Here is a 47373-nt window from a genome sequence, read left to right on the forward strand (position 1 = left end):
TTGTATATTCAAGACGAATACTTTGATTTATCAAAACAGAAAACAAGATATTAAATGAAAACAGTATGCCATAACTTAATACAATCATTGGCCACCATTCTTTAAAACGATAGTCTGAAAATTTAATAATGGAATCTCTATAATGGTAAATCAGAATACCTAAAATTAAAAATACACTTTTCGTAAGACACGCAACTAAAACATAATATTCAGATAATATAGTAATAGCTGGTCGTCTTAAAACAAATGAGATCATAAAAACACTTACTGTCACAATCACGTTATTGATGATGGATGGAACAATGGATATCATTAATATATATGATTTTCGATTATATGAGAAAATCGACGATAACACGCATATCATCAATATCGTAAGCGGTTCAAGTAAAATATCATAAGCCTCTAAATGATTAGAAACCAGGGTTAAAACAGTTAATGTTCCCCATAGCAATAAGAAGAATGGGCATTCTTTTTTTGCTTTTATATTAATTAAGCTAAACGTAATAAATGCATATATTGCATTTTCTATGATTGTTATTCCTATGTCAAACATGTACTCCCCTCACTTTTTTAATCATTTATTCATTTTTTTAATTCTATTACCATTGGTATGATTGCTTCAAATATCAATGATAAACATAAAATAATCACTACCATTTTCACACTGTATACGGTATATCCTATATGCAACACATTTAATAAAAACATGAATAACGTATATACAATCATTGCAATGATTGCCACAAAGAAACTTTCTCCTATATATCTCTTTCGTTTCATATGTTTTATTTCTTTCTCATGAAATCCAATATTCTTAAAGTATTTATCAATTTCCTGTTCAGATTTTCGATTATTATATTTCATTACAGTATACATAAAGAAAACTATGATCAAAATAATGATTGCAGATATTCTGATGGCTATTTGCATATCTTTCGTATTTTGACGAATCGCTCCATAGTTTGCATATCCGCTTTCCACATCAAGTCCTAATTCATTAATCGAATGGATTACTTCTCCCATATTGCCAATATTATCTACCATAACTGAATAACCAGTTGGCTTCCATGGGGATTCCTTAACTATATGCACTACTTTATCTTTTTCATCATCAGGACAATCATTAATGTAATATTTTTTATATTCAGTATCCATTCCATAGATTGTTCTTTCTGTATCATCCTTGTACTGATTGATATACTTTTCTATGATATCCCTGTTCATATAGATCACATCTTGAGAATTATTTGTTACTCCCATATTTGAATTTTTTAATACCCCTGCAATGGGTAAAGTCACCTTTATCATCTTAATATTAGGGTAATGTAAATAGATGGTATCTTCCTCTTTAGAATATGTCCATGTTTTCCCATAAGCATCATTAACAGCTACTGCTAAACTAAATGATAGTTTCTTATCCTTTAAATCTTTGATATTTATCCCAAATCTTTGCGCAAAGTCTTTTGACAAATAAACACCATCATCCTGGAATTTCATTTCAATATCAGAATCATAATCTTTATTATTTAAATAAGAACATAACGTTACAACAGAAAGTGAACCTGTATAATCAACTTTTTTTAATTCTTTTCCATCTTCAAGCAATATAAAAGGTTCAGCTTTATAATCATAGGAAGAAAAACGTTTATCTGTCACTGGAAAAAGCATTTGTGTAGATAAATCAATGTCATATCTCCACTCAACATCAGTTACATGCGATAATTGTTTGATTTTAGACAATTCATCATCACTAATCAAATCATTAGAACCTCCAAAATCATATTCAACAAATCCTTGTCTGTCTACACCTTTATACACCAACAATTCATTAGAGGCTACATCATTCATCTGTTGCGTTTGAACTGAATATGCTATATTATTAAATTCAAAACTTAAAGCTGAAAACCCTATGCAAAATATTGTAAGCATAGCCATGATTCGGTGATATAACTTTTGATGTTTCTTCATCTTACGAAAATAATAATTGATACCTTCTAAATGTTTCTTTGTCACATGTTGTGTTTCATTAATTTTTGATTCTTTTTTACTATTATCTTTTATCTGGTGCAATTCTTGATTTCTTATCTCATATACAACATCACTTTTTTCTATTAGATGACTGTCATGTGTAGAATATAATACGATATTTCCTTGATCTGCATATTCTTTTAATGCTTGAATCACTTGATCACGATGATACTCATCTAATGATGATGTTGGCTCATCTAATATTAAGATATCTGGTTTATGAATCATTGCCAATAGTATTGCGCAACGTATCTGTTCTCCACCTGATAATTGATCTGGATATTTTTCTAATAATGCTTTTAATTCTAATGATGATATCCAATTTTGTATTTCCTCATCTTCTTTTATTCCATATAACTCTTTTATCATTTCTATATGAAGTTTTATGGTTAAATCTTTTAAAAATTCTGGTTGTTGATGAACGATTCCCATATGTTCAAAGATAAATGCTTGCTGTTCTTCTTTTGTAGCTTTTGCATAATCTTTATCCTGATACATAAAGCTTTCTAAAAACTCATTTTCAAAGATAATGGAATCAATGATTGTGGATTTCCCACTACCACTTTCTCCAATCAAAGCAGTTAAATTTCCAGATAACAATTCTAATTTTGCTTTTTTCACTATGATATCGGAATGAAATTGAATATCTTTTAATTTCACAATCATTGCTTCCATCCTCCTTTTTTTATTTTTTAGTTTCTATTAACATTGGTATGATTGCTTCAAATATCAATGATAAACATAAAATAATTACTACCATTTTCAAACTGTATACGGTATATCCTATATGCAATGCATTTAATATAAACATCAAAGCTGTAAATATGATTACTGAAAGAATTGCTACAAAGATACTTTCCTCAATATATTTTTTACGCTTAATTTTCTTTATTTCTTTCTTATGAAACCCTATATTCTTGAAATAATCATTTATTTCTTGTTCTGCTTTTCGATTGTTATATTTCATCACGATATACATCAAAAAGATGATAACACTTAAAATTACTGATCCAATTCTAATGGCTGTTTGCATATCTTTCGTGTTTTGACGCATAGCGCCATAATTCATATATCCATTTTCTACATCTAATCCTATCTCATTGATTGCATGTATCACATCTCCCATATGACTTATATCATCTACGATTACTGAGTATCCAGTAGGTGCCCATGGTGTTTCTTTCACTTCATGAATTACCTTGTCTTTTTCATCATCTGGACAATCATTGATATAATATTTTTTATATTCCGTATCCATACCATAAATAGTTCTAACTGTGTCATCTTTATATTGGTTGATATACTTTTCTATGATATCTCTATCCATGTAAACTACATCCTGATAATCATTGGTAATTCCCATATTTGCGTATTCTAATATACCAGCTATTGGTAATGTTATTTTCACTTTAGTTGTATTAGGAAGATGTAAAAACATTTCTTCATTATCATTCGTTATCCAAACTTTTCCATAAGCATCGCTCGTTGGTACTGTATAATAAAAACTGATTTCTTTTCCTTTGAGATTTTCTACATTTGAATCAATTTTCTGGGCAAACCACATAGATATATATACACCATCGTTTTGAAATTTATATTTAATATCATTATCATAATTCCAATCTTTTATATAAGAACAAACATACAAAGAATCTATTTTTTGATTTCCTTTTTCTTTAGGCCCTAGCTTCTTAATTATGCTTTTATTTTCTTGTATTTCAATAGGATCCGCTCTATAGTCTGCATCAGAAAATCTACGATCTGTAACAGGAAGTAAAGCACTATTGAAAATCTCTGTATCATATCGCCACTCAAAATGCTTTATATGGTCTATCCGTTTTATTTTTTCTATTTCCTCTGTAGTGATTAATTCATTTGCACCACCAAACTCATAAAATTTTTCTCCTTGTCGATCTACGCCTTTATAAACCAACAATTCATTAGAGGCTATATCATTCATTTGTTGTGTCTGAACTGCATACGCAATATTATTAAATTCAAAGCCAAAAGCTGTAAATCCTATACAGAATATTGTTAGCATAGCCATGATTCGATGATATAATTTTTGATGTTTCTTCATCTTACGAAAATAATAATTGATGCCTTCCAAATGTTTCTTTGTCACATGTTGTGTTTCATTATTTTCTGTTTCTTTTTTATTGTCATCTTTTATTTGATACAGTTCTTGATTTTTTATCTCATATACAACATCACTTTTTTCTATCAGATGACTGTCATGAGTAGAATATAATACGATATTTCCTTGATTTGCATATTCTTTCAACACTTGAATCACTTGATCACGATGATACTCATCTAACGATGATGTTGGTTCATCTAATATTAAGATATCTGGTTTATGAATTAATGCCAATAGTAAAGCACAACGTATCTGTTCTCCACCTGATAATTGATCTGGATATTTTTCTAATAATACTTTTAATTCTAATGATGATATCCAGTCTTGTATTTCTTCATCTTCTTTTATTCCATACAACTCTTTTATCATTTCTATATGAAGTTTTATGGTTAAATCTTTTAGAAATTCTGGTTGTTGATGAACGATTCCCATATGTTCAAATATAAAAGATTGTTGTTCTTCTTTTGTAGCTTTTGCATAATCTTTTTCTTGATATACAAAGCTTTCTAAAAACTCATTTTCAAAGGTGATGGAATCAATGATTGTGGATTTTCCACTGCCACTTTCTCCAATCAACGCTACTAGGTTTCCAGTATCAAGCAAAAAACTAGTTTTTTTTAAGACGATATAAGTATCAAAAATCACATTTTTTATTTTTAATTTCATTAAAACCACCTCCAAAAAAAGTCAAGAAGAGTGTAAAACACTCTTCTTGCATCAATATACTTTGCTTCCGTTGAAATAATAATCAACATTTGCACTACCAGATCCGTATGCGTAACTATACAAGGTAATACTCAATGTATATTTATATTGAGCTTTTGAATCTGACGTGTACAGTTCTTTACTATTAGAGACACAGCTTTTTGTACCTGATACTGAACTATAGCCAACGCTATATGTATCCCATTTAGAATTTCCTGTAGTATGACGTGTTGTAGTAGCCTTAACACTTCCTGAACCAATAGCAGTATTAATACCTACAGTCTTAGTACATGAATAATCAGCTGCATTTACTGTAACTCCAGCACCTGCTCCTAAAATTGTTAAACATAAGGCAGGAACAGCAAACTTTTTAATCTTCTTTTTAAATGAAATCATAATCTTTTCTCCTTCAGCCCCTTAGGCTCTTCAAATTGGTAAATGCCATAATGAGAAACAAGAGAGTGTGCAACTACAGCTTGTCTATAAGCTAATACAGTGATCATTTTTAAAATCATTCTTTTGAACATAAACAACCTCCCCATATGTTAGTAAACATGCATTTGCCAGTAGACAATACCAAACAGTGTAGGATAACCCTTTATCAAACAAATGAGCTAGATATAAGGCAATCCCAAATACGACTACTAATAATTTTGATTTTTTTGAAAAAGATTTTTTCTCAATTCGTGTTAAAGGTTTTAATGGATGCTGAACAGGTGCATATATCCATATGGTGAAGCTAGCTATTATATACATCATGAATGCGACCCAAACATTAATATCTATATACCTTAATAACATATATATCAGAAAAATCATAAGATATGTACACTGGCATTTTAGATAAGTTGTGCAATGATATCCACCTACATGAACCCTTAATACAGTAAACAAAATCAAATAGCAGAGCGTATAAGGAAGAATGTCACATATAATTCCTACTAGAATAACCTGGCCAAAGCTCATCATTGTAGATATACATAAGACAAAACCAAACTGATATATTTCTAAATCATTCTGAATAATTCCATTTCGATTCAGATAATCTGTTATTGCTTGTGCCCAATGCAAAATCAATGTAACCACTTCCTTTCAGCACCATTTTATACACTTTATGCAATATTTCAACCCTTTAGGGATGTTTGGTCGCATAAGAGGGATAACTGGTTAGCGATAGCTTAAACATCTTAGATATTCTTGATAAGCATTGGACACGTTTTCTTTTTTTCTTCTGCTGATTTCTATGCTAGTTCCATCATCCATCAAAAATGATGCATCCTGTTGTAACATCACAATATGCGCAAAATTCACAATAACAGAATTGTTGATTTTATAGAATCCAAATAATCCTTGTTCTTCAATTTGTTTTAATGTTATATGAACTTTTAATAGGGATTGATCTTTCAGTTTTATTTCGCAGGTGTTATGAAGTTTGGTAAAATACAAAATTTCTTTCGCTGGCATACTTAAGTGTTTCCCATTTTTCGTGTAATTGAAAATAGCCTGATTATTTTTCAATAAAGGAATCAAATCATCCATACAAAGCTTTAATTCTATTGCCAGTTTATCTTTTCTGATGAAATAGAAAGGATGTACCGTGAAACAATCATTGATATATTCGTTATGATAGCTAACAAATATGATTGGAATGATTTTATCTTTTTTGCGTATTTGTTGTGCCAGAACAATACCACTTTCTTCTTTCATATCGATATCTAAGAAAATCGCATCAAATGATAGACAGCATTCGAGAAAGGGCTGTATATGTTCAAAAGTTTCATAAGTTACATTTGCGTATTTTGATAATTCTTGTTTGATTTTCATAACATCCTCAATATGATCTTCTACAACAGCCAAATGCATAGGATTCCTCCTTTCACATGTTTCTTTAAAAATTATCTTCCTTATTATTCTAACATTTTCTAGTGGTATATACCAGTGTAAACGCTTAATTTATAAAAAAAATACGCCTTTCCTTTGATATACGAAAGACGTTGTATTGTTTAATGCTTGATTAGATATGGAATGATAAATTCTAATATAATGGATAATAATAAGGTGGTAGCTACAAGCATTAGATTGATCTGTATGCCAAACCAGTTAAATGCTTGATCTAAAAGCAGGATACATGCGATCAAAGCCATTGCATAGATACATAAATGTACTGTATTGTCCGTATAGCTTCTTATCATGATTTCCTTAACTTCTTTTTTCTGATATCCCATTATAGTAAAATAGTGAATTGTTTTTTGCTGGGCTTCTCGATCGTTATATTTCAACATGGTGAATAACACAAGAATGATAAACATTGATACTAAAGAACCAATACGTATCATAGATTGCAAATGACGGGTATTTTCCGTAATGGTATGGTATTCTTTTCCACCCTGATAGACATTATATCCAAGTTTTGTGATTTGTGAGATGACATCAGATACATGATTAGCATCATCCACTTCTATGAGATAGCGAGTTGGCTCCCATGGTTCATAATCAATTGTATGAAGTAATAATCTGGTTGTATCCTTTGGTGGTGTGGTATCGAAATGATAGTTTTGATAACTGCCATCATTTGCGATTTCTACTGTGGTATAGAGTGTTTCTGGATGAGTTTGCTTTGTTTGATCGATATAGGACATCATTTCTGTTTGTTTCATATAGATTGCATAAGGCAGATCATGTAATGGTGTGATATCCATTTGATTTCCTTTTAAAACGCCTGCGATTGGGGTCGTGATCGATATAGGTGTACATGCAGGATAAGTGATAGGGATTGCTTGATTTGTGGCACTGACATATCCATCTGACAGGTATTTTGGTGAAAGAAATGAGAAGGTAATGGTAGTTTGTTTTAAGGTATTTTCATCTGTAGAAATACTGTTGGCAAGTGCCTGGGATATAAAGATGCCATTTTGATGGAAATCGTTTTTAATGATATTGGCATGATCATCTGCTTCATCATAACAGGACACTAATGCATTTTCTGTGATAATCTTGTTTGTTTGATTGGGATAGTTTATTTTCATTTCTTTTTTATAGGAAGATGCTTTCTCTTCATTGCCATATTGATCTTTTTCATATAACGCTAAATCATCATGTAATTCTATTTGAAACCATGGTTTTGCGCTTTTCACATGTGCAAGACTTGTTACCTGCTGTATTTGATTGGATGAGATGCCTTTGCCGGCACCATAAAATTCATAGCGTTGATTTTCCATTCCCAAATCAGGTGCATAGATCAAAAATTTTGTATCATCCAATACTTTTTTATTCTGAATATAATCATAATGAAAGTTTTGTAGCTGTAAAGATACTGTGCAAAATGCCACACAAAGTACCGCAAGGAAGGTAAAGATACGATGATATGTTTTTTGATACTGATGCGTATGGCGTAATTCTGGTAAAAGGGCTTTTATGTCTTTGTGGTGAGATATGGGATATACTGCATGATTATTTATTTGTTTTTTACATACTTTTATACCATGATCCACTTCATATATTTGATCTGCGATTGCTTTTAGTTGCTCATCATGTGTTGCGATGAACAAAGTCTTTCCTTCTTGTTTTAAAAGCTGAAACAAGCTTCGCATTTGTTCACTGGCAACCTCATCTAAGTTAGCTGTTGGTTCATCTAGGAATAAAATATCTGTTTGACGTGCAATGGCGCAAAGAAGTGCTGCACGTTTTCTTTCTCCACCGGATAACTGATTGGGATATTTGTTTAATTGTTCATGAAAATTTAAAATATCATTATAGGTATCCATTGATACAGGTGTGGTATTTTGTGTCTGTATTAGTTGGATTTGTTGTTGAATCGTAAGATTTTCTAACAATTGTGCGTTTTGGTCAAGAAAAGATATATGTTCAAAAATAAAATCCTGTTTTTCTTTATCTGAAGTGATGTTAACTTGTATATTTTGATATTGGAAAGATGTTAAAAAAGCATTTTGAAAACTTAATGTTTTCATTAGCGTTGTTTTCCCACTGCCACTTTCTCCTAAAAGCAAAGTTAAGCCTGATGGGATATCGATTTGTCCTGCTGGTAGGATGATGCGCTCATCAAATTGGATTGTTTTAAATTCTGCATATAACATGATATCCACCCCTTTTTGATTATTGTCATGTAAAAGTCATTATTTTTCAATATGAAAGGGATAAATGGTTAAGAAACAGGGATAATTGGTAAAAAAAAGAAAGCGACTTGCTTTCTATTTCAATAATTTCTTCCTTTTGAAAAACCAGAAACATATAACGACGATGGCAATGGATAATACGATTACAAATGGATAACCATATTTCCATTCTAACTCCGGCATATTATGGAAATTCATACCATACCATCCAACAATCAATGTTAATGGCATAAAAATCGTTGTGATAACAGTAAAGAAATACATGATATGGTTAAGATTCATATCTACCTGAGTAGAGTAAGCATCCTGTATTTGTACCATATAGTCCTTTAGGATATGGATATTTCCATTGAAACGATTGATACGATCAGAGATAATACGCAGATGATGTAAATGTTCTTCCTGAAAGAAATCATTCTCATCCTGAAGCAGTTCTTCACAGACATCGAGTAATTGTTCATAATAATGTGTCAGGTATAAGATATTGCTTCGTAATGGTCTGGTTTTCTGATTGAAATCCGACATATGATTTTCCATGATTGCTTCTTCAATCGTAGATAGATCATTTTCCATATCTTCTAACATCTGGGTATGGTGTTTCACAATGGTGTGCAACAAGGTCGCAATCATATGCTCTAAGGAAACCGTATGGGCATTGATGTGCCACATATCTGATAATATTTCAGACTTCATGGCTGCATTATCACAAATAATCAACAGCATATGTTTGGTAATATAGACACCTAGTTTGATGGAAATAAAACTTTCCTGTTTATGAACGGCATGCAGGATACCAAAATCGTATCCATAATAAGAATCCATTTTATGATTTGGTTTACGATTCATCTGGTTATATTCTTCCATGGTGACAGGATCAAAATGAAACTGAGCAATCAATGATGGTAAATCTTCTTTTCCAAAGATGCCAAGCTTCATAGATTCTTGTGTCATATCAAATTCCTTTATTTCTACCGGTTCTTCTTTAAATTCATAAAGCATTTGTTTCATCTCCTTTAGATGATTTTGTGACTCCTATAATACCAGCAAATATGCAGATGATACCTACAATCTGTAAAGGTGTACATGGTTCTTGTAGAATGAAAATGGATAGGATGATTGCTGTACAGGGATCAAGATAACTACATACCGCAACACTTGTGGAGGATAGTTTTGCGATGGATGTAAAATACAGAAGATAAGCAATTCCTGTATGCAGGACTCCTAGTAATATGATCCATGGAAGCTGTGCCATAGTGATATTAGCAATCTGTATGAATTCCTTTTGCCATAAGACATAAGGCAGAATGATGCATGCGGCAAGTGACAGTTGAAGAAATGTAAAGCTTAATGACTCCATATGAATATGGCGATTGGTTAAAACAATACCGGCATAACCACAGGCGGCTAATAAGCCAAAGAAGATGCCCATGATATCAAAACTCCCACTTTGAAAAGATATCGCTACAAGTCCTGCCATACTGCATAAAAGATATACCACTTTTTGCTTTGTGAAAGCTTCATGATATAAAAACCAAGATGCAAATGCAATCATCAATGGCGCACTGTAATAGACAATGGTCGCATTGGAAATACTGGTATAGCGATAGCTTTCAAATAGAAAAATCCAGTTACAGCCTAAAAAACATGCGGATAATAGGATATATTTCCATTCCCCTTTGTTAATGTTTATTTTCTTTCTACGACTTAGTAGGATCAATCCTAGAATCATGGCGCCAATACAGGTTCGTATAAGCGCAAGTAGTGCACTAGGCAGTTGTGCATTTCGTACAAATAAACCAATGGTCCCAAAGATGAACATCGCTAAAAGATTATAAAATAAATACATCAGGACTCCCAGGCGATTTTATCCAAAGCATGGTATACGATATATTCTGCATAGGTATCCATCGAACAATAGGCATCTAATTGTTCTCTGATTACTTTGGCATCTGCTTCATCACATTGTGATAATTCACGATATTTTTCTACAGCATCCATACCATAGGAGATATCCAGATCCTGATAGTTATAATCTGAGAAAATCGGTACTAACGTTTTTAAAGAGTAAAAGCCTGCCATACGATTATCATAGACATTTCCAGTAGAAAACGGTAAAGATAAATCTACCATTCTCTCCCAAATACTTTCTAGTTGTGATGCATATTGTGGAAACTGTTCTGCCAGTTGTTTTAATCGAAGTTTTTCTGCACCTTCCATGTTGTATACCAATATGGTACCTGTTGCTGGTACATGTTTGAGTAAGGATTCTATAAAAGCAATACGACAATCGCCTGTTTCAATGAAACAATGATGTGTCAAATCTTTTTGATTGGCCTGTTCCACATGTAAAGAATATTCAAAGCATACAACATCAAAAGGCTTTAAGCCCTTATAAGGTGGATATGCATAGGTTTCCCATTCAAAATCAAGATAGCTGATTGGATAATGAATATGTTCCTTCAACCAGCAGCGAAGTGCTGCCTGATCCACATATCGGCCATATTTCGCGGCCATAATCTGAGCATATTGATGTCTGGTACCCTCTATTCGTTCTACATCCACATCTTTGATATCCTCAATGCCTTCCTCTTTCATAGCATATTTATGACAAGATTGTACAAGATTCAAGATACTGGTATGATCTGGTTTCTCTGGAAAACACTCATCAAAATAAGGACATTTTACACCACGTGTACAGGCATTACTTCGTACGATGGCTACATCTTCTCTAGCTTCACAACTGCGTAAATCTTCCAATAATGGCAAGATATCACGACGATGTGAGGCAATTAAATCTTTGATTAATTTTCCTTCATGATTTTTACTGTTATATAAATGCTCTGTAATGATGAGTAATGCTCTTACATCAAGCTGTTCCCCACGTACATAATCAGGATTTAAATGAATGACATAGACTTCATCAATAAATATTCCTAGTAATTCCAATACAGATAATGTATCTGCCATTTTCTGTGCTTCTCCCTCTTTTGGATAGCAGCTGGAATATGTAAAATATACGATACGTTTTCCATCTTCTTGATACATAATAGGAATCTTCACACGTAAATCTTCATGAGCAAAGCGAGCATTCAATAGCCATGCATGGGTAGATAAAGCAGCTAAGGCAAGTGCACCATCATCATTGGCAGCCCCTTCAAAAGGATCCTGGATCATCAACAGCTCCTTGCATAACTCTATCATACTCATATTATAATTCACAAATGGAATCATCTGTTTACGTTCTTTTCTTGACAGCCAGAACATTCGCTGGCATCGTTCATACTTCTTAAAATCGGTTACATGATACACGTTTTATCACTTCTCTTTCTTATTGATTATATCAGAAAATGCGGTATTGTTATAGTTTTCCATCATATCCTGTAAAATTTTTGTGATATCTTCACATATTTCTTTTGGCTCTATGACCTTACATTGTGCGCCTAATGACAATAAAAAGCTGATGATTTCCATTTTTCCTTCCATAATTGTATGATAATGCAAGGTGTGATCATCAATCCATTCCATTTCCGGATGTAGTCCAACCTGTTTTTCTGACATCAGTAATGCTGTTTCATGATATAACATTAAATCTAATTCATATACTTCATCCTGAATCAGACCAATATTTCCTACATGCTCCTTGATTTTAAAGTTGACATCTCTTGTGAATACTGTATCCGTGATGACAACATTGCGCATTCGTTTATCACTGAATTTATAATTACGAAAATCTTTGGCTTTCATAGAATATGCCAGACAATAATAGCTTCCTTTATAGTTTAATATTTCATATGGATGAATCATGATTCTTTCAAACTGTTTGGCATGCATGCTTTTATAATCTAGTGCTATCGCAAGGGAATGTTGTTTTGCGCTTTCGCACAGATCCATCATTTTTAATATTTCTTTAGAAACCACTGGTTTACTGTCATTTAAATACATGCCCCCATTTGTTTCACTTAATGAAGAGCTTGCTAAGATTTTATCCATTGCCAGACGATAATCTTCATATAAATAAAAATCCGGATGTACTTTTAAATACGTCAGGGCATCAGATAATGCTTTTTTCTCTTTCGCTGTAAATCCCTGCATAGGCAAAAGGGTACCTCCATCCAGAGCGTACCCGCCATATTTTCCACTTGTTGTGATAATATCATATCCCGCTGCTTCCAGCTCTTTTCGATACTCTATGATGTTTCTTGGATTCACATCCAGTTCTTTTGCCAGTTCTTCTTTACGCATAAACCCTCTGGCCGCAAGTAATTTCAACATTTCAATGCAATAAGCACTACGATTCATAAGCAATCCTTTCTATTGATGTAACAAAGGCTGATAATCTAGTGGTGCGTAACGATCTGGATAGAAACCAAAAGCGATGTTCATATATTCGTACTTTGGTACAGCACCATGCTTCGTTAATAAAGGTACCATACTGCTGATTCCACGATCCTGAGCGAATGCCAGCGCACTGTCAATTTGTGATGCGCCATAGGCAATCAATAGGTTGACCATTTTCTTATTGCGTGTATAAACTGCATGATGTAATATTGGATATCCATTAAAGATCCAGTTGGCATCTGCGCCAAAGTCTAACAGCTCCTCTGCACGCTCCACATCTTTTTCCCAAACAGCATTTAATAATTCCCTTGCTAATCTACGTTCATTGATCATAAAATTCATCCTTTCCTTTTGATGACTCTATGATATACCATATTGTTACATCATTTATGTAAGAATGCAATATTTTTTAAATTTTTTTCTTATATTCCCATGAATGATGAAAAGCTATGGAAAAACACCATAGCTTTCTTTTAATATTTTTCTAACAATAGAAAATCCGCAATATGCATCGTATGAATACCTTCATAGTTTCCTTTAGCCCATGTATCTGTACGCAAAACATACTTTGGATAATTATCATGAATTTCTAAAAGATTTCCATATTCTCTTTCCTGTGTAGTTTTTTGACTTATCTCCTGCGTGATTTGGATATACACTTTCTCGTTACGTTTTATTGCCACAAAATCAATTTCAGCTGTATCTATTTTTCCAACATAAACATCATAACCATTACGCCTTAATTCTAAATAAACGATATTCTCTAGCATATTAGAAAAAGAATCCATGCGATATCCTAATACACTATATTGGAATGCAGGATCCGCAAGATAAAACTTTTCCTGCGTTTTTAATATTTCTTTTCCTTTGATGTCATATCTAGCACAACGTTGTATAATATATGCATTTTCCAAACATTTTAAATATTCATAAATCGTTTCCACATGAATACTTCTGTTCTGACTTTTTAAATACTTAGAGATATTGCTGACAGAAAATGTATTTCCTACGTTATCAAACACATATTTGACAATACGTTCTAATTGATCAACCTTTCGTATCTGTGCTCTTTTCACAATATCTGAAAAAATAGTTGAATTATATATATCTTTGACAATCGCATAACGTTCTTCATCATCCATGGTATATAAGTGAGTCGCTGGAAATCCACCAGCTGTTACATAAGATAAGAATTCCTTATATATATCTTCTAATGCTCGATATTGTTTTGTGAATGTTAAATACTCACGAAAAGATAGAGGATAGATATGAAAAGAAATATACCTGCCTGTCAGATATGTAGCAATTTCAGATGACATCATCCTCGAATTTGAACCAGTCACATAGATATCTGTATCAAAATCAATCATAAGGGAATTAACTACCTTTTCCCAATCTTGTACTTCCTGTATCTCGTCGAAAAACAAATACACACGATTTTTTGATTTTTTCAATTTTTCACTCAGCATTTCATAAAGAGCACGAGAATTTTTCATATTTTCATATTGTAGACTATCAAAATTATAGTGTAAAATACGCTCTTCTTGAATTCCTTTTTGGCGTAATTGTTCTTTTATCATCAACATGATTGTTAATTTTCCACTTCTTCTCACTCCAGTTAATATTTTTACGAATGGTTTATCCATATATTTCATGATTTCATTCACATATTGTGGTCTTTCAATCATAAATATCACCTCATATTACAATATAACATATTTTAGCGTATAAATTTAGATAGTTTATCTGATTATACCCGTATAAGCAAAAAGATCTGTGAATTACACAGACCTTATGCTTTTTCAATATATTCTACAATCTTATCTCCCATTTCATCACAGAACAGCTTTGTTTTACCCTCTTCCATGATATCTCCTGTACGATAGCCATCAGATAATACATCTGCGACAGCTTTTTCGATGACCGCATTTTCTTCATCCATATCAAATGCATATTTCAACATCATCCCAGCTGCCAGAATGGTACCAATTGGATTAGCGATATTTTGTCCTGCGATATCTGGTGCAGAACCATGGATTGGTTCATACATACCACGTTTACTTTCGCCTAATGAAGCACTTGGTATCAAACCGATACTTCCTGTAATCATACTAGCTTCATCACTTAAGATATCCCCAAACATATTTTCTGTGACGATCACATCAAACTGGGCAGGATTTTTAACAATCTGCATGGCTGTATTATCAACTAACATATCCTGTAATTCTACATCTGGATATTCTTTCGCTACTTCATGCATAACTTTACGCCATAAACGGCTGGTATCTAATACATTTGCTTTATCAACGGAAATCACTTTGTGATTACGTTTTCTGGCTGTTTGAAACGCGGTGTGGGCAATGCGTTTGATTTCATGTTCATAGTAACACATGTTATCCGTTGCATATAATTCACCATTTACTTCATATGTTTTCTTTTCGCCAAAATATACACCGCCGGTTAATTCACGTACGACCATAAAATCAATACCGTTTTCTACAATATCTGTACGAAGTGGTGAAGCTGCTGCCAGCTGAGGAAAAATCTTAGCTGGTCGTAAATTGGCATATAATCCCATTTCTTTACGGATACCCAACAAGGCTTTTTCTGGTCGGATGCTTGGATCTACATTATCCCATTTTGGGCCACCTACTGCCCCTAACAAGACAGAATCACTGTCTAAACAAGCCTGTAAGCTTTCTTCTGGAAGTGATTTTCCATACTTGTCAATGGCGCATCCTCCTGCACATACCTCTGTATACGTAAATGCGTGCTGATATTTTTTTTCAATTGCCTTTAAGACTTTGACTGCCTCTTTTACAATTTCTGGTCCTATGCCATCTCCTGGGATGACTGCGATATTTTTTTTCATTCCTTGTTCCCCTTTCGTATAGCGTTCATTAAGCCGTTTTGTTTCATAATATTCTGAATGAATGGTGGGAAAGGTTCTGCCTTGTATGTTTCATCTTTTGTAATATTATAAATTTCTCCCGTATCAAAATTAATTTCTACTTCATCCCCATTTTCGATTGCATTACTGGCATCTTCACATTCCAGAATTGGTAATCCGATATTTATGGAATTACGATAGAAGATACGTGCAAAGCTTTTCGCAATGACACAGCTGATGCCACATGTTTTAATGGCAAGTGGCGCATGTTCTCTGGAAGAACCACAGCCAAAATTCCATCCTGCTACGATGATATCATCGGTTTTAATTTTATTCACAAAGTCCGCATCGATATCACACATACAATGACTTGCCAACTCTTTTGGATCACTGGTATTCAGATATCTTGCGGGAATGATAACATCTGTATCAACGTTATCCTGATATTTATGTGCATTTCCTTTAGTTTTCATCTTGTGACCTCCCTAATCCTGTGGTGCAGCAATCTTGCCTGCAATGGCACTGGCGGCTGCGACTGCTGGACTTGCCAGATAGACTTCTGATTCTACATGTCCCATACGTCCAACAAAGTTACGGTTGGTTGTGGCAACACATCGTTCCCCTTCCGCAAGGATTCCCATATATCCACCTAAACATGGTCCACATGTTGGTGTAGATACGACACATCCTGCGTCAATGAAGATTTCCATCCATCCCTGTTTGATACATTCTTTATAAATGCTTTGAGTTGCTGGGATAATGATGGCACGTACACCTTTGGCAACGTGTTTGCCTTTTAATATTTCGGCGGCAGTCTGCATATCAGACAAACGACCGTTCGTACAAGAACCAATGACAACCTGATCAATTTTTACTTCATCGATTTCATCAATGGTTTTGGTGTTTTCTGGTAGATGTGGGAAAGCTATCGTTGGTTTAATTTGTGATAAGTCAATGTGATATTCATTGACATATTGTGCATCTGGATCTGCCTTATAGGTTTGATAAGGGCGATGAACACGATCTTTGACATAGGCTTCAGTGATTTCATCTACTTCAAAGATACCATTTTTTGCGCCGGCTTCAATTGCCATATTTGCCATACATAAACGATCATCCATGGAAAGAGATGCAAGACCAACACCGCTGAATTCCATTGATTTATAAAGTGCACCATCCACACCGATCATGCCAATGATATGTAAAATAACATCCTTGCCACTCACGTGTTTATTTAATTTCCCTCTTAAATCAAATTTAATAGCTTCTGGTACTTTAAACCAGCATTTGCCAGTTGCCATACCTGCTGCCATATCGGTACTTCCAACACCAGTAGAGAAAGCGCCTAATGCACCATACGTACAGGTGTGGGAATCCGCCCCAATAATACATTCACCAGGGCCTACGATGCCTTTTTCAGGCAGTAAAGCATGTTCAATACCCATTTCCCCTACATCATAAAAATGTTCAATATTTTTCGCATAAGCGAATGTTCTACAGGCTTTGCACTGTTGTGCTGCCTTGATATCCTTGTTTGGTGCGAAATGATCCATAACCATTGTTACCTTGCCAGGATCAAATACCTGATCAAAACCATATTTTTCAAATTCTTTGATAGCGACAGGAGATGTAATATCATTGCCAAGTATCATGTCCAGATTTGCTTCAATCAGCTGTCCGGCACTTACACTTTCAAGTCCTGCATGCGCCGCTAAGATTTTTTGTGTCATTGTCATTCCCATAAAATTATGCCTCCTCACTGGCTCTTCTTTGTGATACGGCACGGTTTAATGCCGCAAACAGAGCTTTCACACTGGATGTAATGATATCCTCATGGATACCTACACCCCATTGATCAATATTTCTACAATCGTTGATTTTTACATAAGATACTGCTTTTGATGTGGAGCCTTTGCTTAATGAGTGCTCCTTATAATCCATGATATCAAAGGATACCTGTAAGTTATCACGTAATGCGTTGCTGATGGCATCCAAACGTCCATTTCCTTTACCAGTAATGGTTTGTTCGATACCATCTGCTATGACATTTATATCACAGATATAATTTTCACCATCTCGTTTGAAATGGAAATCCTGCATTTCAAATGGCGCATTGACATTACGATATTCCTTCTCAAACAGATCCTTTACTTCATTTGGCAACAGTTCTTTATGTTGTTTATCTGATATATCTTTCATAAAGTAGCCGATTTCCTCACGCATTTCATTTGGTAATTCATATCCATAGTATTCTTCTAACATGAAGGCAACCCCGCCTTTGCCAGATTGTGAATTGATGCGGATGACATCGGTTTCATATACACGTCCAACATCTCTTGGATCGATTGGTAAATATGGTACGGTCCAGTGTTGTGGATCATGTGCATCACGATAATGCATGCCTTTGGCAATGGCATCCTGATGAGAACCACTAAATGCCGCAAATACCAGTTGTCCAGCATATGGCTGACGCATACCAACCTTCATTCTTGTGACATTTTCATATACTTCTACAATATGAGGCATATCGTGGAAATCTAACTGTGGATCAACTCCCATAGAATACATATTCATCGCAAGTGTTATGATATCCACATTTCCTGTACGTTCTCCATTTCCAAACAGTGTTCCTTCAATACGATCTGCCCCAGCTAATATACCAAGCTCTGTATCCGCAACGCCACAGCCACGATCATTATGTGGATGTAAAGATACGATGACGTTTTCACGATAATTCATATGCTTGCACATATACTCAATCTGGCTTGCGTAAACATGTGGCATGGATAATTCCACAGTGACGGGCAGGTTGATGATGACCTTTTTATCAGCTGTTGGTTTCCATATATCTAATACAGCATTACATACATCTAATGCATAATCAATTTCTGTACCAGTAAAACTTTCTGGCGAATATTCAAAGCGATAATTTCCGCCATCTTCTTCACTTAATTGTTTCAACAGCTTCGCACCTTCGACTGCGATATTTAATATTTCTTCCTTAGACTTTTTGAATACCTGTTCCCTTTGCGCAAAAGATGTAGAATTGTATAGATGAATCACTGCATTTTTCGCACCCTTAACGGCTTCAAATGTCTTTCGGATAATATGTTCTCTTGCCTGTGTTAAGACCTGTACTGTGACATCATCTGGTATCATATCTTCTTCAATCAAAGTACGTAAGAATTCATATTCTGTTTCTGAAGCAGCTGGAAAGCCTACTTCAATTTCTTTAAAGCCTACATCTACCAATAATTTAAAGAATTCAATTTTTTCTTCCAGACTCATCGGAATGATCAAGGATTGATTTCCATCACGTAAGTCTACGGAACACCATGCTGGTGCTTTCTCTATATATTCTTTCTGTGTCCAATCCATGCAGTTTTCCGGTGGCATGTAATATTGGCGCTTATACTTTTCATAACCTTTCATTTGTTCTCCCTTACCTTTCTTATCTTAAACAAAAAAGCTTTCGCCTCTAAAAAAACTCATAGAGACGAAAGCTTATACTTCCGCGGTACCACTCTGATTGATGATAAAAAAATCATCCTCTCACATATCCTACGAATATGTTCTCGCTTGATAACGGACGAGTAGCCGATGACGTTTACTTGCGAAAGCTTTCAGGTCATAGCTCACGGGTGAGTCGATTTCTTTGTCCACATGCCTTTCACCAACCGGCAATTCTCTACGCTGCAACATCCAAAATCTGATCCCGATCTTTGCTTTTTGCTGTTGTTATTAGAATAATGCAATTTCTGAAAATTGTCAACCCATTTATGAAATTTATTCAAATTTTATTTCTGAAAATTTCTTACATTTGAATGTACCTGCAAATTATCCGCAAAATAAGCAATCACTTCTTGAGGTGTTGGTTTATCCTGTGCGTGAGGAATTTTTCTCCATTGTTCTCTTATAGAGGCATCTTCATGATCATATGCACAATCTATGGCTACACACATATCCTGATAGACCTCTTCTTCCCTGCGGTTTTCATCTTTAGCGATGATATTTACAATCTGCTGCATGATAACATCTTCCATTCGGTTATCTCCTTTCTATTATATTTATACCTTATATCGTATATTAATACCTTTCACGGTACACGATACTATTATATCGCATTTTACTTGTTATAATGTAGAAAATTAAGAAAAAAGGTGAACAAATATATGCTGACATTTTACAAATTATTTGATTTAATGAATCGAAAAGATATTAATAAAACAGAACTTAGAAGAGGCGCAAAGATTTCAAATAGTACGATGAATCGTCTGGTTCATAACGATATCGTACAAACAGATACCATTGAACGTATATGTAAATTCTTGAAATGCCAGCCTGGTGATATCATGGAATATGAAAAGAAAAAAGCCAAGAACGAATAGTTTCTTGGCTTTCTTTTGCTCTATCCACATGAGGAGGGTTGGGAGTAGAGGATGAGCTTATTTTACAGAACCGATCATACCTTTAACAAATTGTTTCTGCATCACGAAGAAGATGATTGCTGTAAGTAAGGTTCAAATAACGATTGCACACATGAATATATCAGGATATAGCTCTTCCTACATTCATATTTTTCATGCTTTGATAATTCACGACATCTTTTGATAACTATTTTAGTGCTTTAATGTAAGCGATATGAGATTTTAGTAAGTCCTAGTAGTCATTCTTATAAATAAAAGCACACGATTTGTGTGCTAGTTCTCTTTATAATATACTCTTGTTTCATATGGGCGAAGAACTATGGTTTCTTCCATATCAGCATGTGGATAATTGCTTAATATTTCTTTATACCCTGTTTCTGATAACTGTACCTTAGTTTCTGTATCATAGAAATTATTTAATACGATCATAGAAGTATTCTCATATACCCTTTTATAAGCAAAGACACTTGTGTGCTCAGGAAGTAATGGCTCATAACTTCCTTTCGCAATGATTGGATATGCTTTACGTAAACGAATCAGTTCACGATAGTATTCTAAGATGCTTCCTTCCTTATGAATTTGATTCTCTACATTGATTTCCTTGTAATTGTAAATGATCTGAAGCCATGGAGTCCCTTTGGTAAATCCGGCTTGTGCTTCTTGATTCCATTGCATTGGGGTACGTGAATTATCACGGCTTCTTTCCTGTAAGATATGATAGATTTCCTTTTCCTCTTTTCCTTCTGCTTTTAAGATATTGAAATAATTGATACTTTCTACATCTCGGTATTCATGGATATTCGTAAAATACGCATTGGTCATGCCAATTTCTTCTCCCTGATAAATATAAGGTGTTCCACGCATCATATGGATAGCTGTCGCAAGCATTTTGGCGCTTTCTACATGGTATTGTTGATCATTTCCAAAGCGTGATACCACACGTGGTTGATCATGATTACACCAAAACAGTGCGTTCCATGCATGATGTTCCTGCATGCCAATCTGCCATGTATCAAACAGCTGTTTTAATTCCATGAAATCAAATGGTTGAAGCTCCCATTTTTGTTTGTTTTTATAGTCTACTTTTAAATGATGAAACTGGAAAACCATGCTTAATTCATGACTGTCTGCACCTGCATATTTCACACAATTATCAAGTGATGTAGAACTCATTTCACCTACCGTGATGATACGTTCATCCTTTCCAAATGTACGCTCGTTGATTTCCTTTAAGAACTCGTGCACATGACGTCCATCCGTATAAAATCTACGTCCATCCCCTTCTTCATCATCTTCAAAATATTCTGGTTTACTGATCAAATTGACAACATCAAAGCGAAATCCATATACCCCTTTATCCATCCAGAATTTTAGAATATCCACGATTTCATCACGGACCTCTGGATTTTCCCAGTTTAAATCTGCCTGTGTTTTATCAAATAAATGTAAATAATATTCATCAAATGCTTCTACATATTCCCAAGCATTCCCACCAAACTTACTGATCCAGTTGGTTGGTGCACTGCCATCTTGTTTCCCTTTACGAAAATAGTAATAGTTTTTATATTTTTCTTCCCCAGCCAATGCTTTTTGAAACCATACATGTTCTGTGGAGGTATGATTGAATACCATATCCAGCATGATATCAATGTTTCTTTTCTTTGCTTCTTTGATCAGGTTTTCAAAGATTTCCATCGTACCATATCTTGGGTCAATAGCACGATAATCTGCGACATCATATCCATTATCACGCTGAGGTGATGGAAAGAATGGTGTCATCCAGATGTAATCTACACCTAAATATTGTAAATAATCCAGTTTCTCAATGATTCCCTGTAAATCGCCCAGGCCATCATTGTCACTATCATAAAAGCTTTTTGGATATATCTGATATACGACTTTGTTTTCAAAATTCATGTATGTGTCCTCCTAAATAAACGCTATAAATCCTTTTTCATTTTTTGTGATTGTTTCATTTTTCTTGTGTAATTCTACCTTTTCACCACTTGTGAATACCACAGGTGATACTAAAGATTTCCCATGTGAGGTAAGGATATCTTTATTTACCTTAACCAGTACATCCCCTTGTTTTACACGTTGTCCAGCCTTCACTTTCACATCAAAGCCTTCCCCATTTAATTCCACAGTATCCATACCAATGTGAATCAGTATTTCTTTTCCATCATCACTTTTGATGCCATATGCATGCCCTGTAGGAAAGCTCATAACAATTTCACCGCTTACTGGCGCAACAACTTCATCTCCACTTAATTCGATTGCAAATCCATCCCCCATGGCCTTTGATGAGAATGCGGCATCTTCAATCTCTTCTAATGGAAGAATTTTTCCATCCATCGGAGATGCAAATATTTCTGGTTCTGAAGAATGCTGATATCCATTAACCAAGGAGTTCGCTTCTCCAAATAAATCTTCATCACTTAATTTTTTCTTACCAATCACATAGGTTAACGCAAATGGAATGATAATGGCAGCTGCCATGGCTAATGCGAAGAATCCCCAATATTCTGCAAAAATGGATAAGATACCAGGAAGTCCGCCAACACCGATACTTACAGCTTTTACGCCAAAGCCAATGGATAACATTGCCGCAACACTGGAGCCAATCATACCACTGATAAATGGGAACATATATTTTAAGTTGACACCGAATAATGCCGGTTCTGTGACACCTAAATAACAAGAGATACAGGCAGGTATATTAACCTGTTGTGCACGTTCATTCTTTTTCTGTAAAGTGATCATCGCAAGTACCGCACTTCCCTGTGCAATATTGCTTAAGGCAATCATTGGCCATAAAATCGTGTAGCCATATGTGGAAACTAACTGCGTATCAATAGCATTGGTCATATGATGCAGACCTGTGATAACAAGTGGCGCATAAACAAAGCCAAATACACCCGCAAATAACCATTTTACGTTACTGGATAAGCCTGCATAAACAACCTGTGAAATCATATCACCAATTTTCCAGCCAATAGGTCCCACAATCGTGTGAGCAATGATGACTGCAGGAATCAAGGATAAGAAAGGTACCACGATCATAGAAATGGCTTCCGGGCAGTGTTTATGCCAGAATTTTTCTAAATATACTAGTACAAATCCTGCCATCATTGCTGGAATGACCTGTGCCTGATAACCAATCATCTGAATAGAGAAAGAACCAAAATTCCATACTGGAATATCTGCGGCTGCAGTAGAGGCAACAGCATAAGCATTTAATAACTGAGGGGATACTAGTGTAATACCTAAGATGATACCGAGAATTTGTGTTGTGCCCATCTTCTTTGTGATAGACCATACAATACCAACTGGCAAGAAGTGGAATACAGCTTCGCCAATCAACCATAAGAAGGAATCCACACCACTCCAGAATTGAGATATTTCAACTAATGTTTTTGTGCCATCTTCAAATAATTTGATTGCGTCAATGATATTACGAAAGCCTAAAATCAAACCTCCACAGATCAAAGCTGGAATAAGTGGCGCAAAGATTTCACCAAGATTGCCCATCAAACGCTGGATCCATGTCTGGTTAGTTTTCGCTGCCTGTTTTGCGGCATCCTTACTGACACCCTCAATGCCTGATACCGTGATAAATTCATTGTAGAATTCCTGCACGTCATTTCCAATAATGACCTGAAATTGTCCGGATTGTGTAAAGGTTCCTTTTGCACTTGGAATAGTTTCAATCTTTTTTACATCTGCTTTTTTATCATCTATCAATACGAAACGCATTCTTGTGACACAATGTGTTACTGCTGAGATATTTTCTTTTCCGCCTACATATGTTAGTAAATCTGTCGCATCCTTTGTATACTTTGCCATAAAGTTATCTCCTTATCTAATTTATGTACGTACATATTTATTACATCTATACTATAATATGTACGTACATAAATGTCAATAACAAAATAAAAAAAGAGTGAATTTTTTTCCACTCTTAAGAAAATGTATTGGTTCTTCTTGCGAAATCATTAAAGCGAAACTTATCCGGACGATGTCTAGAACGGGTAAACTGAAAGATACGGGTATCCGTTAAATAAGTATAAGAATCCACATTGACCACCATATCATACTCTTTAAGATCTAATAATTGCTTATCATTTTCACTTACTTTCTGACAGGTGATTTCCTTATTTGCATAACCGATTTTCAGATTTAATTCCTTCTCGATATAATCATACAAAGAATGCTCGGCAATTTCTTTTGTGATTCCCGGTACAATCGTCGCATTTAAGAAATCTAGATCCAGGATAATACTCTCCCCATCAATTTTTCTTACTCGTTCAATCATCCATAATTTATCTTTATCAGAAAGATTCATTCTGACTTTCATTTTTTCATCAGGTTTGATCAGTTCACAACAGGTCACAATCGTTTCCACACTGCCATGCATCGTAGAAGCCAGCTCTTTAAAACTGATAACACCACTGACAGGAAATTCATAGCGTGTACGATCCAAGACCACAGAACCTTTACGCTTCGTTTTTTGGATATAGCCATTTTGTGATAACAGCTGCAAAGCTTTGCGTATCGTATCCCTTGAACAAGCATATTCCTCCATCAAATCAAATTCTTTCGGTATCGTTTCTCCTACTGGAAATTCCTCCTGTTCGATTCGATTCAATAAAGACTGATATATTTCTTCATATTTTGCAGCCATAACCATCACCTCGTTAAAATTATAACATGTACGTACAATAGTGTATATAGAAACTTATAATAATGAAAACAAAAAGATTGGTTATCCTTTCACGATAATGAAAATAAAAGATTGCTTATCCTTTCACAATATATGTTCCTAATGAATGTACTTAAATTTGAAAAAGAACGCAAATCGCGTTCTTTCTGATTAATGAATTTCAATAATATCTTCTTCCATTGCTTCTACACTCTGTCCAGCTTTTTTCACAGTAATGCTTTGTCCACTTGTGAAAATAACAGGTGTAATTACAGGTTTTCCCTGACTTGCGATAAAGTCTAAATCAACTTCCATCAATAGATCACCTTGTTTAATTTTCTGACCTTCTTTGATGTGACTTGTAAAACCTTCTCCGTTTAACTCTACGGTATCCATACCAATATGAATTAAAATTTCTGTTCCATCTTTTGCTTCAATTCCAATCGCATGTTTGGTAGGAAACGCTGCTTTGATCACACCGCTGACAGGTGCATAGATTTTTCCAACAGTTGGATCAACCGCAAAGCCATCCCCCATCATTCTTTTCGCAAATACTTCGTCTGGAACATTCTCCAAGTTAAGCAATGTACCAGATACAGGACATGCAAATGTCTCTTTTTTTCTACTAAATAATCCCATTATTTATTCGCTCCTTCCACATCTTTTATCTCTAAAAGTATTATAACATTTTTATAAAAGAAAAACTTCCTTTTTCAGGAAGTTCTTTAAAAGATATTAATCTTCATCTAATTTGGAGAAGAATGTCAGTAAATAAATACCGCAGATGCCGACTAGAATATAAATAATTCTTGTGATAATAGAGCCAGCTCCAAATAAGAAAGATACGAGGTTGAAATCGAATAAACCGATTAATCCCCAGTTGATTGCGCCAATGATCGTGATGACCAAAGCAAGACAGTTCCATACTTTCATATCATTACCTCCTGCAAATAGTATGTCTAATAATTCAAGTCTTATACAATTCTCGCATTTTGTATACGTTTTCATAAAATCCATAGAAACCTTTCTGCATATGCGATATAATACTTTTGGGAGTGGATGATATGATAGATTTAGAAACCCCATTGAAGGGAAAAGGATTAAAGATTGTATTTACAGAAGGTAAAGATCTGCGCATGATGAAAGCGGCGGAAAGATTACGTGATAAAAAACTGCTTGTTCCGGTATTATATGGAAACAGAACTGAATTAGAAAAGCTGGCGGATAGCCATCATATTTGTTTAGATGGAATGATGATATTAGATCCTGATGAATTCCAAGATCATGAAGCTATGGAAAATCGCATGCTGGAATTACGTAAAGGTAAAGCGGATCGTGCTACAGTTAAAACATGGATGAAGAAAGATGCTTATTTTTGTACCATGTATGTGGAAATGGGATATGCTGATGGACTATTAGGTGGTTCTACCAACTCTACAGCTGATACTTTACGTCCAATTATGCGTTTGGTAAAAACCAGTCCGGGCAATTCTATTGTTTCCAGTTGTTTTCTTATGTGTAAACAAGAAAAAGAATACATATTTGCGGATTGTTCATTGAATATCAAGCCAAATGTGGATGAGTTGGTAGAAATCACTTTACAGTCTGCGCAAAGTGCGAAAACTTTTGGGATGAAGCCAAGGGTTGCCTTATTGTCCTATTCTACTTATGGTTCTGGCCATGGAGAAGATGTAGATATGGTCAAAGAGGTTGCTACCCGTTTAAAGCGGTTACCACTAGATTATGAGGTAGATGGAGAGTTACAGGTAGATTGTGCACTGAATAAAGATGTTGCGATGTTAAAGGCTCCAGACAGTAAGGTTGGCGGTTGTGCCAATGTATTAATCTTTCCTGATTTAAATGCGGCCAATATCGGTTATAAGCTGGTGGCGAATCTAGGAGGTTATGAAGCCTATGGACCAATTCTTCAAGGGGTGCGTCTTCCAATGAATGATTTATCAAGAAGTGCCACCATTGATGAAATCTATACCATGGCTTTGATTACGGCTATGCAAAAACTAAATTTAAATAGATAAATGGGATGTGTGATTTACACATCCTTTTGTAATAAATGGAATGAAAAATGCTACAACAAACATTAATTTCTATGGTAAAATAATGAAAAAGGAGATTTTTATGCAATTTATAACTCCCTCATTACAATCCAGAATTTTTTCAGCAACTAGTGCCCATATCTATATCCGGCCACATATCCTGCTTCAGCCTTATATTGCGCATTATACCTTGCATATACAAGAAATTGCGAATAAGAATAAAGAGTTGGTTTTAATACCGGATATTGCGGGTTGTATGGTTTTTACGCCTTCATCACATGAATTGGATATACAATTTTGGGGAGCTACAACCAAGACAGTGATTGTGAATAACAATCATCCTCCCCAACGTTTTTTCATTGAATTTAAACCTGGTGGTTCCTTCCCATTCACTGGTATTCCTCAAAAAGAATTGTTAAATCAACAGGTAGACATGCATCAAATACTGCCTGAGTGGAAATACAAGATACAGGAATTTTGGTTTTCTACGACATGTATTTATGACTTTTTAGGGTTGTTAGAGCATTTTTTATTATCAAAACTACATCATAATGAATCACCTAATTTTTTAAATCAGCTATCCATTTGTTTAAGAGAACATAAAGGACTGGATGAAATATGTGCCTTTTCTGATCGTCATCTACATCGTATCTTACAAAATCAGGTAGGTACTGGTATCAAGGTTTATCAGCGTTTGATACGTATGAATCAGGCGTTAGATTTCATACAGAATCCATCCCTGTCATTAACGCAGATTGCATATTTTTGCGGATATTATGATCAATCTCATTTCATCCATGACTTTAAACAGGTATGTGGTGTGACTCCTGGTGTTTATCGTAAACAAATGTCTGATTTTTACAATGAATCCTTTAAATTTTAGGATATGATAAAGATCGATTAGGAGGTGTGGTCATGAGTTGTAGTATGGAGTTTGTACAATATGTATGTGAGCAGTTACAAGGCTGCGGGGATATCACTTATCGTCGTATGTTTGGTGAATTTGGTTTTTATGTGGATGGTGTTTATATTGGTGCTGCTTGTGATAATCAATTGTTTATCAAAGTGACAGATGCTGGTAAAAAAATGATAAAAGATCCTGTTTATGGTGAAATGTATCCAGGCGCAAAGCCATCGTTTCTAATTGAAAATCTTCAGGATAAGGAATTACTGGAAAAACTAGTCCTTGCGACAAGGAATGCTTTAGTGAAAAAGAAAAAAGTCTGAGAATCATTCAATTGTTCTCAGACTTCTTTTATATGATTGCATCTTCCAGCAATCCAACTTCCCATTCAATTTTCTTTTGTACTTCAGCTTTACGTTCATCTTTTACTTTTTCTAGCAGATAGATCAATAAACGTTTTAATTCATCCATTGTAAATTCTTCCTCTAAAAACACATCCATGATCATGTTGCATTCATTATCGTATTCTGGTTTTAGATTGCTGTTCACAAGGACAAATAATTTCTCAGCTGTTCTTTCTAAATTTGCCATATGATGTATTCCTTTCTATTTATGATACCATCCATAGTATTCATCATCTTTTTCTTTTGATATTTCTACATTTTCTGTTTCTTTTTCATACAGATAAAAAACTTCTTCCTGATATAATTCCTGGAAATCCTTCCATGGCAATACATAGTGGGCTGCATCGCTATATACATGTAGTTTTTCATTCTTTATTAGAAATCTTGATATAGAGCCATTACTCATAAAGCACAGGACTCTACCTTCTTGAAGGTATGCTTCTACCTGTTCCCAATTGTTTACTTTTTCCATTGTTTCACCTTCTTGTAAACGTATGTATAAAAAAACATCAAATCAATTGATTTGATGTAATCAACAAGCTGGTGCCGACTAGAGGAATTGAACCCCCAACCTACTGATTACAAGTCAGTTGCTCTACCAATTGAGCTAAGTCGGCATCAAAGCTCTAATATAATAACAAACCTGTTAGAAAAATGCAATACTTTTTTGAACTTTTTTATAAATTTTTAGTATACTTTTTTACATTTAATAATCACACTTCATATCTTATTTTGAAAGTTACTTGACTATGGTAATCATAAATAGTTCGACATCCATAACGTATGGAGGAAAAGGTATAATACTGGAAGTTTAGCGTCAATGGCAGTGTAGCAACACCTACCACTATAGGTAATACATTAATTTATACAATATTGGCGATCCCTTCCCTTGGAACAGTGACCATACAGCTTAAGACAACTATTGTCGGCGTGAGTAGTACTTCTTAGAAATCCTTTATTATATATTCACGAGCGATATGGTTATTTTATGAATTGTAAAGAATATGCAAAGGTATATGCTTACACTTATATTGAATTTAGTAGCAATCTAATTATCTTAAAAGAATGGATTACAGCTGGTATGAAGTATCATGTGCTTTAAAACCTAACATATTACGCAAGCGTGATATAACTATAATACACAAGGATGCCTCAATTTTATAATTTATAATAGAGTAGTACTTTTTTCAATAAGCGTTCAAAGAAATGATATATTACAAAGCCTCTTCTGAAGATGAGATCATAAGTATGTCAAGTGGAGTTGCTTTTCACAGAAATATTAGATAAAGACTGTAATACTCTTATCAATCTAAACGCACAGAATTTTAAAAGGCAGCACATAATGTACATTTAAATATACGAGCTCATAAAGAGCTAGACGGTAGAGGTATAAATGTGATTTGCACAGAAAGGAAATTTAAATCCACTAGCTCATATAGAGCTAGACACATCACACAGGCAGCCATTCGTGCCGGTTACAGTATTTAAATCCACTAGCTCATATAGAGCTAGACGGCTATAACAATGATGCAATCGGAGAACATAAAGTATTTAAATCCACTAGCTCATATAGAGCTAGACCAACCATCTTTGACTAATTGATCAGCAAGTTCTTGAATTTAAATCCACTAGCTCATATAGAGCTAGACTTGAGGATCGTCATTGAGGACTTTTATCCATGACTATTTAAATCCACTAGCTCATATAGAGCTAGACGATTAATGATGAGTATGACAAGTACAATGAGGATGATTTAAATCCACTAGCTCATATAGAGCTAGACTTAAATACTAGTGGATATTTCATCGATCAAATAATTTAAATCCACTAGCTCATATAGAGCTAGACAGCAAGAATGTATTAAATTCAAACCAATGTAACGAATTTTCAAACAATATTTTTTAAAATTAACATCGCTATTTTCAATATGTTACATATCATCCAAAATATAACACATTTTTGCGCGAACCTCCCAGCGATTTCATGGGAGCTTCATATTCGCGTTACTATAAGATCAATACATCATCTAATTTAAAACTAGGTTTTACACCAATATGTTCAACCTTATTTTCATATTGATTACCTAAATAATAAAATCTTAAACTGTCATAATCCTTATCAATAATCTTTTCCAGAATATGTTTAACTTCAAGTGCTTTTACGTTACCCATAAAACATTTAAAAACAGAATTTCGCAATCTATGCTAATAATTCATAAATTCTTTTGCTACTTTCTTAGTCTCGTTTTCCCAGCTTTCGTTTCTGTATTAACATCGTATGTTATCAATACCGGCATATAAAATCACCTCGCTAAGAAGGAAGGATACTCATCCAAATCACCACGTATCGTCCTTGCTAAAAGCAATGCCTGAACATAAGGAATCAATCCCCATTCCACTTTTTCATCTAAAAAAGGATGTTGAATTATTTCTTGTTTCTTTTTTTGCCACGAAGAAAGAACACTTTTTCTTGTATCATCATCCATAATCACAGCACCACTTTCTATTTTATGAAAACCATTTGCACTTACAACTTTTCGATTGGTCAATGATAAAACAAATCGGTCCGCTAAAATGGGGGAAGCATTTTTCTATAGTACATTTCTTCCATATTTATTAACCATACCTGTTTGTTATGATATCTTTTGCTATTTGCTCAACTTTATCAGGATTTTTATGATACTTCTCCTTAACTTGTTGCTATAGCTTACTAAAACTAGATAAGCCTTTACCAGTATCTAAATATCTTAAACAAGCTATCTATATGGTAATTCCATTTATATTTCTGTATTTCAGAAATATCTTCTATTTGACTTATAGCAAGTTCTATTAATAGTTCACTTAATTCTTAAATTTTTCTCTTTTTTCACTATTGCTCAAATCTTTCATTTTGAAATACATATGAACAGATAAATTCACTTCTTTTCTAGTCCAACTTCTTTCTCTATGCTTTGTACTTTTTGTTTCATTATTTTTTCCATCCATACTACATCACAACCTTTCATCACAACTTTCTTTTTTGCATCTTTATGATAAGTTAATTATACCCATATAAATATACATTGTAAATGATAATTAAAATTATATATATTTATTCAGATCCAAATTAATACCATGCCCCTTTTCTCGTATTTCAATACAAGGGAAAGTCTTAGTCAAGGTAGATAAATGGTATGCGAGTACACAAATATGTCATCGCTGTGGATCAAAATAAAAGATGGAATTAAAAGAATGTCACTATATCTGTCCAAAATCGGATATGAAACGATCGAGATGAGAATGCAGCAAAGAACCTAAAAGAAGAAGAAACACGGATACTGTAGTATCTGATAAAAGGTAATAAAAAGAACCGAAGGACGAGCGGGGATAGCTTGCGAATGCTTGAAACGATAGTTTCATCGAACGAGAAGCCCCCACTTCTATGCTTTGCATTAGTGGTGGGAGTACGTCACTAGGTAATCTGTAATTCTCCATGAATACTTTTATATAGATCTTTGATTTTTTTCAAAATATTTGATCATATTCTCTGTTTCCTCATTTTTATCATTGATTTTTTTGTTTAAGATTAGCACAAATGATTTCAAGATCTTTATTCTTTGATTCAAGTACTCTGATGATAGATTTATCTTTCTTGCTGACCAATCAACATGTTTCTAATTAGCATTTTAAAATATATTTCTATTTGCTTTTTTCTTCTTGAATCCAGCACTATTAATTGATATTAGAAATATTTGATATCTGTATACGATCAACATATGAAAAAAATTTGTATGAATTATTTAAAACGAAAACAATGCTTTATTAAATCCTATCGTAATATATCATGAATCTTCTCACGTATTTCAAGTATTCGTTGCTTCTCAAATTCTGGATGATCTTTTAACCATTTTCTATTGAGAGGAGAAGGATGTGGCAATACATATAATGGTTTTTTATGGAAAAAATGATTTTGAAAAACAAGAGTTGTGAAATCTGTGTCAGGAAACACCCATTTTGCTGCATAAGCACCAATGATGATATATAAATCAGGTTCTATCAATTCTAATTCTTTATTTAAGAAACGCTTTGCACATGATATTGGTGGAGGATTATCGCCTGTTCTTTTTGCCTTACCAGGATAGCATCTAGCAATCGATGCGATATAAAAGTTATCAGGATCATAAAATTGTTCCCTTGTTATCTGATACCAATCATTGAGAAGTTTTTTACCACTCGCATCGTTAAATGGCTTTCCTGTTTCCATTACTGTTCTTGAAGGCGCTTGCCCTATCTGAAATATATGTGAATGTTCATTTCCTTGAAAGATAGGATTAGGATCATGTTCAAATATATCTTTACACACTTTACAGCTTAATATATCTTTTTTCAAATTATCTAACTTTTTCATAAGATCACCATATTTAGTATACAAAGATTATTTTATATTATCAAGGAATTGCGCCTTTGCTTTTGAAATGATACTTCATATCTTATAGTGAAAGGAGCTTAAATATGGCAATTATCAATAGAATAGATAACTCAGCATCCATCACATATGGAGGCAATAGCATAAACAGTAATACAGTATCAACATTATTATTACTGGCACCAACAATTACAAAAACTGTGGACAAAGCCACAGCTAATATAGGAGATATTCTGACTTATACAATCACAATTACAAATCTTTCTTTAGCAGCATTACCGACTTTACCTTTCACAGATACAATTGCACAAGGTATGACTTATAATACTGGAAGTTTTAGTGTCAATGGTAGTACAGCAACACCTACAATTACAGGTAATACGCTAACTTATACAATACCGGCAATTCCTTCCCTTGGAACGGCAACTATACAGTTTAAAACAACCGTTGTTGGCGGGAGTAGTACTTCTTAGGAACCCTTTAGGATATATTCGTGAGCAATGTGGTTGTTTTGTGAATTGTAAAGAATATGCAAGGATATATACCTATGCGTCTATTGAATTTAATAACAAGTTAATGAAAAGCAATATCTTAAAAGAATGGATTGCAACTGGTTTGAAGTATCATGTGCTTAAAACCTAACATATACTATTTCGCAAGCGTAAAATAACTATAATAAACAAGAATGACTCAATTTTATAATTCATAATAGAGTATACTTTTTTCAATAAGCGTTCAAAAAAAGATATATTACAAAATATCTTCAGAAGATGAGATAACAAGTATGTCAATTGGAGGTGCTTTTCACAGAAATATTAGAAAAGGACCTTTTTAAGTCATTCATCCGTTATCACCACTGAAATTTATACAAAGCCAAATCCTGAGATTAAACGCAGATTTCTTGAAGAAGCAGCATTAAAAATTGACGTAAAAAAGCTAGTATTCAAAGAAGGAAAAGGAAACACTATTAAAATGGCTGAAAGATAACTTATAAAACATTATGTAAAATACTCTACATAATTCGTCTACATGCAAAACACCATCTTTTAATAGTGCTTCTAATTTTAACAAAGGGGTAATTATCACTTTAATTAATATTAAAAAGTGTATACTATTTTACAAAATTTATTAACATCAATCTACTGAAAGTATATAATTTATATTTTCATATTTTTGACTGTAGATAATAGTTGAACAAAAGAATTTCTAACTTCATTTAAATCTGAGTTTGCTCCCCAACTGATACGCACTGAATTCTCTATTCTTTCAATTGGTAAACCCATTGATACTAAAACATAACTAGGTTTATATGACTTAGAATTGCACGCTGAACCATTTGAAATACCACAATACTGTTTAGTAGAAAGCATTAGTGCTTCTGAAGATATACCGTCAAAGTAAATATTAATTGTGTTTGGCATACAGTATTCGGGATCCCCATTTATTTCATAGTCAATTTCCATAGCTTCTAATTCTTCCATTAAAACTCTCTTTAAATTTCTACATTTTTCTATATTAGTTTTATATTCCAACGACGCAAAAGAACAAGCACTTCCTAATCCATTTACCAAAGCAACTGGAATTGTTCCAGGACGAATACCGTGCTCTTGTTGTCCTCCATACATAATACCTTTTACTGGTGGAAGCTTGTATCGTTTTTTTCTAAGAATCAATGCACCAACCCCTTGTGGTCCCCCAATTTTATGTGCACTCATAGAAAGCATATCGTATTTTATTTGTTTCAATTCATCTACTAATTTACCAAAACTTTGTGTTGCATCTATATGAAAATATACTTCTTTATCTAGAAGATAATCTCCAATCTCTTGGACGGGTTGAATTATACCTGTTTCATTATTGACGTGCATAACACTGACAATTAAAGTATCATCTCGGACATGCATTTTAACATCATTCAATAATATTCTTCCATCATTTCCTGGCTTTAAATAAGAAACTTCAAAACCTTTTTTTTCCAAAGCTTTACATGTTTCTAATATAGCTTTATGTTCAATAGATGTTGTGACTATATGTTTTTTGCCAGTTTTATTTGCATAGTCAATCAAACCTTGTAGAGCTATATTGTTACTTTCTGTTGCCCCACTTGTGAAAAAAACTTCATCTTTGTTAATATTCAGTAAATTAGCAACCTCACTTCTTGCTTTTTCAACAACAAGTCTTGCTTCATCTCCAAAAATATGAGTTCTACTATCCGCATTCCCAACAACATTCTTATACACTTTCATCATTTCATCAAGAACACGCTCATCAATAGGCGTAGTAGAATTAAAATCAAGATAAACCATTCGTTATTACACCTCCAAGGCAAGTTTTAATAAATCATCCAAATTTTTAATAAAATTTGTCCCTGACAAATAGGAAATACCTCTTTCCAAATGCAATTTAAAATACTTAGATACAGTATCATTATCTAGCGGCAACCCTTTAGATTTGCACCATGCAATTATAAGTGCTTCATATAAATCGCTATCTTCGCCTCCGAAGGTAAACCAAGACATTTCTAAATTACTATCTTGTATGATTAGTATATCTGGTGGAATAGAATCTTCTTTTAACGAATAGCATAACGCCCATCTACACAATATATTCCAATTTTTTATACCAGTCTTACCCTTTAAACGAGATAGCTTATCTTTTGATTGATTCGATAGTTTTATTTGTTTAATTATCATGTCCTATCCTCCATAAAATATCCAGAATGTATAGAAGTTGATTTTGTCTCATCATTGTAAACCAATGTAAATTCATCACCGATATTTTCCTTCATCATCATATAATAGTCTGAAGTAATTTCCGAATCCGTAGATAGAATAATTGTTTGCTCACTTGCATTAGGAAAATAACTTTTGATCAAGGTCTCTCTATGATTGGAATCCAATCTTGATAATGGAGTGTCAATTATCACTGGAAGTTTTCTCTTTGAGCATTTTGCCAAAGCCCATAAAAGTGAAATAACCATTAATTGTTTTTCTCCAGCAGATAGTGAAGCTTTTTCAACCTCATCTCCTTCAAAATTTATATATTTCAAATCTAAAGTTTCTTCATTCATGAGAATTTTATCAATAAGAGTTTTCTTGCTAGCTAATAATCTATAACACTCTGTCATTGTATCCGCAACTACTGTCACTTTTCTTTTTTGTAATCGAATTTTATATTCATCTAATATGTTATTTGCAATCTGCGAATACTTAAGTAAGCGGTCAATATCATCATTTAATTCTGCTTTCTGCAAATATGATTCAACTTTCTTTTTAAATTCTGCATTTACTGTTACAAACTTTGCATTCTGATTTTTATATTGTTCTTCTAAAGAATAAATTTTAACTTCCATCTCCGTTATCTCTGCCTCAACTATTTTTATATTTCTATATAATTTTGCCAATGCTTTTTCATCAATATCGACAGACAAATAATTCTCAAGTTGATCTATTTCTCTTCTATTACTATTTTGCATTTTCATGTGCTTTTGAGTAATAGCTATTCTCTCAAAAAGCTCTTTATCCAATAAAGATTGTAGTCTAAATAAAGTGTTATCAGATAAACCATATATCTCGTCTATTTCACCTGATTCAGCGTTATTGCTTATATAATTAATAAAATGACTCGCATTTTCTGAATTATCTGGATATTCCTTCTTATAACTTTTTAGCATATATCTCATTTGATATAAAGTCATAGCCAAAGTCTTTTTTTCTTGTTCCAAAAGTGCTTGCTCTTCTATATCTAAAAGAAGATTTTTGACTAAAACCAATGGTAATTGCGAAGCAGCATCATTTATCAAAAGTTCATTACATTGATTAATTGAAGCAGTTAACGATATTTTCTTTTGATATAAGTCTTCCCTTTGTTTAACAACGTCTCCACCTTTAGCTTTATATTCATTTTTCAATAAATCTAATTTTTTCATTTTTTCATTTAATTTTAGTGTTCTTTCTTTTATCTGTATTTCTAAATCATTTAATTTTTTTGCTATGTCATCTTTATTAGATCTTAGTTTTTGAAGTTCTAAGACACTTTTATCATATGTATTCTTTTTCTCACTTCTAGAGATGATGCGTCCTATATCATTGCTTAATACATCCAATACAGATATTCCTAATAAGGAGCGAATTGAATCTTTCATTTTTACATCCGTATCTTCCACAGCCACCTCAGCTATTTTTTCTCCATCGAAAAAGAAAAAATTAGATAACCTACTAGGCAGTATATTTTCAATAAACATAGACCAATTATCTGTCAAAAAAGAGTTTATAGTTTCATTTTTATATACAGTAATATCTTCTTTAATTCTTTGTCCAAATCCATTCCATGCTCTTTTAATTCGGTATGCTTCTTTTTCTGAAGAATCTAATGAAAAATACAATTCAACAGACGCTTCGTTTGAACCATCTAAAAGATTTATATATGATTTTAAATATTGTCCATAAGACTTAAATTTACTTTCCTGATATGCAAAAGAATTTTGTCCGTATAAAGAAAGCAAAATTGCCTCCAAAAACGTGGTTTTTCCTCGACCATTCATACCCCCTATAAGAACTATAGGTTTACTTGATACAAATTCAAAAACATTCTCACCTGCATACACACCAAAATTATAAAGCTTTAATTCTTTTATTATCATTATTTTGTCACCTCAGTCTGCTCTTCCTCAAACTCTTCTGATTCATCTTTAAATGTAATAAAGAATTTCTCATTATACTTACCACCCATTATTTTCTTTCTTTCAAGCTGTTCTCTATAATACGATGTTGCATCATCTTCATTTGAGTAAAATGTCTTTTTTATACAAGATTCTAAAGAATTTAAAATACCTTTTCTTTCATTAACTGAATTTATACTTGCTTCAGTGTCAATTAAACTATACATCATTTCAAATGACAACTCTTCATTTGGATATAAGTCTGTGCATACCTGTCTTAAGATATCCCATTCATCTTTACTAAAAGACTCATTAGGAATCCATTCTGGATCATCAAATTCCTTTCCTGTTGCTTCTTTATAAATATCCGGTAAGGAATCATCAAATTCATGCTTTTCTTTAACCCAAATACGCCTAATACATCTCAGCTCTGGGATTGTTATTAGTTCTAAATTTGCAAACTCTTCTGGACCATTTTGATTAATATCCAACTGAATTTCAAGTAATTTTTTTAACCATTGTTCTCTAATTTCTTTAAGATACGGCCCATGATGTAATCTTTCATATGTACCAGTTACATAACCTTGCATTTTTCTAAAGCTTCTTCTTGCACGATCATTTTCTTCATCACCAAACATATTTCTAAATTCCAATAATGGTGTCATCCAAGCTTTTTCATCATCGTTCGCAATCATAGCTTCCATTGACTTATCTTTTTCAACCATAGTACAAACCCAACAACCGAATCGACTTTTACCACAACTAGGAAGATCTTTATCAACCATCATTGGACATTCATTATCCTCTGTAGCACTCATATACAATGTTTGTAGCTCATGATTTGACAATCCCCATGGGTTTTTATATTGCATAAGAAAAATCCAAACGTCATCATCCTTCCAATTCTCTAACGGTGAAAAAACAAGTTCATTTGCTAGAGTAGGATTAGGACTTAACAATTCTCTAACCCTGAGTTTTTCATATTTTGCCATAGTTCTTGCACGATTTGTACTTTCTGCTTTTCTTGTTCCTATAACCAAAATAATTTCACCATGTTCTGCAATTTTATTTTTTATAAAATTATTAACAGGTTGAATTTTTAATCGATCCGTACACCATCTAAATTTTTTTCTTGGAAATGGATAACCCCTTCCTATTAAATTAACCCAAAATGTATTATTTGTTTCAGGTGTCAATCTATGTGTAATAAATGGTAAATTTTGCTCATGAGCTGAATCTTGCATTATCTCTAAAGAGTGTTCAACCCATTTAGAAATTACTGGTGATTCAACAAGAGTGTCTGTGTTTATAATATGAATTGGCTTCTTTAACTCTTCAGCTTTCATTTCTTTTATTGATAACCATACCAATTGCAATGTTGCTGTACTATCTTTTCCACCCGAATATCCTATAATCCATGGAATATCGTCTGCTAAATACAGCGTTCTTATAGTTTCTTTGAGATTTTCTATTTCTGCCCTAGTTATTCTAGTCTCATTTAAATTTTCATCTTTCATATTCGTCCTCTATTCTCATCGAACTCTTTTTTTCGATATTTCTTTCATTTTCGGATAGATTAATACCTAGAGATACCTTTATCATATTGGTCATATCCATATCTCTATTATTATAAAAGTAATCACCTAATTTGCCAAATGCTTATATAATTACTGTTTGAAGAACTATACACTTTCTCTTAATTCCTTTTTACTAATATCATTGTTTTGCAACTCTAGCCATGGAATGATGTTATTCGAAACATTTATCCAATATTTAATATAAAAATATCTAAATGTTTTAGCATATTTACATTTTGATAAAATCCTCTTATTAGCTGTATATATAGTGTTTAAAGTAAAGAAAGAAAAGGAGAATTATCCAGTATATCTTTTTCATTCTCAACATACTCGATAAAAAAAGAAACACTTTGTACTATTTTTCTAGTTATAACAGCTAATTCATCTCGAGAATCATATAATTCTGCAATAGAATTTGAATTCTTAACAGCATGTTTATTTAGATCTGTAAAGATTTATTGACTATTTCTTAATTTGAGATCTTTATAAAATACTATAGAAATAATTTCATTGTCTAATTTTGTTTTTTCTAGAAAAGCTCGCTCTATGGTAGCTTTTCTATGCTGTCCATCATTGAGCACGATATTCTGGCATAACAATATTCATTATCATCAGGAAAAAAGCCTTTAAGCATTTTCAAAGGAATCATTACAATATAATATTCTCTATTTGCTTGAATACCTTTAATAACTGGAAATTTTTAACAATAATTCTTTTTCCCTCCCCAAGCTAAAATACACTTAAGTAGTTTTTTACCACTACTTAAGTGTATTTGTTTTTATCAAAAATGTCAATTAATTCTTAATACTTAACATTATATTAGAAGATAAATTTTCTTTTCTAATCCAAGCAATAATCGGATCAGTTAAATCTAATAATGAAGCACTTCTGTCTTTAACTTTTCTTAGAAAATCTACAATCTCTGTATCGAATTCCATTTGTGACAAAATTTCTTTAGCCTTTAACTTTACATCATTAAACACTTCAGAATTGCTCTCATCTGTTGGCCATGACGAGAAGCTATTCATGTATTGCAAAATCCGATTTATTTCCTGTTTTTCATTACTTACTAATTTCAAAATCCCTAGTTCTTCTTTTATTCCTGCTAGATACATATCAGTCTGCGTTTTCCACTCCATTTCTATCCGTTCTTGCAACTTTTTTACTCGATCACGAAATTGTTCCGGTTTAATCACTACCTTTTTTTCAAAAGTATTTTTTGAATACTCAATTAGTTTTTCTAACTCGCTTTCCGTTTTCTCAGAAAAATTTGCATGTTTATATCTGTGGCAAATTACATAGCCTTTAATGATTGGTATAAAATACTTTGCATAAGCATCAAAAAATGTATTATTTCTTCTTACAACATTTTGATATTCATTATCTTTCTTTCTGTTTTGCGATACTTCAGCCATCAATACACGACTTGTATTCAATTTCTCTTGTAACATATTAACCCTCCATCAACTTCATAAATCTCTCAAATTCAGTTTTATTTTGTTCAAATCTAGGATCAACATCATCCGTCCAAACACCACTTCTAGTCAAATTTTCTTTAACTAAATTCATTTCTGAATAAACAGAAGCATTATCTTTGTCTACCAATTCCAAAAAGTTAAGAAACTCTTTTACGATTTTCATAGGATTAGAAGAATATAATATAATCTTTTCCATTACACTCATTCCATTTGTATCAACATTGATGTTCACTAATGATTTCGTAATTTCAGCACTCTTGTTTTTTAATGAAATTGCATCATTTGTTCTTAAAGATATATTTACCCCGTAAGTTTCCGTATCTCTATAAAACTGTATTACTTCATTCAGCAAGTCTTTTATATCTTCAGTCTCTATTTCGGTACCATCTGTGAAACCAAAATAATCCAATGTCCTTCTGTACAATTCTTTTCCTTCTTCTACCTCTTTGGAAACTGCCTTCACTACTTTTGATAATATCTTTTTCAAATAATCTATGGATTCATTTCTCCCATTTATTACATCCGAATCAATTTCATCAATTACAATATCAAATCCCTCATTTTTCAAACTTCTGAACACATTGTCCAAAGAATTATAATTAATTATTTTCCTTTTGGCATTTTTTTCATTACCTTGAATCAGATTAAAATATCTATGTGTTGTATCAATATTTTTTAAAGCTACATCTGATGTGTATATAAAATTCACTAAATCGATCCACTCTTTTGAATGCCCTTCTAATGATGCTTTTTCTCGAGAAATATCATCATTTAATAAAAATTCTGTTTTTAAATCACTTATCTTATTTATCCGGTAATCTCCATTAAGCAGTCCCCTATAAACCTCTGCTATAATAGAACATTTTAAATAGTCTGGATATTTTTGTGTATCGTTATAAGCTTTTACTACATCAACAAATCTATTTTTGTTTCTTTCTAGCCAACTAGTTACAACTCTTATGCTTGATGTTGCACCTTCAAAATCCCATGAGGCATATTCAATATTACCAACTCTTTTTTTTCCAAGATAAAGGCTTTTTCCTATTGCCAATAACAGTTGATATGTTTCGTCATCATCTTTTAATAACACGAGTCCTTTTCCAACTTTTTTATCTTGTCGCTCTATTTCTACTAAGTCATAACTTGACTTTTCGACCATTTGAACAGATACAAGTGGGACTCCTTCTTGTTGCCATGAAATATTTGCGAAAATAAATTTTTTTATTTCATCCCTTACTTGATACGCTTTTGTGAAACTTTTTTTATCATAATGCCACTCAGATAAAATTTTCGTAAAATCTTCAAAAGCTTTATTTACTATTGGTTTTTTAATAGGTTCTAAGATTTCTGAAGAAGGATGAGGTACTTGGATTTCAACAGCCTGTTCTGATGCTTCATCAACACTATCGCTTTCATAAATAACATTATCCATAGAGGTTCCCAGCAATCGTTCTGCAAATGTAGTCAAATCAAATTCTTTAAACACCGCCGTACTAATTCCTCCAATATATCCTTCTCTGCTAGTATCTAGATTACCATCACCCCAATAACCTAAGATAGCAAATATTTTTTTTGTAAAAATATCTTTTTCATCTTCATTTAATTGCATGTTTACAACAGTGTTTTTAACTCTATCAATAACATCAAAGCTTAAATTTGGTTTTTTAGAAAGTAAAAATTTAGGAAATAATTTTTTATCTTGGATTATACTTTCTACTGCTGGCTCTATAATTTTTCTTATTATGTATCTAGGAGTTTTATGCACATCTATTCCATTGTATAGATTTATAATGGCTTTTTTTGTGAATGGATACAAACTTATTTTTTTACCAAGATAAGTATATGAATCCCAGTTTTTCACTTCTGTTTCCTCGTGTACAGGATATTCTTTATCTATAGCACCATCTTGATACCATTTAGTAATTTCTTCTGTATTCAGTGACATCACATTCAAATACTTAGCTACAAATTGAATTAGATCATCTTGAATATTTCCAATAGCCCCATCTTCAATTGTTATCATTGTTGTTATTCGATCCAAGTAATTTGAACGGAATTCTCGGAAATATTCAGTTGTAGTTCCTATAACAGAGGTTAATCGACACATTTTATCTACTTTATTTGACCCTGTATGCTCTACAATTAATGCATCAAGCAAATCTCTATTTATACCTGTGCAAGAAGTTATATCCTCGATTAAAAGTATAAGATTTTTTCCTTGAGAATATAATTCTTGCCTAATTTCTTTAAAAATTTGTTGAAAATCTCCAGGTTCTAAGCCTGCACACGCTTTAATGACAGGTTCAACTTTTGAATTCATATATTCGACTAACTTTTTGGGATTACAGTCTTCATCAGGAAAACTTCCATCATCTTCTGGCAATAGTTTGTTAGCCATCTTTACAGCTCTCTTACTCGCATTATTCTTCAATTTCATGTTGAAATCATAGTCTAGTATGAAATCCTCAACATCAAATAATGCAAGAACATCTTCACCTAATTCGGTATTGCTATCAACGATTTTGCTGTAAATACGCTCTATTGGTCCCCCCGCCATAAGCATTCTTTCCTCAAATTCAGAACTTGATAATAATTCTCTGAAATTTTTCCTATCACTTGAAGACAATATTGATTCATTATCATCTGCAATTTCAACTAAAAACTTATGATAAATTTCAAATTTAAATTTTTGTTCACTTACATTTTGATTAGCTTTCACTAATCTTTCATAGATATCTTTGTTTCGAATATTTTTAACTTCATCAATATTTAAAAACTGTTTAATAGTACCTTTTAATGTATTATCACTTCTACGAATCATTAAAACCACATCATTTTTTGTTTCTTCGGCAGATAGTTTCGCTTCTATCCAACGAATAAAATGAGATTTTCCTGATCCACTTGAACCATCCACAACAATCAGCTGATGTTGATTATATTGAGAAGAATCTTCAAAGTAGTTATTAAATACTTCCTCTTCAGAAATATGCTCTGAAATCGGTGTTCCAGATAAATCGTTTGTCACAGTAATTTTTCTAAATGGTACATGGGTTGATAAAAAATCAGCTTGAGAAGCATTAATTGAATCGACATTCAATACATCTCTAAATCTTGTTAACACAACTTCTTTATTCATGATTTTTTCACTCCTTTATACACGATATGGGTGATTTCATCTGTGAACTCGTGCGTGTTATCACAAAACAATCTCCATTTCTCTCTACTATCAAGGTTCTTTTTTATTACTATTTCTTTTTCATCATGCATTTGTCTCAATGCATTAGACATCGCTAAATTAAATTCTTTCGTATTTATTGCATTTTGTAGAGCTACCGATGCATATTTGTATATTCTCTCAACAAATTCCTTTATAGAATACTCTTTATTTTTTTCTAGATTTGCCATTATGCAAAAGTCTTTTAATGCCACATGCATATTTGGTAAAAAAAACATCGCTACTCCTTCTTGAATATAACCAAATCCTAAAAACGAGACCCAAAACCTACTGCCAAGCATCATCTGTTCACTAACCAATGATATATTTTCTTTTTCTTGAATTTCTCGTCTTATATTTGCATCTGTTAAAGTTTTATATTTCAACCACGTAGCATTGGATTCCAAGAAACATTTTACAATTTTATAAAAATTTGTATCTTGGTTACAAAATACAATTGAATTACAATACATTCGAAATGTATCATAATTTTTCAATATCTTCTTATCGCCGATAAATCTTAATTTATCATTTTCTTTCTCTATCAATTTAAGTTCTTGAATGCATACTTCTCTAATAATTGGATAATACGATGTTGAGCTATGATTTAATCCTTTAGGTTCCATTCTTTCTCTTACAACAGAATCGTCTACTTCCGATTTTGATACCATCTTACACAATTCAAATACCCTTTCAGGTATTGGTTCCGTTTTAATATTGTTATCAAACATTTTTTCATCTCCATCCGTTTTACAATTGCTTATAGTGCTGAATAACAGATAATTCTGATAATCTTTTATTTTTATTTATAATAAATGGATCATCAGCAGCAAATAATATAAACCTCATATTCTCATCATTAATACATTTTTCAATTATATTTATCAATCTATTTTGTAAAGATATTTCTACTGGAAAATATATCCCAATAACACCTGACATATAGTATCTATTTAATGAAATCAATTCTAAAAACTCTCTATAGTTACATGTAAACAAGGTTGAAAAGTTATTCTCTAATTTTTTTGTAGACTCTATTATCCTTTCTAACATATACTCATCCGAGACAAAAGTATTAATTCCCAAATCTATGATGTTTAGAATTTCATATTCATACGCCTTACTGACTAACAACATGCATTTGGTACCAAGCATATAACTATTAATATCTAAACTTATTGAAGATAACGGTCCTGTAATATCAGCTTTTAATGTTTTCGAATCTTCAAAGTTAATAACATCCATATGTTCATTGCAGCCAGCACAGTATTCATCTGTTTTTCTATATATCTTTGTAAACATATCGGACCAACAACATTTTCCAACTTTTTTCAAGTTATTTCTCATTAAAGTGAATTCGCGCTCAGTGTTCTTCCACTCATTATTTCTAGCATTATCTATAACAGAAAATGTCTCATCATTTTTTGCTAAAAGTTTACGTTCAAGAATCGTAATATAAAACACATATTTTTGATTTACATACTGTATATCATCAATCGTTATAAAGCCATTACGTCTCAAAAACAAAATTACATATACATTCCAGTTTATATCCTGACTACTTATTGAATCAATAAATTCTTCGTTAGAATTATATTTTGGCTTTACATAAGTATCTATTAAATATTGTGAATTATGAAGGGGTTGTGTTTTATTACTTAAAAGCATGCTAAACCATCTTCCTATTAATTTTTCAGTAGTAATTACTTTACTTACAAAATTAAATGCAGAATCAACATCTTGGTTTGTATAGATGATTGTGCTTAAGCAAGGCAATCCATCTCTGCCACCTCTTCCAGCTTCTTGATAATATTTATTTGGATTTTCAGGAATATAAGTATGTAAAACAGTTCTAACATCTTTTTTATCAACTCCGACTCCGAATGCACATGTAGCAATCATCAAATCGAAATCCCCATTTTTCCATTCTTCGATTATCTGAAGTCTTTCTTCGTTCTTGGTTATACCTGTAAAAGTTTTCGCGTTATTGTAACCACGATTCTCCAAATTTTTTTTGAGATTTACAGCATCATCCGGAGACTTGACATATACAATCATAGGTCTTGGTAAATAATCTATCGCACTATAAATTTTATTTAATTTTTCACCATAGTTATCACACTTTATGACATCAAATCTTGTTTCATGTCGCAACCTTTCACAGCGTATTTCAATCCATTTATCCATAGTTGAATAAAACATTTTCAACTGTCTTATTGTTGTATCACTATATGTAGCTGAAAGCAAAAATGTTCTCAGTTCACTATTTACATTAATAAAATTCTTTCTTAATGCATCCAAACATTGAAAATCAATTCTAAACGAGGAACCCCACTCAATTATTATATGTGCTTCATCAATAACAATATTTTTTAAATAATGATTACAATTTGCCTCTTCGATTTTCTCTCTTAAAACTTTATTTTTTATCAAGCTCTCCGGAGACACAAACAAAAGTCTAGCAGTTTTATTCTTTAATGCAGTACAAAACTTCTCTAAAGAAACGTTACTGTAATAATAAAAAATTTCATTATCGACTTCTGACTTAATAATTTCTCTAGCATTATTATATTGATCTAGCATTAAAGAAATAGTAGGGACTATTACAATGGTTAATCCCACATTTTGATACGCTATAGTTTGTGTAATTAAGCTTTTTCCACCTCCAGTAGTCATTGAAACCAAACAAGAATAACCATTGGGGACTCTTAAAGAACCCATTACTGCTAATTTTTGTTCGTTACTTTTGAAATATTCAAAACCTGTTATTTTTCTAATGAATCCATTTGTATGTAAAGAATGTATCAAATCTTGTTCTTCTTCCACATAGTTTTGCATATATAGCTGTTTCACAAATGTACTATTAAAAAACGAAGGAATAGTTAAGTTTGCCCATATTTTCCCCAAGTCACTATCATAATGTAACCCTAATTCTTCAAATTTTGATGAGGGCTCGTAATTTGGAATGTTTATTGTTGTTTTTACTATCGATAAATAATTACGTAAAGAACATTCAAAATCTACTTTATAGAGGGGGGGTTCTTGTAAATTAAACCAAGTTTTTAAAAGTCTCTTTGCTGAATTATATACATATTCTTCTCTAGGATTATTAAAACAGCTCGAATCAACAAAACTAGTTAAATGGTTGCTTTTTATAGTATTTTCTACGAATTCGTGAATTTCTTTATCCTTCATTGATTAACCTCACATAACAAGCGGAATCCAATACCAATCTTGGATTAGAAAAGCATTTGAAAATTAAACTGTACCCTGTAAAACGGACACTAGAAAAAAACCAATTGCTAGTACCTC

The 47373-nt window shown here is 32.8% G+C and carries 43 protein-coding genes, 1 tRNA gene, 1 pseudogene, 1 CRISPR repeat array and 1 other annotated feature (1 of these 47 cut by a window edge); of the genes and pseudogenes, 6 read left to right on the forward strand and 39 right to left on the reverse strand.

Going from position 1 to position 47373, the window contains the following annotated elements:
- The 18 genes from DW114_RS12595 to DW114_RS12680 form a co-directional block, all read right to left on the reverse strand.
- Window positions 1-556, reverse strand: partial view of a GHKL domain-containing protein gene (locus DW114_RS12595; protein ID WP_117454114.1) — the 5' end (the start) only. Its footprint begins 746 nt before the window's first position; 556 of the gene's 1302 nt are visible here — the first part of the coding sequence; its start codon is at window positions 554-556; its stop codon lies beyond the left edge, outside the window.
- 29 nt (window positions 557-585) lie between these two features.
- The gene (locus tag DW114_RS12600; protein ID WP_158552260.1) at window positions 586-2697 is read right to left on the reverse strand and encodes an ATP-binding cassette domain-containing protein; all 2112 of its coding nucleotides are present in this window, start codon (window positions 2695-2697) and stop codon (window positions 586-588) included.
- Window positions 2698-2716: 19 nt separating this feature from the next.
- Window positions 2717-4837 carry an ATP-binding cassette domain-containing protein gene (locus tag DW114_RS12605; RefSeq protein WP_117454116.1) on the reverse strand — a complete coding sequence of 707 codons (2121 nt, stop codon included), beginning with the start codon at window positions 4835-4837 and terminating at the stop codon, window positions 2717-2719.
- Window positions 4838-4888: 51 nt separating this feature from the next.
- Complete coding sequence (locus tag DW114_RS12610; protein WP_117454117.1) at window positions 4889-5272, reverse strand: hypothetical protein; 384 nt, start codon at window positions 5270-5272, stop codon at window positions 4889-4891.
- A gap of 84 nt (window positions 5273-5356) precedes the next feature.
- Window positions 5357-5953: an accessory gene regulator ArgB-like protein gene (locus DW114_RS12615; RefSeq protein ID WP_158552261.1), complete on the reverse strand. Its 597-nt coding sequence runs from the start codon at window positions 5951-5953 to the stop codon at window positions 5357-5359.
- Window positions 5954-6043: 90 nt separating this feature from the next.
- Entirely contained in the window at window positions 6044-6739 is a 696-nt protein-coding gene (locus tag DW114_RS12620; protein WP_117454119.1) for a LytR/AlgR family response regulator transcription factor, read from the reverse strand.
- A gap of 140 nt (window positions 6740-6879) precedes the next feature.
- Window positions 6880-8970, reverse strand: coding sequence for an ATP-binding cassette domain-containing protein (locus DW114_RS12625; protein ID WP_117454120.1), 2091 nt, complete (start codon window positions 8968-8970; stop codon window positions 6880-6882).
- Between the two features lie 114 nt (window positions 8971-9084).
- Window positions 9085-10008, reverse strand: coding sequence for a CorA family divalent cation transporter (locus tag DW114_RS12630; protein WP_158552262.1), 924 nt, complete (start codon window positions 10006-10008; stop codon window positions 9085-9087).
- A complete protein-coding gene (locus DW114_RS12635; protein ID WP_117454122.1) occupies window positions 9998-10855 on the reverse strand; it encodes a DMT family transporter in 858 nt (285 codons plus the stop codon). Before DW114_RS12635 ends, DW114_RS12630 begins: the two co-directional genes overlap by 11 nt.
- Window positions 10855-12318 carry a DUF2779 domain-containing protein gene (locus DW114_RS12640; protein ID WP_117454123.1) on the reverse strand — a complete coding sequence of 488 codons (1464 nt, stop codon included), beginning with the start codon at window positions 12316-12318 and terminating at the stop codon, window positions 10855-10857. The genes DW114_RS12635 and DW114_RS12640 overlap by 1 nt, the downstream gene beginning before the upstream one ends.
- 6 nt (window positions 12319-12324) lie before the next feature.
- The gene (locus tag DW114_RS12645) at window positions 12325-13308 is read right to left on the reverse strand and encodes a helix-turn-helix transcriptional regulator (protein ID WP_117454124.1); all 984 of its coding nucleotides are present in this window, start codon (window positions 13306-13308) and stop codon (window positions 12325-12327) included.
- 12 nt (window positions 13309-13320) lie between these two features.
- Window positions 13321-13680: an ankyrin repeat domain-containing protein gene (locus DW114_RS12650; protein WP_117454125.1), complete on the reverse strand. Its 360-nt coding sequence runs from the start codon at window positions 13678-13680 to the stop codon at window positions 13321-13323.
- A 140-nt stretch (window positions 13681-13820) separates the two neighbouring features.
- A complete protein-coding gene (locus DW114_RS12655; protein WP_117454126.1) occupies window positions 13821-15035 on the reverse strand; it encodes an ATP-binding protein in 1215 nt (404 codons plus the stop codon).
- A gap of 104 nt (window positions 15036-15139) precedes the next feature.
- Window positions 15140-16219 (reverse strand): 3-isopropylmalate dehydrogenase, encoded by a 1080-nt coding sequence (gene leuB / locus DW114_RS12660; RefSeq protein ID WP_117454127.1) that lies wholly within the window; start codon window positions 16217-16219, stop codon window positions 15140-15142.
- The gene (gene leuD, locus DW114_RS12665) at window positions 16216-16710 is read right to left on the reverse strand and encodes a 3-isopropylmalate dehydratase small subunit (protein ID WP_117454128.1); all 495 of its coding nucleotides are present in this window, start codon (window positions 16708-16710) and stop codon (window positions 16216-16218) included. Before leuD ends, leuB begins: the two co-directional genes overlap by 4 nt.
- A 12-nt stretch (window positions 16711-16722) precedes the next feature.
- Entirely contained in the window at window positions 16723-17979 is a 1257-nt protein-coding gene (leuC, locus tag DW114_RS12670; RefSeq protein WP_117454129.1) for a 3-isopropylmalate dehydratase large subunit, read from the reverse strand.
- A gap of 4 nt (window positions 17980-17983) precedes the next feature.
- Complete coding sequence (leuA, locus tag DW114_RS12675) at window positions 17984-19669, reverse strand: 2-isopropylmalate synthase (RefSeq protein WP_117454130.1); 1686 nt, start codon at window positions 19667-19669, stop codon at window positions 17984-17986.
- A gap of 57 nt (window positions 19670-19726) precedes the next feature.
- Window positions 19727-19969 (reverse strand) — a binding site (T-box leader).
- A gap of 65 nt (window positions 19970-20034) precedes the next feature.
- Window positions 20035-20280, reverse strand: a complete 246-nt coding sequence (locus tag DW114_RS12680) for a sporulation initiation factor Spo0A C-terminal domain-containing protein (protein ID WP_117454131.1) — start codon at window positions 20278-20280, stop codon at window positions 20035-20037.
- Window positions 20281-20409: 129 nt separating this feature from the next.
- Between DW114_RS12680 and DW114_RS12685 the strand changes: the two genes are divergently transcribed.
- Window positions 20410-20625 (forward strand): helix-turn-helix domain-containing protein, encoded by a 216-nt coding sequence (locus tag DW114_RS12685; RefSeq protein ID WP_117454132.1) that lies wholly within the window; start codon window positions 20410-20412, stop codon window positions 20623-20625.
- 312 nt (window positions 20626-20937) lie between these two features.
- On the opposite strand, the gene treC is transcribed toward DW114_RS12685, so the two are convergent.
- The 5 genes from treC to DW114_RS12715 all read right to left on the reverse strand — a co-directional run bounded on the left by treC (window position 20938) and on the right by DW114_RS12715 (window position 26299).
- Window positions 20938-22581, reverse strand: coding sequence for an alpha,alpha-phosphotrehalase (gene treC, locus DW114_RS12695; protein WP_117454133.1), 1644 nt, complete (start codon window positions 22579-22581; stop codon window positions 20938-20940).
- 12 nt (window positions 22582-22593) lie between these two features.
- Window positions 22594-24510, reverse strand: coding sequence for a PTS system trehalose-specific EIIBC component (gene treP, locus DW114_RS12700; protein WP_117454134.1), 1917 nt, complete (start codon window positions 24508-24510; stop codon window positions 22594-22596).
- A gap of 115 nt (window positions 24511-24625) precedes the next feature.
- On the reverse strand, window positions 24626-25348 hold the full coding sequence (gene treR / locus DW114_RS12705) for a trehalose operon repressor (protein ID WP_117454135.1): 723 nt from the start codon (window positions 25346-25348) through the stop codon (window positions 24626-24628).
- A 189-nt stretch (window positions 25349-25537) separates the two neighbouring features.
- Window positions 25538-26005, reverse strand: a complete 468-nt coding sequence (locus DW114_RS12710; protein ID WP_207732774.1) for a PTS sugar transporter subunit IIA — start codon at window positions 26003-26005, stop codon at window positions 25538-25540.
- 96 nt (window positions 26006-26101) lie between these two features.
- The gene (locus tag DW114_RS12715) at window positions 26102-26299 is read right to left on the reverse strand and encodes a DUF378 domain-containing protein (protein ID WP_117454137.1); all 198 of its coding nucleotides are present in this window, start codon (window positions 26297-26299) and stop codon (window positions 26102-26104) included.
- 131 nt (window positions 26300-26430) lie between these two features.
- On the opposite strand from DW114_RS12715, the gene pta reads away from it, so the two are divergent.
- The 3 genes from pta (at window position 26431) to DW114_RS12730 (ending at window position 28647) form a co-directional block, all read left to right on the forward strand.
- Complete coding sequence (gene pta, locus DW114_RS12720; protein WP_117454138.1) at window positions 26431-27402, forward strand: phosphate acetyltransferase; 972 nt, start codon at window positions 26431-26433, stop codon at window positions 27400-27402.
- Window positions 27403-27502: 100 nt separating this feature from the next.
- Window positions 27503-28303, forward strand: a complete 801-nt coding sequence (locus tag DW114_RS12725) for a helix-turn-helix domain-containing protein (protein WP_158552263.1) — start codon at window positions 27503-27505, stop codon at window positions 28301-28303.
- 32 nt (window positions 28304-28335) lie between these two features.
- The gene (locus tag DW114_RS12730; protein ID WP_117454140.1) at window positions 28336-28647 is read left to right on the forward strand and encodes a TfoX/Sxy family protein; all 312 of its coding nucleotides are present in this window, start codon (window positions 28336-28338) and stop codon (window positions 28645-28647) included.
- A 28-nt stretch (window positions 28648-28675) separates the two neighbouring features.
- Here the strand turns inward: DW114_RS12730 and DW114_RS12735 are convergent, their stop codons facing one another.
- From DW114_RS12735 to DW114_RS12760, 7 genes are all read right to left on the reverse strand, one after another.
- Complete coding sequence (locus DW114_RS12735; protein WP_117454141.1) at window positions 28676-28915, reverse strand: hypothetical protein; 240 nt, start codon at window positions 28913-28915, stop codon at window positions 28676-28678.
- A 15-nt stretch (window positions 28916-28930) separates the two neighbouring features.
- Entirely contained in the window at window positions 28931-29200 is a 270-nt protein-coding gene (locus DW114_RS12740) for a hypothetical protein (RefSeq protein ID WP_117454142.1), read from the reverse strand.
- Window positions 29201-29269: 69 nt separating this feature from the next.
- Window positions 29270-29345: transfer RNA gene (locus tag DW114_RS12745), tRNA-Thr, on the reverse strand.
- A gap of 731 nt (window positions 29346-30076) precedes the next feature.
- A CRISPR array of direct repeats spans window positions 30077-30576; the repeat unit is 32 nt; unit sequence ATTTAAATCCACTAGCTCATATAGAGCTAGAC.
- Window positions 30577-30734: 158 nt separating this feature from the next.
- Window positions 30735-30899 (reverse strand): CRISPR-associated endonuclease Cas2, encoded by a 165-nt coding sequence (locus DW114_RS21705; protein WP_233509535.1) that lies wholly within the window; start codon window positions 30897-30899, stop codon window positions 30735-30737.
- 131 nt (window positions 30900-31030) lie between these two features.
- Entirely contained in the window at window positions 31031-31303 is a 273-nt protein-coding gene (locus DW114_RS12755; RefSeq protein ID WP_117454143.1) for a CRISPR-associated endonuclease Cas1, read from the reverse strand.
- 265 nt (window positions 31304-31568) lie between these two features.
- Window positions 31569-31712 (reverse strand): hypothetical protein, encoded by a 144-nt coding sequence (locus DW114_RS21290; protein ID WP_158552264.1) that lies wholly within the window; start codon window positions 31710-31712, stop codon window positions 31569-31571.
- Window positions 31713-32535: 823 nt separating this feature from the next.
- Window positions 32536-33114 (reverse strand): uracil-DNA glycosylase family protein, encoded by a 579-nt coding sequence (locus DW114_RS12760; protein ID WP_117454144.1) that lies wholly within the window; start codon window positions 33112-33114, stop codon window positions 32536-32538.
- Window positions 33115-33218: 104 nt separating this feature from the next.
- Here DW114_RS12760 and DW114_RS12765 point away from each other — a divergent pair, with 104 nt between their 5' ends.
- Together DW114_RS12765 and DW114_RS22005 are read left to right on the forward strand one after the other, a co-directional pair.
- The gene (locus DW114_RS12765) at window positions 33219-33605 is read left to right on the forward strand and encodes a DUF11 domain-containing protein (protein WP_117454145.1); all 387 of its coding nucleotides are present in this window, start codon (window positions 33219-33221) and stop codon (window positions 33603-33605) included.
- 40 nt (window positions 33606-33645) lie between these two features.
- Window positions 33646-33774 (forward strand): hypothetical protein, encoded by a 129-nt coding sequence (locus tag DW114_RS22005; RefSeq protein ID WP_255411904.1) that lies wholly within the window; start codon window positions 33646-33648, stop codon window positions 33772-33774.
- A gap of 515 nt (window positions 33775-34289) precedes the next feature.
- Here the strand turns inward: DW114_RS22005 and DW114_RS12770 are convergent.
- From DW114_RS12770 to DW114_RS12815, 9 genes and pseudogenes are all read right to left on the reverse strand, one after another.
- Window positions 34290-35438 carry a cysteine desulfurase family protein gene (locus DW114_RS12770; RefSeq protein WP_117454146.1) on the reverse strand — a complete coding sequence of 383 codons (1149 nt, stop codon included), beginning with the start codon at window positions 35436-35438 and terminating at the stop codon, window positions 34290-34292.
- A 6-nt stretch (window positions 35439-35444) separates the two neighbouring features.
- Window positions 35445-35825 carry a DNA sulfur modification protein DndE gene (gene dndE, locus DW114_RS12775; protein ID WP_117454147.1) on the reverse strand — a complete coding sequence of 127 codons (381 nt, stop codon included), beginning with the start codon at window positions 35823-35825 and terminating at the stop codon, window positions 35445-35447.
- Window positions 35822-37774 carry a DNA sulfur modification protein DndD gene (gene dndD, locus DW114_RS12780; RefSeq protein ID WP_117454148.1) on the reverse strand — a complete coding sequence of 651 codons (1953 nt, stop codon included), beginning with the start codon at window positions 37772-37774 and terminating at the stop codon, window positions 35822-35824. Before dndD ends, dndE begins: the two co-directional genes overlap by 4 nt.
- A complete protein-coding gene (gene dndC, locus DW114_RS12785) occupies window positions 37774-39309 on the reverse strand; it encodes a DNA phosphorothioation system sulfurtransferase DndC (RefSeq protein ID WP_117454149.1) in 1536 nt (511 codons plus the stop codon). Before dndC ends, dndD begins: the two co-directional genes overlap by 1 nt.
- 332 nt (window positions 39310-39641) lie before the next feature.
- Window positions 39642-39950: pseudogene (locus DW114_RS22195) on the reverse strand (DNA sulfur modification protein DndB).
- Window positions 39951-40163: 213 nt separating this feature from the next.
- Window positions 40164-40820, reverse strand: coding sequence for a hypothetical protein (locus tag DW114_RS12800; RefSeq protein ID WP_117454151.1), 657 nt, complete (start codon window positions 40818-40820; stop codon window positions 40164-40166).
- Between the two features lies 1 nt (window position 40821).
- Complete coding sequence (locus DW114_RS12805) at window positions 40822-43983, reverse strand: hypothetical protein (protein WP_117454152.1); 3162 nt, start codon at window positions 43981-43983, stop codon at window positions 40822-40824.
- The gene (locus DW114_RS12810; protein WP_117454153.1) at window positions 43980-44792 is read right to left on the reverse strand and encodes a hypothetical protein; all 813 of its coding nucleotides are present in this window, start codon (window positions 44790-44792) and stop codon (window positions 43980-43982) included. The genes DW114_RS12805 and DW114_RS12810 overlap by 4 nt, the downstream gene beginning before the upstream one ends.
- Window positions 44793-44811: 19 nt before the next feature.
- Window positions 44812-47256 (reverse strand): DEAD/DEAH box helicase, encoded by a 2445-nt coding sequence (locus DW114_RS12815; protein WP_117454154.1) that lies wholly within the window; start codon window positions 47254-47256, stop codon window positions 44812-44814.
- Between the last annotated feature and the right edge of the window lie 117 nt (window positions 47257-47373).

This window comes from Absiella sp. AM09-50 (genome assembly GCF_003433845.1).
Taxonomy (GTDB): Bacteria; Bacillota_I; Bacilli_A; order Erysipelotrichales; family Erysipelotrichaceae; genus Hoskinsella; species Hoskinsella hominis.

What these genes read in the sequence shown, in the direction of transcription:
- pta (WP_117454138.1), top strand. Translation starts at nt 26,431, where the DNA reads ATGATAGATTTAGAAACCCCATTGAAGGGAAAAGGATTAAAGATTGTA.
- DW114_RS12735 (WP_117454141.1), bottom strand. Translation starts at nt 28,915, where the DNA reads ATGGCAAATTTAGAAAGAACAGCTGAGAAATTATTTGTCCTTGTGAAC.
- dndE (WP_117454147.1), bottom strand. Translation starts at nt 35,825, where the DNA reads ATGATAATTAAACAAATAAAACTATCGAATCAATCAAAAGATAAGCTA.
- DW114_RS21290 (WP_158552264.1), bottom strand. Translation starts at nt 31,712, where the DNA reads ATGGATGGAAAAAATAATGAAACAAAAAGTACAAAGCATAGAGAAAGA.
- dndC (WP_117454149.1), bottom strand. Translation starts at nt 39,309, where the DNA reads ATGAAAGATGAAAATTTAAATGAGACTAGAATAACTAGGGCAGAAATA.
- DW114_RS12800 (WP_117454151.1), bottom strand. Translation starts at nt 40,820, where the DNA reads ATGTTACAAGAGAAATTGAATACAAGTCGTGTATTGATGGCTGAAGTA.
- DW114_RS12600 (WP_158552260.1), bottom strand. Translation starts at nt 2,697, where the DNA reads ATGATTGTGAAATTAAAAGATATTCAATTTCATTCCGATATCATAGTG.
- leuC (WP_117454129.1), bottom strand. Translation starts at nt 17,979, where the DNA reads ATGGGAATGACAATGACACAAAAAATCTTAGCGGCGCATGCAGGACTT.
- DW114_RS12635 (WP_117454122.1), bottom strand. Translation starts at nt 10,855, where the DNA reads ATGTATTTATTTTATAATCTTTTAGCGATGTTCATCTTTGGGACCATT.
- DW114_RS12725 (WP_158552263.1), top strand. Translation starts at nt 27,503, where the DNA reads ATGCAATTTATAACTCCCTCATTACAATCCAGAATTTTTTCAGCAACT.
- DW114_RS12630 (WP_158552262.1), bottom strand. Translation starts at nt 10,008, where the DNA reads ATGCTTTATGAATTTAAAGAAGAACCGGTAGAAATAAAGGAATTTGAT.
- DW114_RS12805 (WP_117454152.1), bottom strand. Translation starts at nt 43,983, where the DNA reads ATGAATAAAGAAGTTGTGTTAACAAGATTTAGAGATGTATTGAATGTC.
- DW114_RS12620 (WP_117454119.1), bottom strand. Translation starts at nt 6,739, where the DNA reads ATGCATTTGGCTGTTGTAGAAGATCATATTGAGGATGTTATGAAAATC.
- DW114_RS12730 (WP_117454140.1), top strand. Translation starts at nt 28,336, where the DNA reads ATGAGTTGTAGTATGGAGTTTGTACAATATGTATGTGAGCAGTTACAA.
- leuA (WP_117454130.1), bottom strand. Translation starts at nt 19,669, where the DNA reads ATGAAAGGTTATGAAAAGTATAAGCGCCAATATTACATGCCACCGGAA.
- DW114_RS12605 (WP_117454116.1), bottom strand. Translation starts at nt 4,837, where the DNA reads ATGAAATTAAAAATAAAAAATGTGATTTTTGATACTTATATCGTCTTA.
- DW114_RS12685 (WP_117454132.1), top strand. Translation starts at nt 20,410, where the DNA reads ATGCTGACATTTTACAAATTATTTGATTTAATGAATCGAAAAGATATT.
- DW114_RS12655 (WP_117454126.1), bottom strand. Translation starts at nt 15,035, where the DNA reads ATGATTGAAAGACCACAATATGTGAATGAAATCATGAAATATATGGAT.
- DW114_RS12610 (WP_117454117.1), bottom strand. Translation starts at nt 5,272, where the DNA reads ATGATTTCATTTAAAAAGAAGATTAAAAAGTTTGCTGTTCCTGCCTTA.
- treR (WP_117454135.1), bottom strand. Translation starts at nt 25,348, where the DNA reads ATGGCTGCAAAATATGAAGAAATATATCAGTCTTTATTGAATCGAATC.
- treC (WP_117454133.1), bottom strand. Translation starts at nt 22,581, where the DNA reads ATGAATTTTGAAAACAAAGTCGTATATCAGATATATCCAAAAAGCTTT.
- DW114_RS12765 (WP_117454145.1), top strand. Translation starts at nt 33,219, where the DNA reads ATGGCAATTATCAATAGAATAGATAACTCAGCATCCATCACATATGGA.
- treP (WP_117454134.1), bottom strand. Translation starts at nt 24,510, where the DNA reads ATGGCAAAGTATACAAAGGATGCGACAGATTTACTAACATATGTAGGC.
- DW114_RS12625 (WP_117454120.1), bottom strand. Translation starts at nt 8,970, where the DNA reads ATGTTATATGCAGAATTTAAAACAATCCAATTTGATGAGCGCATCATC.
- DW114_RS12815 (WP_117454154.1), bottom strand. Translation starts at nt 47,256, where the DNA reads ATGAAGGATAAAGAAATTCACGAATTCGTAGAAAATACTATAAAAAGC.
- DW114_RS21705 (WP_233509535.1), bottom strand. Translation starts at nt 30,899, where the DNA reads ATGGGTAACGTAAAAGCACTTGAAGTTAAACATATTCTGGAAAAGATT.
- DW114_RS12650 (WP_117454125.1), bottom strand. Translation starts at nt 13,680, where the DNA reads ATGATCAATGAACGTAGATTAGCAAGGGAATTATTAAATGCTGTTTGG.
- DW114_RS12680 (WP_117454131.1), bottom strand. Translation starts at nt 20,280, where the DNA reads ATGGAAGATGTTATCATGCAGCAGATTGTAAATATCATCGCTAAAGAT.
- DW114_RS12715 (WP_117454137.1), bottom strand. Translation starts at nt 26,299, where the DNA reads ATGAAAGTATGGAACTGTCTTGCTTTGGTCATCACGATCATTGGCGCA.
- DW114_RS12645 (WP_117454124.1), bottom strand. Translation starts at nt 13,308, where the DNA reads ATGAATCGTAGTGCTTATTGCATTGAAATGTTGAAATTACTTGCGGCC.
- dndD (WP_117454148.1), bottom strand. Translation starts at nt 37,774, where the DNA reads ATGATAATAAAAGAATTAAAGCTTTATAATTTTGGTGTGTATGCAGGT.
- DW114_RS12810 (WP_117454153.1), bottom strand. Translation starts at nt 44,792, where the DNA reads ATGTTTGATAACAATATTAAAACGGAACCAATACCTGAAAGGGTATTT.
- DW114_RS12710 (WP_207732774.1), bottom strand. Translation starts at nt 26,005, where the DNA reads ATGGGATTATTTAGTAGAAAAAAAGAGACATTTGCATGTCCTGTATCT.
- leuD (WP_117454128.1), bottom strand. Translation starts at nt 16,710, where the DNA reads ATGAAAACTAAAGGAAATGCACATAAATATCAGGATAACGTTGATACA.
- leuB (WP_117454127.1), bottom strand. Translation starts at nt 16,219, where the DNA reads ATGAAAAAAAATATCGCAGTCATCCCAGGAGATGGCATAGGACCAGAA.
- DW114_RS12770 (WP_117454146.1), bottom strand. Translation starts at nt 35,438, where the DNA reads ATGGTTTATCTTGATTTTAATTCTACTACGCCTATTGATGAGCGTGTT.
- DW114_RS12760 (WP_117454144.1), bottom strand. Translation starts at nt 33,114, where the DNA reads ATGAAAAAGTTAGATAATTTGAAAAAAGATATATTAAGCTGTAAAGTG.
- DW114_RS12740 (WP_117454142.1), bottom strand. Translation starts at nt 29,200, where the DNA reads ATGGAAAAAGTAAACAATTGGGAACAGGTAGAAGCATACCTTCAAGAA.